Origin of the sequence: Pseudoroseomonas sp. WGS1072, from assembly GCF_049340465.1 — a bacterium.
Taxonomy (GTDB): Bacteria; Pseudomonadota; Alphaproteobacteria; order Acetobacterales; family Acetobacteraceae; genus Pseudoroseomonas.
The window spans coordinates 3,437,347-3,492,440 of the sequence record NZ_JBMPSU010000001.1 but is presented as its reverse complement, the minus strand read 5'-3'; the positions used below and the strand labels follow the sequence as shown (position 1 = coordinate 3,492,440).

Below are 55,094 nucleotides of genomic sequence, written 5' to 3'. Positions count from 1 at the left end.
CGCCGGTCAGTCTCTCCGATATCGCCCAGGCGCAGCAACTTTCCGTTGCATATCTGGAACAGCTCTTCGCCCGGATGCGGCGCGCCGGTCTGGTGGCCTCGGCGCGGGGGGCCGGCGGAGGCTATCGCCTGTCCCGCCCGGCGGCGCGGATTTCCATCGGCGCCATCATCGCCGCCGTCGAGGAGCCCATCAGCGCCACCCGGTGTGAAGTGGGTGGAACGGGCTGCGTCGCCGGCCGGAAGTGCCTGACGCATGACCTCTGGCACGAGCTGGGCGAGCAGATCCGCCTCTTCCTGACCGAGACCAGCCTCGCCGATGTCATCGAGGGCCGCGTCCGCGGCCGCGCCGCGCCGCCCCTGGCGTTGTAGCCCGCCATGCCGGTCTATCTCGATGCGAATGCGACGGAGCCGCTGCGCCCACAGGCGCGCGATGCCATGATCGCCGCCCTGGAGCTTCCCGGAAACCCGTCCTCCATCCATGCCGACGGCCGTGCCGCCCGGCGCCTGCTGGAGGAGGGGCGGCGCCGCGTGGCCGAGCGGCTCGACGCGCGGCCACAGGACCTTGTCTTCACCTCCGGCGCGACCGAGGCCAATGCCCTGGCCATCCTGGGTCTGGGCCGGGGGCGTCGCATTCTCGCAGGCGGCACGGAGCATCCCTCCGTGCTGCGGGCCGCGCCCGGCATCGGGATCCTGCCCGTGCAGGGAGATGGCCGCATCGCCCTCGATGCTCTCGAGCGCGCCTTGCGGGAGGGCGGGGCCGCCCTGGTCTGCCTGATGGCCGCGAACAACGAGACGGGCGTGCTGCACCCGATCGACGCCGCGCTGCGGCTCTGCCGCCAGCATGGCGCGCTGCTGCATGTCGATGCGGTCCAGGCCGTCGGGCGGATCGCGCTGACCATGGCAGAGATGGGCGCCGATTCCCTGGCGATCTCCGCCCACAAGCTGGGCGGTCCCAAGGGCGCCGGGGCACTCCTGCTGCGGCCTGGCCTCGACCTCGCCGCCATGCTGCCCGGAGGGGGGCAGGAGCGGGGGCGCCGTGGTGGTACCGAGGCGGTTCCGGCCATCGCCGGCTTCGCCGCCGCCATGGCGGCCTACGACCTTTCCGCCGCCGCCCGACTGCGGGCGTTGCGGGACCGGATCGAGCAGGAATGCGGGACCGATGTCATCGGTGCCGATGCGCCACGCCTGCCGAACACCACCTGCCTCCTGCTGCGCGGCGTGCCCGCCGAGACCCAGGTGATCGCGCTCGACCTCGCCGGCTTCCGGGTCTCGGCCGGCTCCGCCTGCTCCTCCGGCAAGGTGGGGCCCAGCCCGGCGCTGCTGGCCATGGGACTGGGCGCCGACGCCGCCTGCGCCATCCGGGTCTCCCTGCCCTGGAATGCCAGTGACGAGGATGTGGACCGCTTCATCCCCGCCTACCGCGCGATGCGCGACCGGCTGCGGGCCTCCCGCTCCGCCTGAGGTTCCGGTATCCGGCAGTATCGCGATGCGCGCAGGCCGCGTGGTTCACCCGCCCCGGCCGCCGGGCGAACGGCTTGCGGTGCAGGCGCTTCCGCCTCCGGCATGGTGGCCATCGCCGGCGGCACTAGCCTGCACTTCGGAAACCGCCGCATCCTCGCCATCCGCGATCGGAGAACCCTTCATGACCAGCGCCACCCTGCTCGACCGCCTGAGAAAGGCCGTGGACGACCGTTTCGAGGAGGAGGTCGGCTTCCTGTCCGATCTCGTCCGCTTCCCCAGCCTGCGCGGGCGCGAGGCGCCGCTGCAGGACTGGATGGCGCGCCAGATGGCGGCGCGGGGCTATGCGGTGGACCGCTTCACCATCGCGGAGACGCCCCTGGCGAGCCATGAGAAGGCGAGCCCGATGATCGAGGTGGATCCGGCGGGTTCGGTGCAGGTGGTCGCCGCCTGCCGGGCGGAGAATCCCACCGGCCGCAGCCTGATCCTGCAGGGTCATATCGATGTCGTGCCCGAGGGCCCGCTCGAGATGTGGACGCATCCTCCCTATGCCGGTGTGGTGCAGGATGGCTGGCTCTACGGGCGCGGCGCCAATGACATGAAGGCCGGCGTGGCGGCGATGATCTTCGCCATGGACGCCCTGCGCGCAGCGGGCCTGAAGCCGGCGGCCGATGTCTACCTGCAGACGGTCACCGAGGAGGAAAGCACCGGCAACGGCGCCCTGGCGACACTGGCGCGCGGCTATCGCGCCGATGCCGTGCTGATTCCCGAGCCGACCGGACACAGCATCACGCGCGCCCATACCGGCACGCTGTGGTTCCGCCTCCGGGTGCGCGGCGTGCCGGTGCATGTCGCGGTGGCGCAGGATGGCAGCAACGCCATCCTCTCCGCCATGAAGCTGATCCAGGCGCTGCAGGAACACACCAGGCTGCAGAACGTGGCGGCGCGGGAGGACCGCTGGTACGCCGGCACGCCCGATCCGATCAAGTTCAACCCCGGCATCATCCGCGGCGGCGACTGGGCCAGCTCGACGCCCTCCTGGTGCGAGGTGGACTGCCGCATCGGCCTGCTGCCCGGCACGGACGTGAAGCAGGCCATGGCGGCGGTGGAGCGCTGCGTCAGCGAGGCGCGGGCGGGCGACAACTTCCTGGCCAACAATCCGCCCGAGGTCATCTGGCACGGCTTCCAGGCGGACGGCTTCGTGCTGGAGCCCGGTTCGGAGGCCGAGAAGGTCCTGGCGGAGGCGCACCGCCAGGTGCATGGCGAGGAGATGCCGGCGCGCATCACCACCGCCGTCAACGACACCCGGTTCTACGGCCTCTACTACGACATTCCGGCGCTCTGCTACGGCCCCTCGGGCGAGGGCAACCACGGCTTCGACGAGCGCACCAACCTGGAGAGCCTGCGCCAGACCACGCTCTCCATCGCCACCTTCATCGCCAGCTGGTGCGGCGTTCGCGAGGCGGACTGACCGGTCCCGCGGCCATGGCCCGACCTGGGCTCATGGCCGCCATTCCCGGGGCAGCGAAAGCTTCCGATCCGGCGGGGTCGGCCCCATACTTTTGGCCATGCTGGCCGAGACCCCGCCGATCTATCTCGACAATCACGCGACGACGCCCGTGGACCCGCGGGTGCTCGCCGCCATGCGCCCCTGGTGGGAGGAGAACTTCGCCAATCCCGCCAGCGTCGAACACGCCCTGGGGCGGGCCGCCGAGGCGGCGGTCGAGGCAGCGCGGACCGAGGTCGCGGCGCTGATCGGTGCCGAGGCCCGCGAGATCGTCTTCACCTCCGGCGCGACCGAGGCGAACAACCTGGCCATCAAGGGCGCGGCCCGCTTCGCCCGGCGGCAGGGGAGCGGGCGGCGCCGGGTGATCACCCTGGCGACCGAGCACAAATGCGTCCTGGAAAGCGTGCGCGACCTGGCGGAGGAGGGCTTCGAGCCGGTGATCCTGCCGGTCGGCCACGACGGCCTGCTGGACCCGGCGCTGCTGGTCGAGGCGCTGCGCGTGCCGACGCTCCTGGTCTCCGTCATGGCGGTGAACAACGAGATCGGCGTCATCCAGGACCTCGCCGCCCTGGCGGCGCCGGTCAAGGCCGCCGGCGCGCTGCTGCACAGCGACGCGGCCCAGGCCGCGGGCCGCGTTCCCCTCGACCTCGGTGCCCTGCCGGTCGATCTGCTGTCCCTCTCGGGACACAAGATCTATGGCCCCAAGGGGGTGGGCGCCCTCTATGTCCGCCGCCGTCCCCGTGTCCGGCTGGAGCCGCTCTTCTCCGGCGGCGGGCAGGAGCGCGGGCTGCGCTCGGGAACCCTGCCGGCGCCCTTGCTGGTCGGCCTTGGCGAGGCGGCGCGGCTGGCGGGGGCCGATCGGGAGGCGGATGCGGAGAGGATCCGGACATGCCGCGACCGTCTGCTGGCCGCGCTCCGCGCCACGATCCCCGGGTTGCGGCTGAATGGTGACGCGGCGCGTCGCGTTCCCGGCAACCTCAGCCTGACCTTTCCCGGCGGCGCCTCCGCCCAGGCCATGCTGGCACGGCTTCAGGGGCTCTGCGTCTCCACCGGCTCCGCCTGCTCCTCGGCCGAGGTCGAGCCGTCCTATGTCCTGCGTGCCCTCGGACTGCCGGAGGCGGAAGCGCGCGCGACCTTGCGGATCGGCATTGGCCGCTTTACTTCGCCTGCCGATATGGACCGCGCGGCCGCCCTGCTGGCCGAGGCCTGGCGCGAAGCCCTTTCCGAAACACGAGACGCGGCGGAGTAGACAGACGGCGATGCCGAAAATGACCTTCATCGAGCGCGACGGGACGCGCCGCGAAGTCGAGGCCCCGCTCGGCCTGTCCGTCCTCGAGATCGCGCACCGGAACGACATCGACATCGAGGGCGCCTGCGAGGGCAGCCTGGCCTGTTCCACCTGCCATGTCATCGTCGATGCCGGCTGGTTCGAGAAGCTGGAGTCCCCCTCCGAGGACGAGGAGGACATGCTGGACCTCGCCTTCGACCTGCAGGAGACCTCCCGCCTGGGCTGCCAGCTGATCATGAGCGATGAGCTGGACGGGCTCGTGGTCAAGCTTCCGGCCGGCACGCGAAACGCCGGTTGAGTTCCGCCATGAAACCCAGTCTCGGACAGCCCGGCGGTCTCTATCGGCGCCTGCGCGGCGCTGCGGAGGCGCAGTGGAGCGCCTATTGCTGGCATCCCTTCGTGCAGGGGCTGGCCGAGGGCACGCTGCCGAAGGCCGCCTTCCAGCGCTATCTGGTGCAGGACTGGCTGTTCCTGGTGCAGTTCGCGCGCGCCAAGGCGCTGGCGGCCTTCAAGGCGGAGAACCTCGACGCGCTGCGCAGCAAGGCCTCCGCCCTCAACGCCCTGCTCTCCGAGATGCAGATGCATTTCGCCTATTGCAGCGAATGGGGCCTGTCGGAGGCCGATGTGCTGGCCACGCCGGAGGCGGCCGAGACCGTCGCCTACACGCGCTGGGTGCTCGACCGCGGCATGGCGGGTGACATCCTCGACCTGGAGGTCGCGCTGGCACCCTGCACCATCGGCTATGGCGAGATCGCTCAGCGCATCCGGGCGCATCCCGGCCGGCTGCGCCAGGGCAATCCCTACGAAAGCTGGATCGAGACCTATTCCTCGCCGGGCTATCAGGCGCTGGCCAGCGACGCCGCCCTGCGCCTGGACAGGCTGGGCGTGAGCCATGGCGGCGAGGTCCGCTTCGCGACCCTCTCGGCCACCTTCACCGAGGCGGCGCGGCTGGAGGCGGCCTTCTGGCAGATGGGGCTGAACGCCGCGGCATGAGGATTCTCGTCGCCATGTCGGGGGGTGTGGATTCCTCCGTGGTCGCCGGCCTCCTGAAGGAACAGGGCCATGAGGTGATCGGCGCCACGCTGCAGCTTTACGACCATGGCGCCGCCGTCCAGAAGAAGGGCGCCTGTTGCGCCGGCCAGGACATCCACGACGCGCGCGACGTGGCGGACCGCCTCGGCATTCCGCATTATGTGCTGGACCGGGAGCAGCGCTTCAGGGACGCGGTGATCGAGGATTTCGCGGCCTCCTATGCCCGCGGCGAAACCCCCATCCCCTGCGTGCGCTGCAACCAGACGGTGAAGTTCCAGGACCTGCTCGTCCTGGCCCGTGACCTGGGCGCGGAGGCCCTGGCGACCGGCCATTACGTCCGCAGGGTGGAGGGGCCGGACGGCCCCGAGCTGCGCCGCGCCGCCGACGCCGCCCGCGACCAGTCCTACTTCCTCTTCGCCACGACACCGGAACAGCTGGCCTTCAGCCGCTTCCCGCTCGGCGACTATGCCTCCAAGGCGGAGGTCCGGGCCGAGGCTCAGCGGCTCGGACTCGCGGTGGCGGAGAAGCCGGACAGCCAGGACATCTGCTTCGTGCCGCAGGGCCGTTACCATGAGCTGGTCGGCCGCCTGCGGCCGGAGGCCGGCGAGGGCGGGCGCATCGAGCACATCGATGGCCGCGTGCTGGGCAGCCACCAGGGCATCGGGCGCTATACCGTCGGGCAGGGGCGGGGGCTGGGCCAGGCCTCGCGGGATGGCGAGGAGCCGCTCTATGTCGCCGCCCTGGACGCGCCGCGCCGCCGGATCGTCGTCGCGCCGCGAGGCGAGCTGAGCACGCATGAGGTGACGCTCGGGCAGGTGAACTGGCTGATTCCGCCACCCGAGGCGCCGCTCGCCTGCCAGGTCAAGCTGCGCGCCCGCGAGATGCCGCAGCCGGCGGTGGCGAGCTGGGACGCGCGGGCCGGGTGCCTTCGCCTGCGGCTGGAGCAGCCGGCCATCGCCGCGCCGGGCCAGGGTGGCGTGCTCTATGCGGGGGAGCGGGTGCTCGGCGGCGGCTTCATCCTGCCCCGTCCCGAGGCGGTTGACAGCGCCGGCCGGGCCGCTTAAACGGCGCCTCCCAGACGGTGTGGCGGTGTAGCTCAGCTGGTTAGAGCACGGCACTCATAATGCCGGGGTCGGCGGTTCAAGTCCGCCCGCCGCTACCATCATCCCCGCCGGCATCCCCGCCGGTCAATCCCTTCCTCATCGCGCCATAGCGCAGGATGCTGGCTCCGGCGGCATAATGCGGCAAGGGTCGGCCATGCCGCGCCCGGTAGGCGGCATCGAAGGCCGCGCCTTCCAGGGTCTCGCAGTGATCCAGATGGCGCAGCAGCACGCGTTCGGCCCGCCGGGACGAGGCATGCCGGCGGCGCAGATAGCGCCAGAGCAGCAGCGCGTTCACGCTCCAGGCATCATAGGCATGCTCGCGCAGGCGCTGGCGTATGGCGGGCGGCAGGGCGTCGAAGGCCTCCCAGTCCGGGCCGGGATGGCGGAACCACATCTGGTCCCGCAGCGTGCGGTCATTGCTCATTCTGCTACGATATAACATAGCACAATGATGGCCAATAAAGACGGGAGGGCCCGCGCCCTCCCGCCTGCTTCAGAGCGCGCGGTTGGCGCGGGCCACCACGGCCTCGAACAGCACCTGGCAGCCGGCCGCGGCCTCTTCCGGCAGGATGCTTTCCGCCTCGTTGTGCGAAAGCCCGTCCTTGCAGGGCGTGAAGATCATCGCCGTCGGCACGCTGCGGGCGACATAGACCGCGTCATGCCCCGCACCGGAGACGATCTCCCGCGTCGAATAGCCGAGCTTGGCCGCGCCCTGGCGCACCAGATCGACGCAGGACGGATCGAAGGGCTGGGCGGGGATGCGGAACAGCTCCGTCAGCTCCAGGGCGCAGCCATTCTCCTCCACCAGCCTGCGTGCCTCGGCGGGGAAGCTCTCCGCCAGGCCGTCGATCTCCGCGTCCACGGGGTGGCGGAACTCGACCGAGAAGCGCACTTCGCCGGGGACCACGTTGCGGCTGTTCGGCGACACTTGGAGGAAGCCCACCGTGCCACGGCCGTCCTCGCCGCGCGCGCGCATCAGCGCGTCGACCTTCTCGATGACGCGCGCCGCGGCGACCAGCGCGTCGCGCCGGGCGGAGGGGGGCGTGGTGCCGGCATGGGAATCCTGGCCGGTGATCGTGGCGTCGTACCAGACCTGCGCCTGGGCGCCGGTGACGACGCCGATCTGCCGGCCCTCCTTCTCCAGGATCGGGCCCTGCTCGATATGCAGCTCGAAATAGGCATCGGCGGGGAAGGGGCGGGCGGGATGCTCGCCCTTGTAGCCGATGGCCTCCAGCGCCTCGCCGACCTTGACGCCTTCCACATCCTCCAGCGCATAGACCTTGTCGAGCGTATAGATGCCGGCCCAGACGCCGCTGCCCATCAGCGAATGGCCGAACCGGCTGCCCTCCTCGTCGGTCCAGTTGACCAGCTCGATCGGTGCCTCGGTGACGATGTTGAGGTCCTTCAGGCTGCGCATCACCTCCAGCCCGGCGATGACGCCGAGCGCGCCGTCGAACTTGCCGCCCGAGGGCTGGCTGTCGAGATGGCTGCCCATGAGCACGGGCAGGCGGCTGCTGTCGCGCCCCTCGCGCCGGGCGAACATGTTGCCGATCGCGTCCACCCGGACCGTCAGGCCCAGCGCCTCGCACCATTCGGTGAAGCGCTGCCGGCCGGCCTTGTCCACCTCCGTCAGCGTCAGGCGCCGGACGCCGCCCTTCGCCGTGGCGCCGATGGTCGCCATGTCCATGAGGGTGTCCCAGAGACGCTTGGCGTCGATCCGCTGATTGGTGCCTGGCATCGTGACCTCTCGCTGGTGCAGGGGGCTCATCTTGCCGGCTCGGCACACCTCTGCAAGCCTGCCCGGGCCAATGGTCCGGAGTCGCCGCCCGGAGACACCGCGCCGGGAGGACGGTCAGGGAGTTTCCGACATCTCCAGCCTCGCCGCAGCGCCATCCTCCGATCGGCGGACGGGCTTCGCCCTCCTCCTGGTCACCGCGACAGGCTGGGGCTTCACCTGGCCGGTCCTGAAGACGGTGCTGCAGGACCTTCCGCCGCTGGCCGCACGCGGCAGTGCCGCGCTCCTGGCGGCGGCCGGCCTCGCCATCGCCGCGATGCTGATGCGCCTGCCGCTGCGGGTGCCGCGCGGCGAATGGTCCAGCCTGGCCCTGGCCGCCCTGCTCAACTTCAGCGCCTGGATGGGCCTCTCCACCCTCGGCCTGACCTGGCTCTCCTCGGGAGAGGGCGCCATCGTCTCGGCCACGCTGCCGGTCTGGACGACGCTCCTGGCCTGGCTGATGCTGGGGGAGAAGCCCGGCGCCGCGCAGACCCTGGCGCTGCCGCTCGGCCTGCTGGGAGTCGTGGTGCTGGTCGGCGGCCAGCCGCTGGGCCTGGGGCTCGGCAAGCTGCCCGGCGTGGCGCTGATCCTGGCCGCGGCGCTCTGCTTCGGGACCGGCGCCGTGATGAGCAAGCGCCGGCCGCTGCGGCTGCCGCCGCTGACCCAGGTCGTCTGGCAGGTCGGGCTGGGCTGCCTGCCGATCCTCGGCGCATCCTGGCTGGTGGAGAGGCCGGAATGGGGCCAGGTGTCCATCCTGGGCTGGGCCGGCGTGATCTACATGGCCGTGCTGCCGCTTTCCGTCTGCTACATCACCTGGTTCGCCGCGCTGCGGCGCCTGCCGGCCGGCATCGCCGCCATGGGCACGCTGCTGGTGCCGGTGCTGGCGGTGCTGGCCGGGGTGCTGCTGCTCGGCGAGCCGCTCGGCTGGCAGCATGCCGTGGCGCTGGCGCTGATCCTGACCAGCATCCTGCTGGCCTCCCGCCGCTGAGTGGCGGCCCCGGCGCCGCCGGGCTATGAGCCGCGGCATGGATCTCCCCCAGGCCGCCCCCCTCGACCGCCCACAGGACCGCCCGGTGTTGCGGCTGCTTCCCGGACGCGACCGGCGTGTCAGGGCCGGCCACCCCTGGGCCTTCTCCAACGAGATCGCCATGGGGCCGGCGGCGCGCGGCCTGGCGCCCGGCCTGCCGGTGCGGCTGGTGGGCGATGACGGGCGGCCCTACGGCACATGGCTGTTCAATCCCCACAGCCTGATAGCCGCCCGCTTCCTCTCGGAGGACCCAGGGGTCGAACTGGACCTCGACTTCTTCACCGCACGCCTGGCGGAGTGCCTCGCGCTCCGGAACGCCCTCTACCCGGACCCCTACTATCGCCTCGTGCATGCCGAGGCCGATGGCCTCCCCGGCCTGGTCATCGACCGCTATGGCGACGTCCTGGCGATACAGGCCAATACGGCGGGCATGGACCGGGCCTTGCCGCTGCTGGTGGAGGCTCTGTCCCGACTGATCGCCCCGCGCGCCATCGTGGCCCGCAACGACGCGCCGGCCCGCAAGCTGGAGGGCCTGCCGGACAGCAGCGGCCTGCTGCTGGGCGAGGAGGCCACGGCGCACGTCCGCGAGGGGCGGCTGGATTTCTCCATCGACCTGCTGTCCGGTCAGAAGACCGGCTGGTTCTTCGACCAGCGCGACAACCGGGCCCGTGTTGCCTCCCTGGCCCGGGATCGCAGCGTGCTGGATGCCTTCTGCCATACCGGAGGATTCGGGCTGGCGGCGGCGGCGCAGGGCGCGCGGAGCATCGAGTTGCTCGACCGCAGCGAACCCGCCCTGGCCCTGGCGATGGACACGGCGGCCCGCCACGGCTTCGGCGAGATCGTCTCGGCCCGGCGCGGGGACGCGATGGTGGTGCTGGAGGAGATGCTGGGCGCGGGCCGGCGCTATGGCCTGGTGGTGGCCGACCCGCCGGCCTTCGCCAAGCTGCGCAAGGATCACGCCGTGGCGCTGCGGGGCTATGCGCGCCTGGCCAGGCTGGCGGCGGGGCTTGTCGAGCCCGGAGGCTTTCTCTTCATCGCCTCCTGCTCGCACCACGTCTCGACCGGCGAATTCACCGACGCCATCGCCTATGGTCTCGGCCGTGCCCGCCGGCCGGCGCGGCTGCTGGCCACCACGGGCGCGGGGCTGGACCATCCGGTGCATCCGATGCTGCCTGAAAGCGCCTATCTCAAAGGTTTATTGCTGCATCTTCCCGCATGATATCAGAACGACTGGTGCGCAGTTTCCACCAGACGCGCTACGAGGCCGGCGGCGCGACCGCGCGGATCGGCCGACGCAGCCCCTCGATGCGGGCCCTTCTCCAAGCGCAAGGCCAGCGTCAGGGCGCTATCATAACGGCCTGGAATCCGCTGGCCCGCCGCCATCCCGAGGGTTGGAACCGCCGTGCTCAGATGCGCCTGGAGGCCCTTGCACGGCGTGTTCCGCTGATCAGAGGCGCGGGATACGGGCAGGGATGGCGCGAGGAGCATTGCCTCATCGGATGCAGTACGCGCAAAGCCCTTAAACTGGCGCGGCGATTTCGCCAACTGGCCATTGTAGTGATCCGTCGGGATGGCCTGGCCCAGCTGAAGTGGCTACGGCACTGAATATAGAATATTGTTTATATTCAGGTACTTAAAAGGCTTTTGTTCAATCCTTGTGTGAAATTCAGGCTTTGGCACTGTCCTGGAGGGCTCGGGAGGGCTGAAGCCCATCCCGAATCTCGATAGAGTTCTTTAATGCCTTGATTTTGAAGTATTATGCGGCCGACCATCCGCCGTCGATGGACAGTGCGGCGCCATTGATGCTGCTGCTTTCCGGACCGCAGAGGAACAGCGCCATCCGCGCCACCTCCTCCACCTCGACCCAGCGCTTGCTCGGCTGCTTGACGAGGAGGAAATCCTTCAGCGCCGCCTCGGGCGTGATGCCGTGCTTCTCGGCGAGCGCCGTCACCTGCTTCTCCGCCAGGGGCGTGCGGACGAAGCCCGGGCAGACGGCGTTGCAGGTCACGCCACTTTCCGCGATCTCCAGCGCCACGGTCCGTGTCAGGCCGACAACGCCGTGCTTGGCGGCGACATAGGCGACCTTCTCCGGCGAAGCGACCAGGCCATGGATCGAGGCCACGTTGACAATGCGGCCCCAGCCCCGCGCCTTCATGCCGGACAGCAACGCCTTGATCGCGTGGAAGTTCGAGGAGAGGTTCAGGGCGAGAATGGCGTCCCACTTCTCGTCCGGGAAATCCTCGACCGGGCTGGTGAACTGGATGCCCGCATTGTTGACCAGGATATCGACCTGGCCGAGGACCGCCTCGGCCTCCTGGCACAGGGCGCGAATCTCCCCGGCTTTCGAGAGATCGGCCGCGGAATGGGCGGGCTCCGCGCTGTTGCCGGCCTTGGCCACCTCCCGCCGCGCCTCGGCGATCTGCTCCGGCGAGCCGAAGCCGTTCAGCATCACCTTGGCGCCCGCCCTGGCGAGTGCCTTGGCGATGCCGAGGCCGATCCCGCTCGTGGAGCCGGTGATCAGGGCGCCACGGCCCTCGAGGGTCTTTTCCATGCGATTCTCCTTATTGTATCGCGGGCGATGGTCAGGGGAGCCGGCCCAGCCAGGAGGCGAGTCGCCGCAGAATGGGCGAAAACCGCTGGCCGGCGTAGGGTTTATCGGCCGCCAGCCGGGCCGCTTCCGCGAGGCTCGGCCAGGGCAGATCGAGCGTGGCCAGTTCATGGAGCCGCACGCCGCGCTCGAGCGCCAGGGTGAAGAGGGCGCCGAGTTCGCCCACGCCATCCCCCACGGCGGCGGCGCCCAGAAGCGTCCTGCCCGGGCCGAGCACCAGTTGAACCTCGCCTGTCACCGTCCCCCCGGCCAGCGTCGCATCAAGGCCGGAGAAGTCCTGCCGCAGGACCTCGACCTCCCGGTGGCGCTCGCGGGCCTGTTGCGCCGTCAGCCCGACACGGACCAGTTGCGGCGTGGTGTCCAGCCGCAAGGGCAGGCGGGCATAGTCCAGCACGGCCCGCCGCCGGAACAGCATGGAGCGGGCGATGACCTCGGCATGGCGTGCCGCCAATCGTGTGAAGCGGCGCGGCCCGAGCCCCTCGGGATCGGCGACATTGCCCGCTGCCCAGACCCGGCGGTTGCTGCGGCTCCGCAGGTCCCGCCCGGTGGCGATGCCGCGCTCGCTGGCGGCGATGCCGCCGGCCGCCAGGTCGAGGGGCGCCAGCCGTGGCGTCTCGCCCAGCGCGATCAGCAGGTGGCTGCCCTCGATCCGCGCCCCCTCCGCGGTGAGCAGCGCGATGCCGGCTCCGGTCCGTTCCGCGGCCAGGACGCGCGTGTTCTCATGCAGCCCCACGCCATCCCGCCGCAGCGCCTCCCGCAGCGGCAGCCGCAGCTCCGCATCCTCCTGCGCCAGGAGGTTGGGCGACGCCTCGATCAGGCTGACGCGGCTGCCAAGCCGCGCGAAGGCCTGCGCCGCCTCCAGCCCCATGGGCGTGCCGCCAAGAACCAGCAGGTGCATGGGGAGGGCGGGCAGCTCCGCCAGCCCGTCCGGCGTGCACCAGGGCGCGTTCACCAGGCCGGGCAGATCCGGAAGAAGGGGCTCGCAGCCCGCCGCGATCACGGCACGGCGAAAGCGGTAGCTCCTGTCGCCCGCCTGGATGCGATCCGGTCCCGTGAAGAAGGCGCGCGCGCCGATCACCTCGATCCCGTGGCCCGCCTCCTGGCCCTCCCCATGGCCCTCCCCATGGCCCTCCCCGTGGCCCGCCAGCTCCTGCAGCGCCGAGCGGCCGGCCGAGCCCGCCGCCGTGGCCGCGAGGTGGTGGCGGAGCCGGGGCCAGTCCACCGTCACGCCCTCGGCCACGATGCCGAGGTCGCGGCCCTGGCGGAGGCCCTGCATCCGATGCGCGGCGGCGAGCAGGGCCTTGACCATGATGGCGGCATCGGCCGGGCGGTGGTGGTCGGCCGGGGCGCGCTCGAACACCGTGACCTTGCGGCCGAGCCCGGCGGCCATGGCGGCAACGGAGAGTCCGGCGGCACCGGCACCGATGATCGCCACGTCCAGGTCACGCATCTTCGCTCGTCTCCTCCCCCAACCTCGCGGCGGATGGCCGCCGCCGAGTCCCATGCGGCGCGGCAGGATGCCGGCCGGGCGCGCCGGCACAAGTGGCGGCGGCGAAAGGGGTTGCGCAAGGGGGGAGGGTGGCGTGCCGGAGCCTCACCGGCCGCCGCCGGGGCCTCCATGGTTGACGGCGCGTGATGCGCCTCACTATACGTCCCCACCTTCGCCGGCTGCCCTCGCGGGATGGCCGGCCTGTGCCGTGACATAACCGGGCGTTCCGGGTAGGGCGGCCCGGTTGGACCTTATTTCGGAGTAGCGCGTCGTGAAGCGTACCTATCAGCCCTCCAAGCTCGTCCGGAAGCGCCGGCACGGTTTCCGCTCGCGGATGGCGACCGTCGGTGGCCGCAATGTTCTGGCCAACCGCCGCGCCAAGGGCCGCAAGAAGCTCTCGGCCTGAGCCTTCGGGCCTGCATCGCGGAGGCGCTCATGGCGGCCTCGCCGCCCCGGCTCAAACGGCGGCGCGAATTCCTTCGCGTCGCCGGCAAGGGCGGCCGCGCCGCGCGGCCGACCCTGTTGCTGCAGGCCCTGCCCGGCACCGGTGCCCCGCTGCGCGTCGGCTTCACAGCCACGAAGAAGCTGGGCAATGCCGTGGTCCGCAACAGGACCAAGCGTCGCCTGCGTGAGGCGGCGCGCCTGACTCTCGGTGCCGGGGCGCCGGCCGGCTGGGACCTGGTCCTGGTAGGGCGCGAGGGAACCCGGAAGCGACGCTTCGATCAGCTGCTGGCGGATCTGCGCGGAGCCTTGCGTCAGGCCGGCGTCCTGCAGCCATGAACCGCCTGCGGCCGGGAGGACCCGGCCCGGCGGCCACGGTCCTGAAGGGCGCGGTCCGTGCCTATCAGCTGACCCTGCGGGGCGTGATCGGCAGTCATTGCCGCTTCCATCCGCATTGCAGCGCCTATGCGATCGAGGCCCTGGATCGGCACGGCGCGCTCCGGGGCAGCTGGCTGACCGCCCGGCGCATCCTGCGTTGCCATCCGTGGCATCCGGGTGGATATGACCCCGTGCCGGCGGTGACGGAGCCGGAGACGACATCCGCGGCGCCCGCTGAGGCGCCTTCCTCCCCTTCGCCGCCCTCGGTGGCGCACAAGAAGGCCTGACGGCACGGATCCGATGGACCAGAAGCGACTCTTCGCCGCGATCGCGATTTCGATCGGCATTCTCCTGGCTTTCGACCTCTGGAAGCGGGAGACCACGCCGGCGCCCGAAACCTCGCCCGCGGCCATCAGCCAGCAGGCCCCGGCTTCCGGCTCCGCCCCCGCCTCGGGAACGCCCCAGGCCGTCGCACCGGCCAATCCGGGCTCGGCGGACGCCACGGCCGCGGCCGCGGCCAATCTGCCGCCGCCCGAACGGCTCAAGATCGACAGTCCGCGCCTGGCCGGCAGCGTGCTGCTGCGCGGCGCCAAGCTGGATGACCTGGTGCTCCGCGACTATCGCGAGACCACGGCGCCGAACTCCCCGCTGGTCCGGCTCTTCGCGCCGCGCGAGGAGGTCCAGCCCTACTTCGCGCAGTGGGGCTGGTCGGCGGCGGATGGCCGTACCCGCGTTCCCGGCAATGACACGGACTGGACGGCGAGCGGTGGTCCGCTCGGCCCGGACAGCCCGGTGACGCTGAGCTGGGACAATGGCCAGGGCCAGGTCTTCCGCATCGTCCTGAGCCTCGACCGCAACTTCATGTTCCGCGCCGAGCAGAGCGTCGTGAACAACGCCGCCGAGCCGGTCTCCGTGCTGCCCTGGCAGCGGATCCGGCGCGAGTCCACGCCGCATGTCGCCGGCTACTATATCCTGCATGAAGGCTTCGTGGGCGTGCTGGGCGGCCGGCTGAACGAGCAGACCTTTAAGACCGCCCGCAGCGACGCGACCAATGGCATCGCGCTCCAGCAGGACACCCAGGGCGGCTGGGCCGGCTTCACGGACAAGTACTGGCTCTCCGCCATCGCGCCGGTCGACACGGCTGCGACGCTGCGGGCCAGCTGGCGCCACCTGACCGAGAACGGCCAGGATCGCTGGCAGGTCGATTTCGCGGCACCGGGGGCCCAGACCGTGGCGGCCGGGGCGACGGCGACGATGGACACCCGCCTGTTCGCCGGCGCCAAGGAAGTGCACCTCCTGGACATGTATGCCCGGGAACTCGGCATCACCGACTTCGACAAGGCCATCGACTTCGGCTGGTTCTACTTCCTGACCAAGCCCTTCTTCTACGCGCTCGACTGGCTGTACAAGCTGTTCGGCAACTTCGGCGTGGCCATCCTGGTCTTCACGGTGGCGTTGAAGCTCGCCTTCTTCCCGCTCGCCAACAAGGCCTACAAGTCTATGGCGCGCATGAAGGACATGGCGCCGAAAATGACGGAGATCCGCGAGCGCTATAAGGACGATCCGGCCAAGGCCCAGGCCGAGATGATGGCGCTCTACCGCACGGAGAAGATCAATCCGGCGTCCGGCTGTCTGCCGATCCTGATCCAGATCCCGGTCTTCTTCGCGCTCTACAAGGTGCTCTTCGTCACCATCGAGATGCGCCACGCGCCCTTCTTCGGCTGGATCCACGATCTCTCGGCGCCGGACCCGACCAACCTGTTCAACCTCTTCGGGCTGATCCCGTGGGATCCGCCGGCGATGCTGCATATGCCGGTCTGGGCGATCATCATGGGTATCACGATGTTCGTGCAGCAAAAGCTGAACCCGACGCCGCCGGACCCCATCCAGGCCAAGATCTTCACCTGGATGCCGGTGATCTTCACCTTCATGCTGGCCAGCTTCCCGGCCGGCCTGGTGATCTACTGGTCGTGGAACAACCTGCTCTCCGTGGGCCAGCAGTACTACATCATGCGGCATGAGCGGGCGGCCCGGCGGCAGCAGAAGGCCCTGGGCAAGACCGCGAAGGCCAAGGGGTGAGCGCCGGCGGGCTGCTGGAGGCGCGCGACGACGAGGCGCGCGCCGCCCTGATCGAACAGGGGCGGCTGCTGTTCTGCCGCCCCTGCGACTTCTTCTTCGCGGCGCAGCGGCTGGACCAGCTCCCCGAGGTCTCGCTGCCCGAGGTGGCCTTCTGCGGCCGCTCCAATGTCGGCAAGTCCTCCCTGGTCAACGCGCTCACCGGCCAGAACAGCCTGGCGCGGGTCTCGAACACGCCGGGGCGCACCAAGCAGCTGAACTTCTTCGACCTGGGCGGCCGCCTCGTGCTGGTGGACATGCCGGGCTACGGCTACGCCCAGGCCTCCCGCAGCGTGAAGGAGGACTGGCAGGGCCTGATGTTCGACTACCTGCGCGGACGTCCCAATCTGCGCCGCGTGGTGCTGTTGCTGGATGCGCGCATCGAGACCAAGGCCTCCGACCGCGCCGCCATGAAGCTTCTCTCCGAGGCGGCGGTGACCTTCCAGATCGTGCTGACCAAGGCGGACGACGCCAAGCCCTTCTGGCTGAAGCAGCGCCAGGAGGAGGCGGCCGCCCTTGTCAAGCAGCACACGGCCGCCCACCCGCTGGTGATCACCACCAGCAGCGAGAAGGGCACCGGCATCGACCTGCTGCGCGCCGAACTCTCCTCCCTGGCCGAGCCGGAGTAGCCGGGCCGCCCCGGTCCCGCGCGGCGGCAGGCCCTTGACCCTGCGGCGCCTGCCGTCTTAGAGGCGCCTGTCTGCAGCTTGGCGGAAGGAACGCCCATGACTGAGAATGCGCGCGACCAGATGGAGATTCTCGCCCGGGCGCTTCCGTTCCTGAAGCGATATGACGATCAGATCGTCGTCGTGAAGTATGGCGGCCATGCCATGGGCGAGGAGGAGAGCGCGCTGCGTTTCGGCCGCGACATCGCGGTCCTGGAACAGATGGGCGTCAATCCGGTCGTGGTGCATGGCGGCGGCCCGCAGATCAATTCCATGCTGAAGCGGCTGAACGTGCAGTCGACCTTCGTGCAGGGCCTGCGCGTCACGGATGCGCAGATGGTGGATGTGGTGGAGATGGTCCTCTCCGGCACGGTGAACAAGCAGGTCGCGGGATGCATCACTCGCGCCGGCGCCATCGCCGTGGGCATCTCCGGCAAGGATGGCGGGCTGATCCGGGCGCGCAAGCTGCAGCGGACCTACCGGGACCCTGACAGCCAGATCGAGAAGGTTCTCGATCTGGGCTTCGTCGGCGAGCCGGAGCATGTCGATCCGCATGTGCTGGAGCTGCTGATCGCCGCCGATATCGTGCCGGTGATCGCGCCCGTGGGCGTCGGCGCGGACGGGCAGACCTACAACATCAATGCCGACACCGCGGCCGGCGCCATCGCCGGGGCGTTGAACGCCTCGCGCCTGCTCATGCTGACCGATGTCGCCGGGGTGCTGGATGCCGAGAAACGCCTGATCCCCGAGATGACGGTGGCCGAGGTCCGGGCGGGCATCGAGGCCGGCTGGATTTCCGGCGGGATGATCCCCAAGGTCGAGACCTGCATCTACGCCATCGAGCGCGGCGTGAAGGGCGCGGTGATCGTCGACGGGCGCGTACCGCATGCCGTGCTGATCGAGCTGTTCACCAATGGCGGTGCGGGGACGCTGATCCGTCCCTGAGGCGTGGCGGCCGGCGTTGACACCGCTCGCCACGCCTCCGATACCGGCGGCAGAGATTTTCCGAGCAGGATAGCCGCCATGTCGCTTGCCGCCACCATCGAAGCCCTCTGGGAACGTCGCGCCGATCTCTCGCCCGCCACGAAGGGGGCGGACCGGGAGGCGGTGGAGGCGGCGCTGGAGCTTCTGGACAGCGGCAAGGCACGCGTGGCGGAGCCGGACGGGGCGGGCGGCTGGAGGGTCAACCAGTGGCTGAAGCAGGCGGTGCTGCTGTCCTTCCGGCTGGAGGAGTCCGCCGTCATCCCGACCGGCTTCGGCGCCTATGACAAGGTGCCGCTGAAGTTCGCCGGCTGGGGAGAGAACCGCTTCCGCGAGGCCGGCTTCCGCGCCGTGCCGGGCGCGGTGGTGCGGCGCTCGGCCTATATCGCGCCCGGCGTGGTGCTGATGCCTTCCTTCGTCAATCTCGGTGCCCATGTCGGCGCCAACACCATGGTCGACACCTGGGCGACGATCGGCTCCTGCGCCCAGATCGGTGCGAACTGCCACATCTCCGGCGGCGCCGGGATCGGTGGCGTGCTGGAGCCCCTGCAGGCCAACCCGGTGGTGATCGGCGACAACTGCTTCGTCGGCGCGCGCTCCGAGGTGGCGGAGGGCGTGATCGTCGGGGAGGGGAGCGTGCTGGCGATGGGCGTCTTCCTGGGCGCCTCCACGAAGATCATCGACCGCGGCACGGGCGAGGTCTTCATCGGCAAGGTTCCGCCCTATGCCGTGGTGGTGCCGGGAAGTCTGCCCGGCCGCCCGCTGCCGGATGGCACTCCGGGGCCGAGCCTCTATTGCGCGGTCATCGTCAAGCGCGTGGATGCGCGCACGCGGGAGAAAACCTCGATCAACGAGCTGCTGCGCGACTGAGTCGGCCCCGGCCGTGAACCACGAGGGGATACGGGAAGGGGACATGGTCCTTCCCCGCATCGTGGCATGTCCCGCCTGTCTTCATGAGATGAGCGGCATGGATTGCCTCACAGGTTCTGCTGTCCGGCGGCCGATAGCGATCTCGTGCTTCCATATTGAAAGTGCTTTACTTCTGCCCTGATCGGAATTCATAACGGCTCTGTTGAATGCGGAGGCAGCAAGTGCAGGCTGATGGATTGCCGGATAGCGTAAACTATTGTCGGCAAAACCCACCATTTCCGTCTCGGGCACGACATGATACTTTACCTGGCCATGTCGTCCTGGCCCGTGGGGAGGCTTAGCACTCGAGATGACCGCCCGGGTTCTGGTTGTGGATGACATCGCTGCCAACTTGCGGCTTCTCGAGGCCCGGTTGAACGCGGAGTATTATGAGGTCGCGCTGGCCTCCTCGGGCCCGGAAGCCCTGGTCAGGGCGCTCGACTGGCTGCCGGACGTCATCCTGCTCGATGTCATGATGCCGGGGATGGACGGCTACGAGGTCTGCCGCAAGCTGAAGTCCAATCCGGCAACGGCCCATATCCCCGTCGTCATGGTCACGGCGCTCGTCGACCTGGCCGAGCGGGTGCGGGGGCTGGAGGCCGGAGCGGACGACTTCCTGTCCAAGCCCGTGGACCACACCACGCTCTTCGCGCGCCTGCGCGCCCTGCTGCGCATGAAGCAGGTTCTGGACGCCTTCAGGGTCCGCGTGGAGGCGGCCCATGATCTGGGCTTCGAGCCACAGTCGCGCCCTTCCGAAGACATCACCGGCGCCTCGATCCTGCTGGCGACGGAGGACGTGAACGAGGCCGAGCTGATCGGCGGTGTCATGCGGGAGGATGGGGTTTCCCTGGCTGTCGCCCGGGACGGCGCGGAGACCTGGGCTCTGCTGAACCATGGCAGCTTCGATCTGGTCCTGCTCAGCCTTTCACTGGATGAGGGGCAGGGACTGCGCCTGGCATCCCGCCTGCGGGCGCAGGCGGGGATGCGCGATCTGCCGATCCTGCTGATCGGCGACTCTGACCAGCGGGCGCAGGTGTTGCGTGGCTTCGACCTCGGGGCGAACGACCACGTCCTGCGACCGGTGGATGCGAACGAGCTGCGGGCCAGGGCTCGCAATCAGGTGCGCCGCAAGCGGTACCAGGAGCAGCTGCGCTCCGATCTGGACCGGTCGCTGGAGATGGCGGTGACGGACAGCCTCACCGGCCTGCGCAACCGGCGCTATGTGACGCGGCATCTGGAAGGCCTGCTGCGCAACGGGGATACCGCCCTGCTGCTCATCGATGTCGACCGGTTCAAGTCGGTCAATGACACCTATGGACATGCGGCGGGAGACGAGGTCCTGCGGGCCGTGGCAGCGCGAATGAAGGAGCATATCCGGGCCATCGACGTGGTGGCGCGCTTCGGCGGTGAGGAGTTCGTCATCGCCATGGCGGGCGCGACGGAAGCCGAGGCCATGCAGGTCGCCGAACGTCTGCGGGGGGCGATTTCCGATGAGCCGGTGATGACCGCCCAGGCCCTGCCGCTGCCCATCACCGCCAGCATTGGCGTGGCCCTGGCGGTGCAGGGCGAGGGGCTGTCGCGGCTGGTCAGCGCCGCCGATGCCGCTCTCTACCGGGCCAAGGCCCTGGGCCGCAACCGCGTGCAGCTGGCCACGGCCGACGACTGGAGCAGATAGCCTGGCTGACGCCGGGCAGCCAGGCGCCACATGCCGAAAAGGCCGCACCCTCCTCGGACGCGGCCTTCCCGGCGGTTGCCGCCCGGCTGGGCTGCTTACTTGATCTTGGATTCGCGGAAGGCGACGTGCTTGCGCACGACCGGATCATACTTCCGCATCTCCATCTTCCCGGTGGTGTTGCGGGTGTTCTTCTTGGTCACGTAGAAGTACCCGGTGTCAGCCGTGCTGACGAGCTTGATCAGAATGGTGTTCGACTTGGCCATAACGTTCTTCCGTGGGCGCCTTGAAGCACCTCAAGCCGGGGGCACAAAGCCGCGCACCCGGGTGCGACGCGAGAGGCCGCAACCTAGCCATCCTGTGCAGCCAGTCAAGCCGATTCAGGGGCCGGCCGCCGCCTGATAGGCCGCGGGATGATCGATCAGGTAGCGCGCGGCCTCCTGATCCCACGGGCGGCCCTCGGCCGGGGGACATTGCGCCCGGAGGGCGGCAACCTCGCTGGCCGGAACCGGGGCCCGGGCCTGGCGAAGGCGTTGCAGGACGGGCGCCATGGGAGAGGTGCCCTGCGACAGGGCCTGCAACGCGCCTCGCAGCGAGTCCGCTCCCAGGCTGGTGCAGACGGCCGGGATGATCCCCAGCCCCTGCACCGGCCAGCCCAGGGGGGCGAGGACGCGAGACCAGGAGACCAGCACCTCCGCGCCATTGGCCAGCGGATAGACGATCTGGATCAACCCCTTGCCTAGCGTCGCGCTGCCCACGACGACGGCCCGGGCCCGATCCGAAAGGGCGGCGGCGACGATCTCGGCGGAGGAGGCGGTCCGCCCGTCCACCAGCACCACCACGGGCCGGCCCCGCGCCAGGTCGTGGCCGCCGGCTTCCCAGACCCGGCGTGCCTCGGGGTGGCGGCCGGCCGACTGGGCGATGACGCCCTGGGTCAGGAAGGCATCCGAAACGGTCATGGCCTGCCCGAGCAGGCCACCCCGGTTGCCCCGCAGATCCAGCACGACGCCGCGTGGGGGCGTCGGGCCCGAAAAGGCCGAATTGAGCGCCTCGATGATCCACTCGGTGGTCATGGTGGAGAAGGCGCGCAGATGGAGCCAGAGGATTCCCTCCGACCATTCGGCCCGCAGAGCCTGGCCACCCTGGCTGTCCCGCTGCAGCACCAGCGTGAGCTGCTGCCGCCCCCGGCGCAGCGTCAGCTCGACCGAGCTGCCGGAGGGCCCCTCCAGCAGCTCGGCGGCCTGGCTGATGCGGCGGCTGGAGACGGGCACGCCGTCGATGGCCAGGAGAACATCACCCTCCCGCACGCCCCCTTGCGCAGCGATGCTACCAGGGTTCAGGACGGCGATGACGAGGGCGCCGCGCTGCCCCGCCGCCAGGCGGAAGCCCAGGCCCGACTGCCCGACCCGGCGCTGGCGTGCCGCCTCGGCCTCCTCCGCGTCGATGTAGCGGCTGTAGGGATCGAGGTGGTTGAAGATCTCGTCGAAGCCGGCCTGCAGCATGCGGTTCGCGCCGGCACGCTGCAGGGTGGCCGAGGCGTTCCAGGCCTCGATATAGAAGCGGAGCAGCATCTCCGCCGCCCGCGACGCCTGCTCATCCGCCAACGCCTGCGCCGCAGCGGCGGGGAGCAGGCCGGAGAGCGGCCGCTCGCCAAGCAGCCGTCCCTGCAGGGAGAGCGCCAGGGTGCCGCCCTGGACCTGGACAGCCAGCCCGGGATCGACGGCCGAGAGGCCGCGGAGCGACCAGAGCACCAGGTCCGACGGCGCGGCGGATTCGAGGTGGCGCTCGAGGATCGCGGAGAGGCCCTCGCGCAGGATGATCTGGACCTGCTGGCGCTGGAAGCCCTGCCCCTGCTGGGCCGATGCCCCGGAGGGCAGGCCGAGGCCGGCGAGAAGCATGGCGAGGAGCAGGCAGGCCCGGACTGAGCGCCAGGTCACGGTCAGGCCGGCCGGGCGCCACGTTGCTTGCCGGTACCGCCGCTGCGCAGGCGGCTTCGGCGGGCGCCGGGCGAAGGAAGCGGGGCCTGCGCCAGATGGAAGACCAGACCGCCGGTCAGCGGCATGGCCTCGGCGAGCCGCAGCGACACGGGCTGCCCCAGGGCAAAGGAGAGCCGCGTGAAGCGTCCGGAAAGCCGATGCGCGGCTTCCGTATGAGTCCATTGATCGTCCGGCAGGGATGACAGGGGCACGAGTCCGCTCGCGCCATTCCCCTTTACCGTGACGAAGAGGCCGAAGCGTGTCACCCCCGAAATCCACGCCTCGAACATGTCCCCAACGCGGGACGCCATGTGGCTGGCGAGGTATCGCTCCACCGCCTCACGCTCGGCGGCCGCGGCGCGGCGCTCCGCGGCGGTGATGCGCTCCGCCGTGTCCTGGAGCGCCCCAGCCTCCGCCTCGCGCAGCCCGTCGGGCCCGAGCCGCAGCCCGCGGATCAGCGCCCGGTGCACCAGCAGGTCGGCATAGCGCCGGATGGGGCTGGTGAAATGCGCGTACCGGCCGAGGGAGAGGCCGAAATGCCCGATATTCGTCGTGTCATAGGCCGCCTGGGACTGGCTGCGCAGCACGGCCTGGTGCACCAGCGATTCCGTGGCGTCCCCCTTGGCCGCCTCCAGGAGAGCGGCGAAATCCCGCGCGCGCAGCCCCGGCGTGGCGGGCAGGTCCAGCGCGAGCGCGGCGAGGAGCTGCCGCAGGCCTTCGAGCCTGGAATCCGACGGCCGGTCATGCACCCGGTAGAGGCCTGACTGGCCGAGCCGCTCCAGTTCCTCGGCGGCGCAGACATTGGCGGCGATCATGACATCCTCGATCAGCCGGTGCGCCTCCAGCCGGGGACGCGGCGAGACATCCAGCACCTGCCCATCCTCGCTCAGGCGGACGCGGTGCTCCGGAAGATCCAGGTCCAGGGTGCCGCGTCGCTCGCGGGCGAGCCGGAGCGCGGCATGGGCACCCCGCAACGCGTCGATGCGCGGTCGGAGGCGGCCGATGGCCTCCCCCTCCAGCGCCTCCACCTCATCGTAAGTCAGCCGCGCCGCTGAGCGCATCAGCCCGCGGCCGAAGCGGTGCGCCCGCTTCGCGCCCTCGCCGTTGAAGTGCATCTCCACGAAGAGGCAGCCGCGATCCTCGCCCGGGCGCAGGCTGCACCAGCCGTTGGACAGTGCCTCGGGCAGCATCGGCACGACGCGGTCGGGGAAGTAGACACTGTTGCCGCGCAGCCGTGCCGCCTCGTCGAGGGTGCTGTCCGGCCGCACGTAATGCGCCACATCGGCGATGGCGACGACGACGCGCCAGCCATCCGGCTCCGCCTCGGCCCAGACGGCGTCGTCGAAGTCCCGGGCATCCGCGCCGTCGATGGTGACCAGCTCCAGCCCGCGCAAATCCTCGCGGCCGGTCAGGCCCACCGGCCCGGCCGCCGCCGCCTCGGCCAGGGCAACCTCGGGAAATTCGCAGGGCAGGCTGTGGCGATGGATGCACAGCAGGGAGATGGCGCCCGGGGCCTGCAGCGGGCCCAGCCGCTCGACCACCCGGGCCGGCCGCAGCCCGGCGCGCCCCGCCGGCAGGGGTTCGGCCAGCACCAGCTCGTCCTCGGCCGCGCCGGCCGCGTCCTCCGGAGCGATGGTCCAGCCGGCCTTCTGGCGCCGGTCCGTGGGCAGGAGCTGCCCCTCGCGGTACAGGCCAAGGATCCGGCGGGCGGTGGCGAAGCCGAGGCGGCGGAAGGTCCGGCCCTCATAGCGCCCGCCGCCGATCGGGCGCAGCCGCGCCACCACCCTCTCGCCGGGCATCAGCGCCGGCTGGCCGCGCCGCTCCGGGCGCATGACGATGAGGGGCGGCCGGCCCGCCTCCGGCTCCCAGTCGAGAGGCCGGGCCAGCGGCTCGCCATCGGGGTCGATTCCGCTCACCTCGACGGCGAGCATCTCCGGCAGGCCGTCATGGCCCGCCCGCTGGACCGTCGCGCGGTCCAGCGCGCCTTCCCGTTCGAGCTCGCGCAGCAACGCGCGCAGGGCCGGACGCTGCTCCGTGCCCAGGCCGAAATGCCGCGAGATCTCGGTCTTGCCCACCCGTCCGGGCGCGCTCCGCAGATAGCGGCGGAGGGCGTCCAGGCTGGGCAGGGCCGGCGCCGGGCCCCGCCTGTCCCTCGGGCCGCCCTCCACGCCTCAGGCCTTGACCTTGGGCGCCGCCCGCTTGGCGCCGGCCTTGGCGGCGCGGGGTTTCGCGGTGGTCGTGGCCTTCGCGCTCGTGGCCTTTGCACCCGTAGCCTTCCGGGTCGTCGCGGGCTTCGCGGCGGCCTTCCTGGGGCCTTCCGCCTCGACCGAGGCGGCGGCCTTACGCACCGGCGTCTTCCGCGCGGTCTTGCGGGCGCCGGGGGCGGGCAGCTTCTTCCCCTTCTCCGCCAGCAGCGCCACGGCCTGATCGAGGGTGACATCCTCCATCTGCGTGCCGCGCGGCAGACTGGCCACCATGCCGGCATGCTGGGCGTAGGGGCCGAAGCGGCCGCGCTTGATCTCCACCGGCGTGCCATCCTTCGGATGCGGCCCGAGAGCGCGCACCTTGGCCTTGGCATCGGCCAGCAGGGCGACCGCGCGGTTGACGCCGATGGTCAGCACGTCGTCGTCACGGTCCAGGGACTTGTAGATGCTGCCCATCTTCACGTAGGGCCCGAAGCGGCCGATGGCGGCGCTCATCTCCTCGCCGGTCTCGGGATGCAGCCCGATGAGGCGGGGCAGGGCCAGCAGCGCCAGGGCCCGTTCCAGGGTCACCCCTTCGGGATCCATGCCGCGCGGCAGGCTGGCGCGCTTGGGCTTGATCGCCTTGCCCTTGGCATCCGTCTCGCCCTCGCCAAGCTGGGCGTAGACGCCATAGGGACCCCGGCGCAGCGTGACCGGCGCGCCGGTCACGGGATCCGAGCCCAGCTCCTTGATGCCGCCCGCCAGCGCGCCTTCGGCCTCGCCCTCCGCATTGGGCACGGCCAGCGGCCTGGTGTAGCGGCATTCGGGATAGTTGGAGCAGCCGATGAAGGCGCCGTTCCGCCCGAGGCGCAGGCCGAGCCGGCCGCCGCTGCAGGACGGACAGGCGCGGGGATCGCCGCCCTCGGCGGGCTGCGGAAAGAAGTGCGGACCCAACTCCTCGTCCAGCGCATCGATCACGGCACTGATGGTCAGGTCCTTGGTGGCGCTGACCGCGGCGTTGAACTCCTCCCAGAAGGCGCGCATCACCGCGCGCCACTCGGCCCTTCCGCCGGAGATGTCGTCCAGCTGCTCCTCGAGGCTGGCGGTGAAGCCGGTATCGACATAGCGCTCGAAGAAATTCACCAGGAAGGCGGTGACGAGCCGGCCCCGGTCCTCGGGGATGAAACGGCGCTTGTCCAGCCGCACATACTTGCGGTCCTGCAGGGTCTGCAGGATGGAGGCATAGGTGGAGGGCCGGCCGATGCCAAGCTCCTCCATCTTCTTGACCAGGGAGGCCTCGGAATAGCGAGGCGGCGGCTGGGTGAAGTGCTGGTCGGCCTGGGCGGCGGTGAGCTTCGCCGGGTCCTGCTCGCGCATCGGCGGCAGGATGCGGCTGTCCTCATCCTCGGCGCCGGCGGCATCGTCGACATCCTCGCGGTAGAGCTTGAGGAAGCCGTCGAAGGCCACCACGCTGCCGGTGGCGCGCAGCCTGGCGCGGCCGGCCGCGTCGGCCAGGTCGATGGCGGTCTGGTCCAGCTCGGCCGATTGCATCTGGCTGGCCACCGCCCGCTTCCAGACCAGCTCGTAGAGCCGACGCTGCTCGGGCGTCAGGTGGCGGGCGACGCTTTCCGGCGTGCGGGAGACATCCGTCGGGCGGATGGCCTCGTGCGCCTCCTGGGCGTTCTTGGCCTTGGAGGCATATTCGCGCGGCGCGGCGGGGATGTAGTCCGGGCCGAACTGCGTCTTCACGTGGTCGCGGATGGCGCCGATCGCCTCACGGGCCATCTGCACGCCATCCGTCCGCATGTAGGTGATGAGGCCGACCGTCTCGCCCTGGATGTCCACCCCTTCATAGAGCTGCTGCGCCAGCCGCATGGTCTGCTGGGCGCCGAAGCTGAGCTTGCGTGAGCTCTCCTGCTGCAGGGTCGAGGTGGTGAAGGGAGCGGGCGGATTGCGGCGGACCCGCTTCTTCTCGATGCTGGCGACGCTGAAGCGGCCGGCCTCGACGGCGGCCTTGGCCCGCATGGCGGAGGCCTCGTCCGGCAGGTCGAACTGCTCCAGCCGCTTGCCGTCGAGCTGGGTCAGCCGCGCCGTGAAGGGGGCGCCGGCGGCGGTCAGGAAACGGCCCTCGACGGTCCAGTACTCGCGGGCGCGGAAGGCCTCGATCTCGGCCTCGCGCTCGCAGATCAGGCGCAGCGCGACGGACTGGACGCGCCCGGCCGAGCGGCTGCCGGGCAGCTTGCGCCAGAGCACGGGAGAGAGGGTGAAGCCCACCAGATAGTCCAGCGCCCGCCGGGCCAGATAGGCCTCGATCAGCGGGGTGTCGAGATCCCGCGGATGCGCCAGCGCGTGCTGCACGGCGCGCTTGGTGATCTCGTTGAAGGTGATGCGGTGAACCTGGACGCCCTTCAGGGCGCCCTTCTGGCGCAGCATCTCCTGCACGTGCCAGGAGATGGCCTCGCCCTCGCGGTCGGGGTCGGTGGCGAGATAGAGGTTGCGCGCGCCCTTCACCGCCCTGGCGATGGCGGCGACCTGCTTCTCCCCCCGGTCCTCCGCCGTCCAGTCCATGGCGAAGTCGTCCTCCGGGCGGACGCTGCCATCCTTCGCCGGCAGGTCCCGGACATGACCGAAGCTGGCGAGGACGGTGAAGTCCTGGCCCAGGTACTTATTGATGGTCTTCGCCTTGGCCGGCGATTCGACGACGACGACGTCGGTCATGGCGGGTGCTGTATGCTCTCTGATGGCGACAGGCAGTTTTATTCTGCGAGCGTGGTCTCTACCCTGGTCCGCTGCGCATCACACGGTTGCCCGGCAATGCTTCGATGCGCCCCTCCAGCTCCAGGTCGAGCAGCAGAGACTGCAGCGCAGCGGGAGAGAGGTGGCAGCGCCGGATGATCTCGTCAACCACAACGGAAGAAGTCCCCAGAAGCTCAAGGACTTGTTCGGCATCGCCGAGGGCGCCGCCGGGAGCGGGGGCCGGGGATGCCGTCGGCCGCGGGGCCGGATTGGGCGAACGGCGTGGCCGCGCCGTGGCCGGCCCCTCCGGCAGGTGCTCCAGCACATCGGCCGCCCGTTCCGTCAGGTGCGCGCCTTGCCGCAACAGGTCGTTCGATCCGGCCGCGCGGGGATCGTACGGGTTGCCGGGCACGGCGAAGACCTCGCGCCCCGCCTCCAGGGCGAGCCGGGCGGTCATCTGCGTGCCGGAGCGCAATCCGCATTCCACCACCACGATGCCGAGCGACAGGCCGGCGATGATCCGGTTGCGGCGGGGAAAGTGCCGGGCGATGGGCGCCGTGCCGAGCGGCGCCTCGGCAACCACCGCGCCGCGCTCGGCGATGGCCGATTGCAGCTCGGCGTGGTCGGGCGGATAGGCGCGGTCGAGCCCGCCGGGAATGACGGCGATGGTGGGGCCGCGGCGCAGCGCTCCTTCATGCGCGGCGCCGTCGATGCCCCGCGCGAGGCCCGAGGTGACGACCAGCCCGGCCTCCGTCAGATCCGCGGCCAGCTCCGCCGCGAGGCGCCGGCCGGGCAGCGAGGCATTGCGCGCCCCGACGATGGCGACCTGCCGGGCCCGCAGCAGGGCCGCATCGCCGATCACGGCGATGGCGGGCGGCGCGTCCTCCAGCAGAGCCAGGAGCGGGGGGTATTCCGGATCGTCCAGGAACAGGAACCGGCCCCCCATGCCGGACACCTCCTCGATCTCCCGCGCGATGGCGCCCGGCTCGGGCGGCAGGAAGGGGCGGGCACGCCGGGCCGAATAGGCGGGCAAGGCCCGCAGCGCCGAGTCGGCCGTGCCATGGCGTTGCATCAGGCGCCGGTAGGTCATCGGCCCGATGCCCTCCGTCCGCACCAGGCGCAGCCGGGCGGCCGTCTCGCTCACCGCCGCTCGCCGATCCGCGGCTCGGTGCCGGCGAGCAGGCGGCGGATATTGTCCTGGTGCCGCCAGAGGATCAGCGCCGCGACGACCAGGAGGGCGAGAGCGAGGCGGTGGTCGCCCGACAGCAGCGCGATCAACGGCGCCGCGCAGCAGGCGGCGAGGGCGGAGGCCGAGGAGAGCCGGGTGAGCTTCGCCATCGCCAGCCAGAGCAGGGCGCAGAGCAGGCCGATCCACCAATTGGCCGCCAGCAGCACCCCGGCGCCGGTGGCGACGCCCTTTCCGCCCCGGAAGCCGAGCCAGATGGGGAAGAGGTGCCCGACCAGCGCCGCCAGCCCGGCGGCGAGGCCGGCATCGCGCCCCCAGAGCCCGCCGAGCAGGAGGACAGGCAGCGCCCCCTTCAGCGCGTCCAGCAGCAGGGTCGCGGCGGCCACCTTCCGGTTGCCGGTGCGCAGCACATTGGTGGCGCCGATATTGCCGCTGCCGATCTGCCGGATATCCCCCAGGCCCGCCGCGCGGGTCAGCAGCAGCCCGTAGGGCACCGAGCCGGAGAGGTAGCCGATGGCGACAGCCAGCCAGAGGCTCATCCGAAGACCCGCTTGCCGGCCTTCCAGGTTCCCAGCACCCGGCCTTCCAGGGCGCGGCCGTCGAAGGGCGAATTCTGCGCCTTGCCCGGCAGCCGGCCGGCCTCGACCTTCCAGGCCCGCTCCGGGTCGAACAGCACCAGGTCGGCCGGGGCGCCGGGAGCGAGGCGGCCGGCGGCGAGGCCCAGCAGCGCCGCCGGGCGGCTGGTGAGCAGGGCGAGGGCGGCGGGCAGCGTCAGATCGCCGGCATGGACGCGGGCGAGGGTGATGCCGAGCAGCGTCGCCAGCCCGGACCCGCCGGCCGAGGCCTGGGCGAAGGGGAGGCGCTTGTCGTCGGCATCGGCCGGCTGGTGGTCCGAGGCGATGGCGTCGATCGTCCCGTCCGCCAGGGCGGCGACGACGGCCCGCCGGTCCTCCTCGCGCCGCAACGGCGGGGAGAGCTTGGCATAGGTGCGGAAGTCGCCGATCGCCGTCTCGTTGAGGTCGAAGTAAGGCGGCGCGGTGTCGCAGGTGACGGCCAGCCCCTCGGCCCTGGCGGCGCGGATGAGGTCGAGCGTGGCGGCCGTGGAGACATGGGCGAAGTGGACATGGCCGCGGGTGATGCGGGCCAAGGCGATGTCACGCGCCACCAGGATGCTCTCGGCGGCCGGAGGGATGCCGGGCAGGCCGAGGCGCGTCGCCAGCTCGCCCTCCGTTGCCGCGCCGCCCCGCGCCAGGGAGGGCTCCTCCGGGTGCTGCACCACGAAGCTGCCGAAGGCGCGGGCATAGGAGAGCGCCAGGCGCATGGTGCGGGCATCGGCAATGGCGCGGGTGCCATCGGTGAAGGCCACGGCGCCCGCCTCGCGCAGCAGGCCGTATTCCGAGACATCCTTGCCGGCGCAGCTCCGTGTGGCGGCGCCGTAGGGCAGGATGCTCAGGCTGCCGGTGGCCTCCCCCCGCCGCACCATGAACTGCAGCAGCGCCGGATCGTCGAGGGCGGGCTCGGTGTTGGGCAGGGCGCAGAGGGTCGTGATGCCACCCGCCGCCGCGGCTTCGGCCGCGCTCTCGATCGTCTCGCGGTACTCGGCGCCCGGCTCGCCCAGCGCCGCGCGCAGGTCGATCAGGCCGGGGGCCAGGATGGCGCCGCCGCAATCGACGACCTCGGCGCCCTCGGGCATGCCCAGCGTCCCGCCATGGTCGGCGATGACGCCGCGGCTGACCAGCAGGCTGCCCCGCGCGTCCAGCCCGGAGGCGGGATCGATCAGGCGGGCGTTGATGAAGATGGTGTCGGGCATGGTGATCACAGCCGGGCGTTCCGCCGCATGTTGCGCGAGAGGATGTCCAGCACCGCCATGCGGACCGCGACACCCATCTCGACCTGCTCGCCGATGACGCTGCGGGCCGGGTCGTCGGCCACCGCGCTGTCGATCTCGACGCCCCGGTTCATCGGGCCCGGATGCATGACGATGGCATCCGGCCGGGCCAGCGCGAGCTTGGCGGCATCGAGCCCGTAGAAGCGGAAGAACTCGCGCGCCGAGGGCACCAGCCCGCCGGCCATGCGCTCCTTCTGCAGGCGCAGCATCATGACCACATCGGCGTCCCGCAGGCCGGCCTTCATGTCGTGGAACACCTCCACGCCCAGCCGCTCGGCCTCGGCGGGGATCAGGGTGGGCGGGCCGACCACCCGGACCCGGCAGTTCATGGCGCTGAGCAGGTGGATGTTGCTGCGGGCCACGCGGCTGTGCAGCACGTCGCCGCAGATGGCGACGGTGAGGTTCTCCAGCCGGCCCTTGCGGCGGCGGATCGTCAGCGCGTCCAGCAGCGCCTGGGTCGGGTGCTCATGCGTCCCGTCGCCGGCATTGATCACCGCCGCGTCCACCTTCTGGCTCAGCAGCGCCGGGGCGCCGGACTGGGCGTGGCGGACCACCAGCAGGTCGCAATGCATGGCGTTCAGGGTGGAGGCGGTGTCGAGCAGCGTCTCGCCCTTGTTCACGCTGCTCTGGCTGACCGACATGTTGATGACGTCGGCGCCGAGCCGCTTGCCGGCCAGCTCGAAGCTGGTCCGGGTGCGGGTGCTGTCCTCGAAGAAGAGGTTGATCAGCGTGCGGCCCTTCAGCAGGTCCCGCTGGGTCTTACCGCTGCGGTTCAGCAGGGCGTAGGATTCGGCCAGATCCAGCAGATCGGCGATATAGGGCGGCTCCAACCCCTGAAGGGCAAGGAGGTGCCGGTGAGGGAAGGGCAGCATCGAGGACCAGTCCGGCTAGAGGCGGGCGACCATACTGGTCCGGGCGCCGCGCCGAAAGGGGGGGTCAGGCCCGGCTGGCGTCCAGCGCGGCCTGCAGCATGTAGGCGGCCGCCAGGGCATCGACCACCTTGGCGCGCTTGCCGCGCGTCAGGTCGGCCTCGTCGATCAGCATCCGGTTGACCGCCGAGGAGGAAAGCCGCTCGTCCCAGAGCGCGGCCGGCAGGCCGGTGGCTTCCGAGACGGCCATGGCCCAGTCCTTGGCCGCCTGCGCCGCCGGGCCGAAGCTGCCGTCCATCCCCAGCGGCAGGCCGACCACCAGCCCGCCGGCCCCCTCCTGCCGGGCGATCCCGGCGATCGCCGCCGCATTGGCGGCCAGCTTGCCGCGCGGCAGGGCCTGATAGGGGCTCGCCAGCATCAGCGAGACGTCGGAGAGCGCCACGCCGATGGTCCGCCGTCCGGGGTCGAGGCCGATGAGTCTCTGACCCGGGGAAAGGCCGCCGCGAAGGTCGGTCAGGTTGCTGAGGGGCATGGCGGTGTTTATGGTCCGCCGCCATTGCCGCGCAATCAGACCTGCAACCATCCGGAAGAAAAACTATGTCGCTCGACACCGCCACTGTCCGGCGCGTCGCGTCCCTGGCCCGCATCAGGGTCGAGGACGGCGACCTGCCGCGCCTTGAAGCCGAACTGAACGGGATCCTGGGCTGGATCGAGCAGCTGCGTGCCGTGGATACCCAGGGCATTGAGCCCATGGCGGGCGGCGGCGCGCAGGCGCTGCGCATGCGGCGGGACGAGGTGACGGATGGCGGCATCCAGGGGGAGATCCTGGCCAATGCCCCCGACCGTGCCGGCGCCTTCTTCGCGGTGCCCAAGGTGGTGGAGTGAGCGGCATGACCTCTGCCACGGATCTGACCCTGGCCGGCGCGCGCGGCGCGCTGGCACGGCGCGAGATCAGCGCCGTCGAGCTGACCCAGGCCTTCATCGGCGCGGTCGAGGCGCTCAATCCGCGTCTCAACGCCTACATCACCGTGACCCCGGATCTGGCGCTGCGCCAGGCCGAGGCGGCGGATGCCGCGCTCGGCCGTGGCGAGGGCCGGGCGCTGACCGGCATCCCGCTCGCCATCAAGGATCTGTTCTGCACCGCCGGCACGCGGACGACGGCCGCCAGCCGGATCCTGGGCAACTTCGTCCCGCCCTATGAGAGCACCGTCAGCGGCAATCTGCTGCGGGATGGCGCTGTCTTCCTGGGCAAGGCCAATCTGGACGAGTTCGCCATGGGCTCGTCCAATGCCACCTCGGCCTTCGGCGGGGTCGAGAACCCCTGGAAGCGGCGGGACGCGCCGGAGGCCGTGCTGGTTCCTGGCGGCTCCTCCGGCGGCTCGGCCGCGGCGGTGGCGGCGCGTCTGGCGCTGGGCGCCACGGCGACGGACACCGGCGGTTCGATCCGCCAGCCGGCGGCCTTTTGCGGCATTGCCGGCATCAAGCCGACCTATGGCCGCTGCTCGCGCTTCGGCGTCGTGGCCTTCGCCTCCTCGCTCGACCAGGCGGGGCCGGTGGCGCGCACGGTCGAGGACTGTGCCATCCTGCTGGGCTCCATGGCGGGCTTCGATCCGAAGGATTCCACCAGCGCCGACATGCCGGTGCCGGACTTCGCCGCCGCCTGCGCGCGGGGCGTGAAGGGCCTTCGCATCGGCATTCCGCGCGAGTACCGCCTGGACGGCATGCCGGCCGAGATCGAGGCGCTGTGGCGGCAGGGCATGGATTGGCTGAAGGCCGAGGGGGCGGAGCTGGTGGACATCAGCCTGCCGCACACGCGCTATGCCCTGCCGACCTATTACATCGTGGCGCCGGCCGAGGCCTCCTCGAATCTCGCCCGCTATGACGGGGTGCGTTTCGGCCTGCGGGAGGATGGCGAGGATCTCAGGGATCTCTACGAGCGCACCCGCGCCGCCGGCTTCGGCGACGAGGTGAAGCGCCGCATCCTGATCGGAACCTATGTGCTGAGCGCCGGCTATTACGACGCCTATTACGTCAAGGCGCAGCAGGTCCGCACCTTGATCAAGCGCGATTTCGACCAGGCCTGGGAGCGGGTGGACGCCATCCTGACCCCCGCCACCCCCTCCGCCGCCTTCGGGCGGGACGACAAGCAGGACGATCCTGTGGCGATGTATCTGAATGACGTCTTCACCGTGACGGCGAATCTCGCCGGCATTCCGGGCCTCTCCGTCCCGGCGGGGCTGGATGCGAAGGGCCTGCCGCTGGGGCTGCAGGTGCTGGGCAGGCCCTTCGATGAGGAGACTGTCTTCGCCGTCGGCGCCGCGCTGGAGCGTGCCGCCGGCTTCGATGCGGTCCCGGCGGTGAGGGCTGGCGCATGAGCTACACGCTGGAGGGCGCGAGCGGCGCCTGGGAGGTCGTCATCGGGCTGGAGGTGCATGCCCAGGTGACCTCGCAGGCCAAGCTGTTCAGCGGCGCGGCCACGGAGTTCGGTGCCGAGCCGAACAGTCAGGTGAGCTTCATCGATGCCGGCTTCCCGGGCATGCTGCCGGTGATCAACCGCGAGTGCGTCGCCCAGGCGGTGCGCACCGGCCTCGGGCTGAACGCGCAGATCAACCTCTGGTCCCGCTTCGACCGGAAGAACTACTTCTATGCCGATCTGCCGCAGGGCTATCAGATCAGCCAGTACCAGTATCCGGTGGTGGGGCAGGGCGTCATCGAGATCCAGCTCGGGGATGGCAGCACCAAGCAGATCGGCATCACGCGCCTGCATCTGGAGCAGGATGCCGGCAAGTCCCTGCATGACCAGCATCCGAGCAAGAGCTTCATCGACCTCAACCGCTCCGGCGTGGCGCTGATGGAGATCGTCTCGGAGCCCGACATGCGCTCCCCGGAAGAGGCGGGCGCCTATCTGACGAAGCTGCGGCAGATCCTGCGCTACCTCGGCACCTGCGACGGCAATATGGAGCAGGGCTCGCTGCGCGCCGATGTCAATGTCTCGGTCCGCCGGCCGGGCGAGGGGTTCCGCACCCGCTGCGAGGTGAAGAACGTCAACTCCATCCGCTTCGTCATGCAGGCGGTGGAAGCCGAGGCGCGGCGCCAGATCGAGGTCTGGGAGGATGGCGGCGAGGTGGTGCAGGAGACGCGCCTCTTCGACACGCAGCGCGGCGTGACGCGATCGATGCGCTCCAAGGAGGACGCGCATGACTACCGCTACTTCCCCGACCCCGACCTGCCGCCGCTGGTTCTGGAGCAGGCCTGGGTGGACAGGCTGAAGGCCGCCCTGCCGGAGCTGCCGGACGCCCGGCGCGCCCGCTATGTCGGCGACTTCGGCCTGACGCCCTATGACGCCCATGTCCTGACGCTGGAGAAGGAAACGGCGGCCTTCTACGAAGCCGTGGCGAAGGGCCGTGATCCGAAGATGGCGGCCAACTGGATCACCGGCGATTTCTTCGCCGGGCTGAACCGCACCGGCTACGGTATCGGCGATTCGCCCGTCAGCGCCGAGAATCTCGGCGGCCTGCTCGACCTGATCAAGGACGGCACCTTGTCCGGCAAGCTGGCCAAGGAGGTGCTGGAGGCGATGTTCGAAACCGGCAAGCCGCCGGCCGTCCTGGTCGAGGAGCGGGGCCTGAAGCAGGTGACCGATACCGGGGCCATCGAGGCGGTGATCGAGCAGGTCATGGCGGCCAACGCCGGAAAGGTCGAGGAATACCGCTCCGGCAAGGACAAGCTCTTCGGATTCTTCGTCGGTCAGACCATGAAGGCCATGCAGGGCAAGGGAAACCCGGCGCTGGTCAACGAGCTGCTGAAGAAGAAGCTGGGTTGAGGCGCGCCCGGCCCGGCCGCCATCACGGCGGCCGGGCCATGGGGCGAGCGGGACCGTGCGGCCTTCGACAGACCAGGCAGCGGGGATGAAGTGCGGGGAGAGAAGTGGCGGAGGGGATGGGATTCGAACCCACGAGACGGGTTATCCCCGTCTAACGGTTTAGCAAACCGCCGCCTTCGGCCACTCGGCCACCCCTCCGCAGGGGCTTTCGCTACACGGCGTATGCGAGGCCGCTTCTAGCGGTTCGGCGAGGGGCCGTCAAATCACCGTGGTGGCCCGGATCCTGTGACCTGAACGCGGTTTGCACGCGGGCGGGTGTCGCTTGGCGGGGAGCAACCAGACGGGGGCTGTGCCGTTGACGACAGACAGCATCAGAGGGCCAGCATGGACCAGTTCGGCCCATCCGCCGACTTGCTCACCTGTGCCGCGGAAGCGGCGCAGAGCGCCAGGGGGCTGGGAGAAGCTTTGGATCATCCCGGGGCCGATCCGCGACCCCTCATCGACATCCTGCAGCGGAACGGCCTTCTGGTCGCGGCGCTGCCTGCCCTGGAGGGCGGGCTCGACCTTGGCCTGGTGCCGCAGAGGAACAGCCTGCTGGCCGAGGTCCTGATGACGATCGGGCGCGGAAGCCTGCCGATGGGAAGGCTTTTCGAAGGCCACGTCAACGCCCTGGATCTGATCCATCGTTTTGGTGACGGGGAGCAGATGCGGCGGGCGGCGGCCGATGTGCGCGAGGGATGCCTCTTCGGTGTCTGGGCGACCGATGATCCCTCCCGGCCCTTGCGCATGACGGCGGAAGGGCGCCTGGAGGGGCGCAAAATCCTGGCCTCCGGCGCCGGGCGGCTCCTGCGTCCGCTGGTCACCGCGACGACGGAGGAGGGGGTCCGGCTGATCGCGCCCCGTCTGCGGCCGGGAGAGCGGAGCGAGGTCCGCAGCTGGACAGCGTCGGGGATGCAGGTCTCCGCCACGGGCTCGGTGGACTTCACCGGCATGATGACGCGGGAGGCCGACCGGATCGGCCCACCCGGCTGCTATCAGAAGGAGCCCTACTTCACCGGCGGAGCGTGGCGCTTCCTGGCGGTCCAGTGCGGCGGCGTGGAGGAACTGGTGCAGCTGATGCGGCACCATCTCCGCCGTCTGGATCGCGACGGCGACCCGCACCAGCGCCGCCGCCTGGGAGAATGCATGGTGGCTGCGGAGACGGCGCGGCTATGGGTGAGGAAGGCCGCGCTGGTCTATGGCTCGGCCGAGGAGGAGACGGTGCTGGCCTATGTGCAGCTGTCGCGCCACGCGGTGGAACGAGCGGCGCTGGATGTGCTCGAACGCGTTCAGCGGTCCATCGGCCTGCAGGCCTTCCTGCGCCCGAGCCCGGTGGAACGGGTGGCGCGCGATCTCGCCACCTATCTCCGGCAGCCCGGTCCGGACCGGGCCCTCGACAACGCCGCCGCCCTGGCCTTCGCTGCGGAGCAGGCCGGATGGCCGTGAAGCTCACCGCCACGGCCTTTCTCGAGCAGGCCGACGCCGCGCCGTTCGCAGGTCTTCCGGACATCGTCGGGGAGGGCGGGGTGGTCGTCCTGGCCCCGCATCCGGATGACGAGAGCCTCGGATGCGGCGGTCTCCTGGCCGAAGCCGCAGCCGCCGGTCGCGGTCTGCGGGTGATCTTCATCAGTGACGGGGGCGCCTCCCATCCCACGGAGGGGGCGGAGGATCGGGCGGCGCTGTCCCGGATCCGCCAGGCCGAAGCCCTCGAGGCGCTGGCCTGCCTCGGCGTACCGGCGTCGGATGCGGTGTTCCTCGGCCTCCCCGACGCCGCCGTGCCGGAGGCCGGCGCGGCGTTCGACGTCGCGGTCGGTGCCGTCCGCGATGCGCTCCGATCCACCTCTGCCGGCGCCCTGTTGACCACCTGGGAGCATGATCCGCATTGCGATCACCACGCGGCCTGGGCCATGGCCCGGGCGGCCCTGACGGCAAGGCCGCCGGGAGCGCCGCCCTGCCGCCTCGTGCAGTACTCCGTCTGGGGTCATACCCTGCCGCCGGATCACGCCCTGCCGGGCCCGGCGCCGCAGGCCCGACGCCTGGATGTCCGGCGCCACCTTGCGGCCAAGGCGCGCGCGCTGGCCTGTCACCGTTCGCAGTTCGGGCAGGTCGCTTCGCTCGCAGCGGGCGGATTCCAGGTGGATGCCGCGCTTCTGGATCGCTGCATGCGGGATTTCGAGCTGTTTCTCCTCCAGGAAGGGGACCTGACGTGACCGGACGCCCGATGACCTCCCTCTCCGCCGCGTACTTCGAGGCGCTCTACGCCGCCGACCCCGATCCGTGGAAGTTCCTCACCAGCGACTATGAGGCCGCGAAATACGCCACGACTCTCGAGGCCCTGCGCGAGGAGCCTTATGAGCACGGGCTCGAGGTCGGCTGCTCGATCGGCGTACTGACCGGGATGCTGGTGCCGCATTGCCGCAGGCTGACCGCCGTGGACAGTTCGGCGCGGGCGGTGGCGGCGGCGCGACGGCATTGCGGTCTGGTGCCCAGCCTGTCGATCCAGCGGCGCGAGGTGCCAGGGCAATGGCCGAACGGCCGCTACGACCTGATCCTGCTCTCCGAGGTGGTGTACTACTGGGATGAGCGCGACCTCGCCCAGGTGGCGTCGCTGGTCCGGCGGGATCTGATGCCGGGGGGCGATGTCCTCCTGGTCCACTGGATCGGCAACACCGATTATCCGCTCTCCGGCGACGCGGCGGTGGAAGCCTTCATCCAGCATGCCGCCGGCGTGCTCCAGCCGGTGCGGCAGGACCGGTATCCGGAGTACCGGCTCGATCTGTTGCGGCGTGAGGCCTGAGCGGACCGCCCGTCAATCCTGCCAACGGAGCGGCTGGGGGTAGCGGGCGAAGAGGAAGGTCAGCCCCTCGGCGGGGGCATTCTGCCCGGCCTTGCGGCGGTCGCGCCCATCGAGCAGTTCGCGGGGCCAGGAGAGGGGGCGGCGACCCAGCCCGACCTGGGCCAGCGTGCCGACCATGTTGCGCACCTGATGATGCAGGAAGCTGCGGGCCTCGGTCAGGACATGGATCTCCTCGCCCTGCTGCCGCACCTCCAGCCGGTCCAGCGTGCGCATAGCATCCTTCGCCTGGCAGGCGGCGGCGCGGAAGGCCGAGAAATCATGCCGCCCGAGCAACCCCTGCGCCGCCGCGTGCATGGCTTCGGCATCGAGCGGTGCCTGAACGTGCCAGACGCGCCCGGCCATGAGCGCCGGCCGGGCGCGGCGGTTGAGGATGCGGTAGCGGTAGCCCCGTCCGATGCAGGAGAACCGCGCCGACCAGTCCGGCGGCGCCAGGGCGGCGGCCAGGACGGAGACCGGATGCGGGCGGCTGTGGAAGTTCAGCGCGTCCCGGAGCCGGTCGGGGTGCAGCTCCAGGGCGACGTCGATCTGCACCACCTGCCCCTCGGCATGGACGCCCGCATCGGTCCGCCCCGAGGCCATGGTGGCGGCGGGCCGGCCAGCATTGAGCGGGGCGGCGGCCTCCTCCAGCACCTGCTGCACCGAGAGGCCACTGGCCTGCCGCTGCCAGCCCACGAAGGGCGTGCCGTCATACTCGACCAGCAAGGCATAGCGCGGCATGGGCTCAGTCCAGCACGGTTCCGCGCGGGAGGGGATAACCGCGCAGGAACGGCTCCGCGTCGAGAGCGCCACGGCCCGGCCGCTGCAGGCGGAGCAGGCGGAGCGCACCCTCGCCGCAGGCGATGCGCGGCGCCTCGTCAAGCACAGTGCCCGGGGGGGGCGCGCTTCCCAGAGGTTCGGCTCTGGCTTCCAGCACCCGGATCGGCTGGCCCTCATGCTGGAAGAAGGTGCCGGGCCAGGGATTGAGGGCGCGGACGCGGCGTTCCAAGGCGGTCGCCTCGCCTTCCCAGGACAGGCGGCCATCCTGCTTGCCGAGCTTGGGCGCGTAGGTGACGCCTTCCTCGGGCTGCGGACGGGGAGGGGGATTCTCGGCAAGGGCCTGCAGGATGAGGCGGGCGCCCATCTCCGCCAGGGCGTCGTGCAGGGCGGGCGTGGTGATGTCCGGACCGAGGGGAAGCCGACCCTCGAGAAGCATCGGCCCCGTGTCGAGGCCCTCCTCCATGCGCATGATGGTCACGCCGCTCTCGGCGTCGCCGGCCAGGATGGCGGACTGGATGGGGCTCGCGCCACGCCAGCGCGGCAGCAGCGAGGCATGGATGTTGAGGCAGCCGCGCGCCGGCGCATCCAGCATGGGTTTCGGCAGGATCAGCCCATAGGCGGCGACGACCGCGGCATCCAGCGCCAGGGCGGCGAAGGCCTCGTGCTCCTCCGTGGCGTGCCGCAGCCGGGAGGGGTGCCGCACGGAAAGGCCAAGCCGCAGGGCCTCCCGATGGACCGGGCAGGGCAGCTCGCGCTGGCCGCGCCCGGCCGGCCGGGGCGGCTGGGTATAGACGGCGAGGATCTCATGGCCCGCGGCATGCAGGGCGCGCAGGGCCGGCACCGCGAAGTCCGGGCTGCCCATGAAGGCCAGGCGGAGCGGCCTCATGCGTCGCGCGCCCTGGCCTTCAGCTCCTTCGCCAGCTTGCGCAGCATCATGTTGCGCTTCAGCGCCGAGAGGTGATCGACGAAGAGGACGCCATCGAGATGGTCCAGCTCATGCTGGATGCAGGTGGCGAGCAGCCCGTCCGCGGTGATCTCCCGCTTGCCGCCCTCCAGATCCAGCCAGCGCAGCTTGACCTTGGCGGGCCGGGTGACGTCGGCATACTGGCCCGGGAGCGAGAGGCAGCCCTCCTCCCGCGTCGCCAGTTCCTCACTGGCGGCGACGATCTCCGGATTGACCAGCACCATCGGGTCCGGTTTCTCATCCGGTTGAAGGTCAATGACGACGAGGCGCAGGAGATCTCCGACCTGCGGCGCGGCGAGGCCGATGCCGGGGGCCTTGTACATCGTCGCCAGCATGCGGGGCGCCAGGGCGCGCACGGCATCGGCATCCTGGGGGCCGACGGCGCGGCACTTGGTCCTCAGCCTGGTGTCGGGAACCAGCAGGATCGGCAGGAGATCGGTTTCGGGCATGGGGAGGCTGCTGTAGCGGGGGCCGGTCCGGTGTTCAACCATTGCCCCTTGCATATGGCCCCGCTTTGCCCAAATTATCGGCAGAAGCCGGGATGCTTCGGGTTCCGGCGAATGCTCGCTCAGCTTGAGGGGTTTTCCGCCATGTCTCGCTCGTCGTTGTTCGGCTCGCCACTGTTTCTGGGCTTCGATCATCTGGAACAGATGCTCGATCGCGTGGCGAAGAACGCCGATGGCTATCCGCCCTATAATATCGAGCAGACCGGCGACAACCGCCTGCGGATCTCCCTGGCCGTCGCCGGCTTCAGCATGGACGACCTGCACATCACGCAGGAGGACAACCAGCTGGTGGTCCGAGGCAAGCAGCGCGACGAGGCGGAAGGCCGTGTCTTCCTGCATCGTGGCATTGCCGCCCGGCAGTTCCAGCGGGCCTTCGTCCTGGCCGAGGGCATCGAGGTGGAAGGTGCGTGGCTGGACAATGGCCTGTTGCACATCGACCTCCAGAGGCCGCAGCCCGAGGTCCGCGTGAAGTCGATCCATATCGGCACGCGCGGCGCGCAGGGGGGAAGGGCGGTGGTGAACGGGGCGATCGATAAAAGCGCCGATACCGCTGGTTGAGGTTTAACGGCGGCGCGATCGCTCCGGTATTGTGAAGAGCCGGGACGAATAGGGTCGCTTCCCTTGCCCCGCCGGCGCGTTGTTCCCGCAGACTGACATGATACGCAATCCGCGTCCGGTTCGAACCGGACGCAGGCCGGGCCCCTTCAGGGACGGCGAAAGGAGATTCCTGCCATGAATAAGGAAGGACACATTCGGCCCTATGCCGCGGCGGACGTGCTCCGGCATCTTGCCCCCGCGGAATGGGCGCGCTTCGGCGCGGAGGATATCGCCTATATCCGTCCCATCCTGCTGAACGGCACCCCGGCCGTCGCCATCCATGCCGCGGACGGCACGCAGATCGGCGCGGCCCCGGATACCAGCCTCGCCACGGCGGCGATCCTTCAGCATGAGATGTTGCCGGTCCTGGTGCACTGATCCGTGCCTGTGAGAGCTGCACCCTCGCCAGGCTCGCCAGGCTCGCCAGGGTCTGGCGGTCCGGCCGGGCAAAAAGCGTGTCAGGACGCCGGGATGGAGTTGCCCTGGGTGGCGGCAGAGGCTAGATAGCCGCCGCGGCCGACGTAGCTCAGCGGTAGAGCAACTGATTCGTAATCAGTAGGTCCCCGGTTCAATCCCGGGCGTCGGCACCAGACGCCTCCAGCCCTCCAACGATGCCTATGCATTCCAGGCTGCCTTCTCCTCATGGGAGAGGCGGCCTTTTGTTGTGTGCTGCGCGGGGCGGAGCGTGGCCGACATGTTGCAATAGGATGGGTGACGCCTGCTAAAGTGAGAGTCGTTCGCATTGCAAGCGCCTCTCAATGTCGGCATAAGCCATCGCAACTGCGAAGGGGTCATCATCCGCATGTCGCTGCGCCGGATCGCGTCCGCTCTCCTCCTGACACTCGGTGTCATGATGCCGCTGACCTTGAGCGCCCAGGAGACGGCACCGGCGAAGGCGTCGCCCATCGGGCTCGAGCTCAACAGGCTTGAGGCGCGGTCCGAGGGATGCCGGGTCTGGCTGGTGCTGCGCAACAGCGCGCCGGAGGCCATCGACCCCCTGCGGCTGGACCTGCTGGTCTTCGGCAAGGATGGCGTGATCGCCCGGCGCCTGGCGCTGGATGTCGGTCCGCTGCCGGCCGAGAAGACCATGGCCCGCATCTTCGACCTTTCCGGCCAGGCCTGTGACAGCGTCGGCTCCCTGCTGCTGAACGACCTGATGGCTTGTGGCCCCACCACCGAGACCCGCGCCGCCTGCCTGCCGCGACTGTCTCTCGCCTCGCGCGTCGATGGCGTTACCTTCGAGAAGTGAGTAGGCCGCAATGAACCCGACCGATCCCTCCGCCGCTGCCGCCCCCTTGCCCGAGGCCCTCCCGGCGCTTCACGTCCCGGACATGTCCCTGCTGGGGCTGTTCCTGCAGGCCGATTGGGTCGTCAAGGCGGTCATGATCGGCTTGGCCCTGGCTTCGGTGGTCTGCTGGGCGATCATCGTGGAGAAGTCCCTGGTGATGCGGCGGCTGCGCGGCGAGATCCGGCGGCTGGCCGAGATGGCGGCGCCGCAGGCTCCGGTGCCGGCCGTGCAGGGCGAAGGCCTGGCCGCCTCCGTCATCCGGGCGGGGACGCGCGAGTGGCGCGATGGCCGGGAGCAGGGCGAGAGCCGCTTCGAGTACCGCCATCGCATGGAGCATGCCATGCGCCACGCCCTCGGCGGCGCCCTGCGGAATGCCGAGCCCGGCCTGCCCTTCCTGGCCACGACAGGTGCCGTGGCGCCCTTCATCGGCCTGTTCGGCACGGTCTGGGGCATCATGAACAGCTTCGCCGGCATTGCGCAGAGCAATGACACCAGCCTCGCCGTCGTCGCACCGGGCATCGCCGAGGCGCTTTTCGCGACCGCGATCGGCCTGGTCGCGGCGATCCCGGCGGTCATGGCCTACAACCGCCTGCTGGTGCGCCTGAACCGCCTGCGTCATGAGGGGCAGTCCGCGATCGCGGATTTCGCCGCCAACCTGTCCCGCCGGCCGGCGACGACGGGCGGCTCGGTCCGCGCGCACGCGGCCGCGGAGTAAGCCGCATGGCCTTCGCCGGACCCAGCCAGAGCTCCGAGGACGGGGACAGCCTGCCCATGGCGGACATGAACGTGACGCCGCTTGTCGATGTCATGCTCGTGCTGCTCATCGTCTTCATGGTCGCGGCCCCGATGATGGTCGTCGGCGTCCCTGTGGAGCTGCCGAAGACCGCCGCGCCCCGCGCCGCGGCGCAGCGGCCGCCGGTGGTGCTGACGGTGGCGGCCGATGGCAAGACCTTCATCCGCCAGGAGGAGGTGCCGCTGGCGGAGCTGGTCACGCGGCTGCGCGGCTTGCATGAGGAGGATCCGGAGGCGCCCGTCTATGTCCGGGGGGATCGTTCCGTGCCCTATGGCGAGGTCCTCCATGTGATGGGCCGCATCACCCAGTCGGGCATCACCCGCGTCTCGCTGATCGCCGAGGCGGAGGCCGGGGCCGGCGTCGTCCAGGCGCGCTGACGGAAGAGTGCCATGACGACGATGACGTTGAGCGGGCCCCGGGCGCTGGGTTGGGGCGCCTCGGCCCTTCTGCACGGCGGCGCCGTGGCCTTCCTGATGTTCGGCCTGCCGAAGCATGAACCGCCTCCGGCGGTCGTGCCGCTGGAGATGATCGCGGCCCCGGCCATACCGGAAAGTGCCACGGACACGCCGGCCGAGGTCACGGAGCCGACCGAGATGGTGGCCGCCGAGGCCACGGCCCAGGCGGTCGAACCGCCCCCGGTCGAGAGCGTGGTCGCGCCCGAGATGGCGGTGGCCGAGCCGCCGCCGCCGGAACCGGTGGCGGAGCCGGAGGTGGTGGAGGCCACGCCGCCGGACATCGTGCAGCCGCCGGAGCCGGAGACCGCGCCGATCCTGGAGACCGAGGTCCCACCGCCGCCACCCCCGCAACCCCCGCCGCCGCCCCAGCCCGCACCGCCGCCGCGGCCGGTCCCCCGGCCAACTCCGCCGCGCGAGAGGCCGGTCGCGCCGCAGCCGACGGCACCGCAGCGCACCGAGGCCCCGCCGGCGCCGGTGACGGCCGCCCCGCAATCGGGTGGCGCGCCGGCCAGCACGGCGCGCCGGGCCGCCGGACCGCCGGCGAGCTATACGGACAGGATCGTCGGCGCCCTCAACCGCGCCAAGCGCTATCCGAACCGGGCGCGCCTGCGGCGGATCGAGGGGCGGGTGATGTTGACCTTCACCATGGCGCCGGATGGCAGCGTGATCGCTTGGCGCATCACCGGCAGCAGCGGCGACGCGGATCTGGACCAGGAGGTCGCCGAGCTGATCCAGCGGGTGCGGCTGCCGCCCTTCCCGCCGGAGATGGGCACGGCGCCGCAGCCGATGACGGTGCCGATCGTCTTCAGCCTGCGCTGATCGGTAAAGGGCGGTTCGGTGGGACCGCCCTTTACCGTCAGGCCCGCTTGCGCCGCCTGGAGGGCCGCGCTGGCAACAGCGGCGCGAGGAAGCGGCCGGTATGGCTGGCGGCAATGGCCGCCACCTCCTCCGGCGTGCCCTCGGCAACGATCTGGCCGCCGCCATCGCCGCCTTCCGGACCCAGGTCGAGAATCCAGTCCGCGGTCTTGATGACCTCCAGATTGTGTTCGATCACCACCACCGTGTTGCCCTGGTCCACCAACTGGTGGAGCACCTCCAGCAGCTTGCGGACATCCTCGAAATGGAGGCCCGTGGTGGGCTCGTCGAGGATGTAGAGGGTGCGGCCGGTGGCGCGGCGGGAGAGTTCCTTGGACAGCTTGATGCGCTGCGCCTCGCCGCCGGAGAGGGTCGTCGCCTGCTGGCCGAGATGGATATAGCCCAGGCCGACCTCGCGCAGCACGCGCAGCTTCTCGCGGATGGCGGGGACGGCCGAGAAGAACTCCAGCGCCTCGTCCACCGTCATCTCCAGCACGTCCGCGATGGACTTGCCGCGGAACTTCACCTCCAGCGTCTCGCGGTTGTAGCGCTTGCCTTTGCAGGTGTCGCAGGTGACGTAGACATCCGGAAGGAAGTGCATCTCGATCTTCAGCACGCCATCGCCCTGGCAGGCCTCGCAGCGGCCGCCCTTGACGTTGAAGCTGAAGCGGCCCGGCTTGTAGCCGCGCGCCCGGCTGTCGGGCAGTTCCGCGAACCAGTCGCGGATCGGCGCGAAGAGGCCCGTATAGGTGGCCGGGTTGGAGCGCGGGGTGCGGCCGATCGGCGACTGGTCGATGTCGATGATCTTGTCGAGATGCTCCAGCCCCTCGATCCGCTCGTGCGGCGCCGGTACGGTGCCCGCGCCCATCAGCCGGCGGGCGACCGCCTTGTAGAGCGTCTCGATGACGAAGGTGGACTTGCCGCCGCCGGAGACACCCGTCACGCAGGTGAAGGTGCCGAGCGGCAGGCCGGCGGTCAGGCCGCGCAGGTTGTTGCCGGTGGCGCCGACGACACGAAGCATCCGCTTCTCGTCCGGCGCGCGGCGCTTCTCCGGCACGGCAATGGTGCGGCGGCCCGAGAGGTAGTCGCCGGTGATGCTGTCGCGGTTGGCGGCCACCTCCTCCGGCGTGCCCTGGGCGATGACGCGGCCGCCGCCGGCGCCGGCGGCGGGGCCGATGTCGATGAGGTGGTCGGCGGTGCGGATGGCATCCTCGTCATGCTCGACCACGAGCACGGTGTTGCCGAGGTCGCGCAGCCGGCGAAGCGTGCCGAGCAGCCGCTCGTTGTCGCGCTGGTGCAGGCCGATGGAAGGCTCGTCCAGCACATAGAGCACGCCGGTCAGGCCCGAGCCGATCTGGCTGGCGAGGCGGATGCGCTGGCTCTCGCCGCCGGAGAGGGTGGCGGAGGCGCGGGCGAGGGAGAGGTAGTCCAGCCCGACATCCAGCAGGAAGCGCAAGCGCTCGATGATCTCCTTGAGAATGCGGCGGGCGATCTCGGCCCGCTGCGGTGTCAGCGTCGCCTCCACCCCCTCGAACCAGGGCAGGGCCTTGCGGATCGACAACTCGCTGGCCTGGGCGATATGCAGCCCGGCCACCTTGACCGACAGCGCCTCGGGCTTCAGCCGGGCACCCTGGCAGGCATGGCAGGGCTGCTCGGCCTGATAGCGGGACAGATCCTCCCGGACCCAGGGATTGTCCGTCTCGCGCAGGCGGCGGGCGAGATTGGGCAGGACGCCCTCGAAGGGCTTCTTCACCTCGTAGGCGCGCAGCCCGTCCTTGTAGCGCAGCGTCACCGCCTCGTTGCCGGTGCCCTGCAGGATGGCGTTCCGCGCCTGCTCCGGAAGCTCCCCCCAGGGAACCGACATCCTGACCTTCAGGTGCCGCGCCAGGCTGTCCAGGGTCTGGTCGTAGTAGGGCGCGCTGTTGCCGGCCCAGGCGGCCACCGCGCCATCGGCCAGGCTGCGCGTGTCATCGGGCACGACGAGGGCGGGGTCGAAGAAGCTCTCGGTGCCGAGGCCGTCACAGACCGGGCAGGCGCCCTGCGGCGAGTTGAAGGAGAAGAGGCGCGGCTCGATCTCCTCCAGGGTGAAGCCGGAGACGGGGCAGGCGTAGCGGCTGCTGAACACCGTGCGCTCGCCGCCATCGGCATTCTCCGCATAGGCGACGCCATCGGCCAGGCCCAGTGCCGTCTCGAAGGAATCCGCCAGACGCTGCGCCAGGCCGTCATTGCCGACGACCACGCGGTCCACCACGACCTCGATGTCATGCTTCCGGCGCTTGTCGAGCGAGGGCGCGTCCTCGATCCGCATCAGGGTGCCGTTGATCTTCACCCGCTCGAAACCGCGCCGCTGATACTCGGCCAGCTCCTTCCGGAACTCTCCCTTCTTGCCGCGCACCACGGGAGCCAGCAGCAGGAGGCGGGTTCCCTCCGGCATGGCGAGGACGCGGTCCACCATCTGGCTGACCGTCTGTGCCTCGATGGGCAGGCCGGTGGCCGGGGAGTAGGGAATGCCCGCCCTGGCCCAGAGCAGGCGCATGTAGTCATGGATCTCGGTGACCGTGCCGACGGTCGAGCGCGGATTGTGGCTGGTGGTCTTCTGCTCGATCGAGATGGCGGGGGAGAGGCCCTCGATCGAATCCACGTCGGGCTTCTGCATCAGTTGCAGGAACTGGCGGGCATAGGCCGAGAGGCTCTCGACATAGCGCCTCTGCCCCTCCGCGTAGATGGTATCGAAGGCGAGGGAGGATTTGCCGGAGCCGGAGAGGCCGGTGATGACCGTCAGCGTGTGCTTGGGGATATCAAGATCGACATCCTTCAGATTGTGCTGGCGTGCGCCCCGGATCCGGATCTCGTCGTGCTGCCCGGCGGCCTGGGCGGGGTTCCGCCGGGCGGCGGGCAGGTTCGACAGCTTTTTCAACTCAGGCTCCTGCGCACAAGCGTTCGCATTGTGTTCACGTTCGGGTTGTGCCAGCATCACGGTGCGGCGGAAAGAGGCATTCCGTCACCGCAGACAAGTGTGATGCGGCGGGTGGCGGCGGACAGGCTCGCCCGTTAGGTTGCCCCGGGGTGGGTTGCCCTGGGGCGCGCCCCAGGGCGGCGCGCAGAGTCGTGAAACCGGGCTTCCGGGCCATGGCCTGGCCTCCAGGATGGAGGTCCGGCCGGCCGGCGGGGCCGCAGCGTATGAAGGACCGGGCAGCATGGCCGGCAGCGTCAACAAGGTGATCCTGATCGGCAATCTCGGTAGGGACCCGGAGGTGCGGAACTTCCAGAACGGCGGGCGCGTGGTGAATCTGCGCCTCGCCACCACGGACACATATAAGGACCGCGAGGGGAACCGCCAGGAGCGCACCGAATGGCACTCGGTGGCGATCTTCAACGAGCGCATCGGCGAGGTCGCCGAGAAGTATCTGCGCAAAGGCAGCAAGGTCTATATCGAGGGCAAGCTCGAAACCCGGAAGTGGCAGGACCAGGGCGGCCAGGACCGCTATTCGACCGAGGTCGTGCTGCGCAACTTCGGCGGTGAGCTGACCCTGCTGGACGGTCGCGGTGGCGGCGAGGGCGGTGCCCCGTCCGAGGGCGGGGAGCGGTCGGGCGGCTTCGGCGGCCGGTCGGGCGGCGAGCGTTCCGGCGGTGCGGCGTCGCCCCGCCCGCAGCGGGGCGGGTGGGACACGCCCAAGGGCGGCGGCAGCGATCTGGACGACGATATTCCGTTCTGAGCACACGCAGAATTCGGCTCGGGGGCGCTTGGCAGCCCCGCCGGGTCGGCATGATATGTCCTGCTCTCGGCATGGGACGGCTCGCTTCGGCGGGCCGTCGCTTTGTGTCCCGCTGAAGGACAGGAACGCAGGCTCGTGATACTCTCCGCCGACCGCATTCGACTGGCAGCCCATCCTTCCGGCAAGGAGGACGCCATCCGACAGGCCGCGCAACTTCTGGTCGAGACGGGTTCCATAAAACCCGCCTATTCAGACAGCATGATGCGGCGCGAGGAGGAAGCGGACACCTTCCTCGGCAATGGTATCGCCATTCCCCATGGGCAGCGGGCCGATCGCGGCCTGATCTCCAGCACGGGCATCGCGGTGCTTCAGGTTCCCGGCGGCGTGCGCTGGAACGGCGAGGATGTGGCGCGCCTCGTCGTCGCCATCGCGGCGCAGGGCGATGAGCATATCGCGGTGCTGCGCCGGTTGACGGACGTCCTGGGCGAGCCGGAACTAGCCTCCCGCCTGGCGCTGACCACGGATCCGGCGGAGATCCTGGCCGCCCTCGACCCCGAGGCGCCGCTGCCGGCGGTGGCCGCCGCGTCGGAGGGCGACGGACAGGGCCTGACGGCCGCCGTCCAGGCGCCCGCCGCGGCCGGCATGCATGCGCGCCCCGCCAAGGTCCTGGCGCAGCTTGCCAAGGGATTCCGCTCGGACATCCGGCTGCGGCACGGCGAGCGCAGCGCCGACGCGAAGAGCATGATCGCGATCCTGCAGCTGGGCGCCGGTCCCGGCGCGGCCCTGACGCTTTCGGTGGCGGGGCCGGATGCGGAGGAGGCACTGAAGGCGCTGACGCGGGGCTTCGCCGATCAGCTGGGGGATGCCGAGACCACCGCGCCCGCGCCGCCGGATATCGACAGGGCGCCTCAGGTATCCGCGGAGCCCCTGGAGGCAGGCGCGATCGCCGGCCTGCCCGCCAGCCCTGGCATCGCCATCGGCGTGCTGTACCGCTTCCGCTCGGAATCGGCGGGCTTCGCCACGACGGCCAGCGATGCCGTGGCCGAGGAGGCGGCGCTGGAGGCGGCGCTGGAAGCCTCCCGTGCCGAGCTGAAGTCGATGGCGACCGAGATGAGCAGCCGGATCGGCGACAAGCACGCGGCCATCTTCGCCGCGCATGAGGAGTTCCTCGAGGATCCGGAGATCCTGGCCGAGGCGCGGGCCGCCATCGGCAAGGGCGCCTCGGCCCCCGCCGCCTGGCAGGGCGCGACGGAGGCGCGGGCCACGGCGCTGGCCGGCCTCGGGGATGAGCTTCTCGCCGCGCGCGCGGTCGACCTGAAGGATGTCTCGCGCCGCGTGCTGCGCCATCTGGTGGGCGGACAGGAGGTGGTGGCGACCCTGCCTGAGAAGGCCGTGGTGGTGGCCGAGGACCTGACGCCGTCCGAGACCGCCAATCTGGACCCCGCCCGTGTGGTCGGGCTGGTGACGGCGGCGGGAGGGCCCACGGCGCACACCGCCATCCTGGCGCGGGCGCTGGGCATTCCGGCGGTCGTCGCCGCGGGGGCCGGCGTGCTGGATCTCGCCGATGGGACGCCGGTGGTGCTGGATGGCGACCGCGGCCGGCTGCACCCCGATCCCGACGCGGCGGCGCTGGCCCGGGCCGAGGCCGCCATGGCGCGCGGCCGCGACCGGGCCGCCGCTGCCCGGCAGGCGGCCTTCCGCCCCGCGGTGACGCGGGATGGCCGCCGGATCGAGGTGGCAGCCAATGTGCGGCGCCCTGAGGAGGCGGCCGAGGCCGTCGCGGCCGGCGCCGAGGGCAGCGGCCTGGTCCGCAGCGAGTTCCTCTTCGACGACCGGTCGGAGCCGCCGGGCGAGGAGGAGCAGTTCGATATCTACCGCCGGCTGGCGGAGGGCTTCGGCGGCCTGCCGGTCGTGCTTCGGACCCTGGATGCCGGCGGCGACAAGCCGCTGCGCTTCGTGCACCACCCGGCCGAGGCCAATCCCTTCCTGGGCCTGCGCGGCCTGCGGCTGTCACTGGCCGAGCCAGACCTGTTCCGCAGCCAGATCCGCGCGGCGCTGCGAGCGGCGCAATATGGCGATCTGCGCATCATGCTGCCCATGGTCGATGGGCTCGAGGATCTGCGCGCCGCGCGCCGCGCCATCGAGGCGGAGCGTGCCGGGCTTGGCGCTCCCCCGGTCGAGATCGGCATCATGGTCGAGGTGCCTTCGGCCGCGGTGATGGCCGACCAGCTGGCGCGCGAGGCGGATTTCTTCTCCATCGGTACCAATGACCTGACGCAGTACACCCTGGCGGTCGACCGTCTGCACCCCACCCTCGGCAAGCGTTCCGACGCGCTGGACCCGGCCGTGCTGCGGCTGATCGACATGACGGTCCGGGCGGCGCACGCCCGTGGCCGCTGGGTCGGGGTCTGCGGCAACATGGCGGCGGACCCGATGGCGGCACCCATCCTGCTCGGCCTCGGCGTCGACGAACTGTCGGTCTCGATCCCCAATGTCGCCGCCCTGAAGGCGCAGATCCGCGCCCTGACCATGGATCAGGCCGAGGCGGTGGCGCGCGCCGCGCTGGCCTGCGGCAGCGCCGCCGAGGTGCGGGCCCTGCCGGGCCTGCAGGAGCTGGGTCATGCCGGCTGACATCGCCACCATCACTCTCAATCCGGCGCTGGATCTCACCATACCGCTGCCGCGCCTGGAGGTGGGCACCGTCAACAGGGCTGGCGCCGCCGAGCTGCGGCCGGCGGGGAAGGGGGTCAATGTCTCCGTCATGCTGGCGCTGCTGGGCGAGGCCTCCCTCGCCACGGGGCTGCTGGGGGAGGCGGACAGCCCTGCCTTCGAGGCCTTCCTGTCGCCACGGGGCGTCACGCCCGCCTTCCAGCCGGTGGCGGGCCGCTGCCGGATCAACGTGAAGGTGGTGGAGACGGAACGGGGGGAAGTGACGGACATCAACCCGCCCGGTCCCCGGGTCTCGGAACGGGACCTGGACGCCCTGCTGACCCGCCTGTCGCCGCCTCCCTCCCTGGCCGTGCTGTCGGGCAGCCTGCCGCCCGGCCTCTCCGCGGAGGCGCTGGCGCGGGTGACGCGCCATCTGGTCGCCGGCGGTGCCCGGGTGGTGCTGGACAGCAGCGGGCCGGCCTTCGAGGCGGCCCTGCCGGAGCGGCCCTGTCTGGTCAAGCCCAACCGGGACGAGTTGTCGGCGCTCCTGGGGCGTCCCCTGCCGGACCGGGACGCGCTGCTCACCGGCGCGCTTGAACTGCAGGCGAGAGGTGTGAGCCATGTCGTCGTCTCGGCCGGGGGCGAGGGCGCGCTCTTCGTGCTGCCCAATCTCCGCCTCTGGGCCCGGCCGCCCAAGGTGACGCTGACCACCACGGTGGGGGCCGGCGACGCCATGGTCGCCGGCCTGACGGCGGGCCTGCGGCGCGGGCTGGACGCCGAGGCGCTGGCCCGGCTGGCGACCGGATGTGCCGCCGCCGCCGTCTCCCGCCCCCCGGACGCCTCCGCCGATCCGGCGGAGATCGAGCGGCTCGCCAGGGCCACGCAGGTGGAGGTGCTCTGACCGTGTCGCGATCCTCCGTTGCCTCCTTCTTTCCGGACAGCACGCATGCCTCATGATTCCGTCCAGGCCACACCCCTGCGGCTGCTGGCCGTCCTTCGTCATTCCGCCAGTGCGCCCCACCTCGCCATGGCCGCCGAGGCGCTGCGCGAGGCGGCGGAGCGGGCCGGCCTGCTGCTGACCCTCGATCTGCCGGACGCACCGGCGCGCGACGCCGAGGCGGCCGCCGTGCTGCTGGTCGGCGATGCCACGGCGGATGCGGCCCGGCATGCCGGCCGGCCGCTGATCGCCACCACCATCGTCGAGGCGATCCGACATCCGGAGGCCTCCCTCCGCTCCGCTGCGGCGCTGGCGCGCCTGCCCCGCCCCGCGGTGCCAGCCCCGGCGGAAGCGACGCCGGCGGTGCCCGCCGCGGCCGCCGCCGGCCCGGTGGGGTCCCGCCGCCTTGTTGGCATCACGGCCTGCCCGACCGGCATCGCCCATACCTTCATGGCCGCCGCCGCGCTCGAGAAGGCGGCCAAGGCCCTGGGCTACGAGATGCGGGTGGAGACGCAGGGCTCGGTCGGCGCGAAGAACACCCTGACGGACAGCGAGATCGCCGAGGCCGATGCGGTGGTCATCGCGGCCGATACGGGCGTGGACACGGCGCGCTTCGCGGGCAAGCGCATCGTCATCGCGGGGACGGGCGACGCGCTGAAGGACGGGCAGGGGCTGATCAACCGCGCCCTGGCGGCGGAACCGATGGGCGGTGCCGCGCGGGGCGAGGCGGCGCCGACGCCGCGCAAGGCCCAGGCCCCCGGCGTCTACAAGCACCTGATGACCGGCGTATCCTACATGATCCCGCTGGTCACGGCGGGCGGTCTCTGCATCGCCCTGTCCTTCGCCTTCGGCATCGAGGCCTTCAAGGAGCCGGGCAGCCTGCCGGCGGCGCTGTTCCAGATCGGCGCGCAATCGGCCCTGGCGCTGATGGTGCCGGTGCTGGCGGCCTTCATCGCCTTCTCCATCGCGGACCGGCCGGGCCTGGCGCCGGGCTTCGTCGGCGGCGCGCTGGCCAATGCGGTGGGCGCGGGCTTCCTGGGTGGCATCGTCGCGGGCTTCCTGGCCGGCTATATCGCCCGCTTCCTGCGGGACAGGCTGCCCTTCCCGGAGAGCCTCGAAGGCCTGAAGCCGGTCCTGGTCATCCCGCTGCTGGCCTCGCTGGCGACCGGCCTGCTGATGATCTACGTGCTCGGCACGCCGATCGCCGCCGCCCTGGCCTGGCTCACGCAGTTCCTCCAGGGGATGGGGACCTCCAACGCCGTCCTGCTGGGCCTGCTGCTGGGCGCGATGATGGCCGTCGACATGGGCGGGCCGGTCAACAAGGCCGCCTATGCCTTCGGTGTCGGCCTGCTCGGCGCCGAGACCTTCGCGCCCATGGCCGCGATCATGGCCGCCGGGATGACGCCGCCGCTCGGCATCGCGGTGGCGACCCTCATCGCCCGCGGGCGCTTCAGCCAGGAGGAGCGGGATGCCGGCAAGGCCTCGGCCGTGCTGGGGCTGGCCTTCATCACCGAGGGCGCCATCCCCTTCGCGGCCAAGGACCCCGTGCGGGTCATCCCGGCGCTGGTGGCCGGCTCGGCGGTCGCCGGCGGGCTCTCCATGCTCTTCGGCTGCACCCTGCGGGCACCGCATGGCGGCATCTTCGTGGTCGGGATTCCGGGGGCGGTCGGCAATCCGCTGGGCTACCTGATCGCGATCCTCGCCGGGACCGCCGTCACCGCCCTGGCCGTGGCGGTGCTGAAGCGCCATTCTCCGGTCGCGGCCGCCGCCTGAGATCGTGAGCGGCGGTTTGGCGGAAGCCGGCGAAGCGGCTATAAAGACGCTGATTTTCGTGGGGCGGGGCGGCGGGGTGATCCTGCCCGACCCCGGCTCCCGGCGGCGCGTCCGCCCGGGAGGCCAGACCCCGGCTGCTACATAGGAAAACGGCGTGAGCGACAGCGATAACGGCACCGGGCCGTCCGGCCATATTCCGCCCGAGGGCACGATGCCGGTGACGCTCGAGGAGGAGATGCGCCGCTCCTACCTCGACTATGCGATGAGCGTGATCGTGTCCCGCGCCCTGCCGGATGTGCGGGACGGGCTGAAGCCGGTGCACCGCCGGATCCTGTTCTCGATGAACGAGAACGGCTTCACAGCCGACAAGCCCTACAAGAAGTCCGCGCGCGTCGTGGGCGACGTGATGGGCAAATATCACCCTCACGGCGACAGCGCGATCTATGACGCCATGGTCCGCATGGCGCAGACCTTTTCGCTGCGCGTGCCGCTGATCGACGGGCAGGGCAATTTCGGCAGCATGGACGGCGACCCGCCGGCGGCCATGCGCTACACCGAGGCGCGGCTCGCGCGGTCGGCCACGGCGCTCCTGGAAGGCATCGACGAGGACACCGTCGATTTCGGGCCCAACTACGACGAAAGCGCCGAGGAGCCGAAGGTCCTCCCCGCCGCCTTTCCGAACCTGCTGGTGAACGGCGCCAATGGCATCGCCGTGGGCATGGCGACGAACATCCCGCCGCACAACCCCACCGAGGTGATCGATGCCACGCTGGCACTGATCGCCGACCCGGAGACCTCGCTGGAGGATCTGATGAAGATCATCCCGGGGCCCGACTTTCCGACCGGGGCCCTGATCCTCGGCCGCGCCGGCATCCGCTCGGCCTTCGAGACGGGGCGCGGCAGCATCGTCCTGCGCGCCCGCGCCGAGATCGAGGAGATGCGCGGCGGGCGCAGCGCCATCGCCATCTCCGAGATCCCCTACCAGGTGAACAAGGCGGCGCTGATCGAGCGGATCGCCGAGCTGGTGCGCAGCCGCCAGCTCGAGGGCATCAGCGACCTGCGTGACGAGAGCGACCGCTCGGGCCTGCGCATCGTCGTGGAGCTGAAGAAGGACGCGACCCCGGAGGTGGTGCTGAACCATCTCTATCGCTACACCAATCTGCAGACCTCCTTCGCGGTCAACATGCTGGCGCTGCATGAGGGAAGGCCGCAGCAGATGGGCCTTCGCCAGGCCCTGCTGGCGTTCATCGGCTTCCGTGAGGATGTCATCCTGCGCCGGTCGCGCTACCGCCTCGGCAAGGCGCGCGACCGGGGCCATCAGCTGGTCGGCCTCGCCATCGCCGTGGCGAACATCGACGAGGTCATCCGGCTGATCCGCAACAGCCCGGATGCCACCACGGCCCGCGCCGCGCTGATGGACCGGGACTGGCCGGTCGCGGATGTGGGGCCCCTGCTGGCCCTGGTCGATGATTCCGGCAATGTCGTCGTCAATGACACGGTTCGTCTGACCGAGGCGCAGGCGCGCGGCATTCTGGAGCTGCGCCTGCAACGGCTGACCGGGCTCGAGCGCGACAAGATCAATGCCGAGCTGGACGAGGTAGCCGGCCGCATCCGCGAGCTGCTGGAGATCCTGTCCTCCCGCCCACGGCGTCTGGAGCTGATGGCCGAGGAACTGGCCGCGGTTCGCGCGCAGATCGCCTCCTCGCGCCTGTCCGAGATCGTCGACGGCATCGCTGACCAGGATGACGAGAGCCTGGTGGAGCCGGGCCTCATGGTCGTCACCCTGACGCGGGACGGCTATG

52 protein-coding genes and 3 tRNA genes (2 of these 55 only partly in view) are annotated in these 55,094 nt (G+C 70.8%); 37 read left to right on the top strand and 18 right to left on the bottom strand.

Translation table 11 applies throughout. From position 1 onward, the window contains the following. From ACF3NH_RS16405 to ACF3NH_RS16370, 8 genes are all read left to right on the top strand, one after another. On the top strand, nt 1–368 hold the 3' portion of the coding sequence (locus ACF3NH_RS16405) for an Rrf2 family transcriptional regulator (RefSeq protein WP_198364862.1). It extends 133 nt beyond the left edge of the window; the window shows 368 of its 501 coding nt (coding positions 134–501); its start codon lies beyond the left edge, outside the window; the stop codon is at nt 366–368. Between the two features lie 6 nt (nt 369–374). Continuing rightward, on the top strand, nt 375–1,460 hold the full coding sequence (locus tag ACF3NH_RS16400; protein ID WP_422924212.1) for a cysteine desulfurase family protein: 1,086 nt from the start codon (nt 375–377) through the stop codon (nt 1,458–1,460). 181 nt (nt 1,461–1,641) lie between these two features. Continuing rightward, nucleotides 1,642–2,928 carry an ArgE/DapE family deacylase gene (locus ACF3NH_RS16395; protein WP_198364864.1) on the top strand — a complete coding sequence of 429 codons (1,287 nt, stop codon included), beginning with the start codon at nt 1,642–1,644 and terminating at the stop codon, nt 2,926–2,928. Nucleotides 2,929–3,025: 97 nt separating this feature from the next. Beyond that, the gene (locus ACF3NH_RS16390; RefSeq protein ID WP_422924210.1) at nt 3,026–4,213 is read left to right on the top strand and encodes a cysteine desulfurase family protein; all 1,188 of its coding nucleotides are present in this window, start codon (nt 3,026–3,028) and stop codon (nt 4,211–4,213) included. A gap of 10 nt (nt 4,214–4,223) precedes the next feature. Then, nucleotides 4,224–4,550, top strand: a complete 327-nt coding sequence (locus tag ACF3NH_RS16385) for a ferredoxin family 2Fe-2S iron-sulfur cluster binding protein (RefSeq protein ID WP_198364866.1) — start codon at nt 4,224–4,226, stop codon at nt 4,548–4,550. Nucleotides 4,551–4,558: 8 nt separating this feature from the next. Further along, complete coding sequence (locus ACF3NH_RS16380) at nt 4,559–5,245, top strand: TenA family protein (protein ID WP_422924208.1); 687 nt, start codon at nt 4,559–4,561, stop codon at nt 5,243–5,245. After that, nucleotides 5,242–6,348: a tRNA 2-thiouridine(34) synthase MnmA gene (gene mnmA, locus ACF3NH_RS16375; protein ID WP_422924206.1), complete on the top strand. Its 1,107-nt coding sequence runs from the start codon at nt 5,242–5,244 to the stop codon at nt 6,346–6,348. Before ACF3NH_RS16380 ends, mnmA begins: the two co-directional genes overlap by 4 nt. A gap of 21 nt (nt 6,349–6,369) precedes the next feature. Beyond that, nucleotides 6,370–6,446: transfer RNA gene (locus ACF3NH_RS16370), tRNA-Met, on the top strand. Here the strand turns inward: ACF3NH_RS16370 and ACF3NH_RS16365 are convergent. Both ACF3NH_RS16365 and ACF3NH_RS16360 read right to left on the bottom strand, forming a co-directional pair. Further along, complete coding sequence (locus tag ACF3NH_RS16365) at nt 6,425–6,811, bottom strand: DUF6525 family protein (RefSeq protein WP_422924204.1); 387 nt, start codon at nt 6,809–6,811, stop codon at nt 6,425–6,427. The genes ACF3NH_RS16370 and ACF3NH_RS16365 overlap by 22 nt on opposite strands. 69 nt (nt 6,812–6,880) lie before the next feature. Continuing rightward, complete coding sequence (locus tag ACF3NH_RS16360) at nt 6,881–8,125, bottom strand: Zn-dependent hydrolase (protein ID WP_422924202.1); 1,245 nt, start codon at nt 8,123–8,125, stop codon at nt 6,881–6,883. Between the two features lie 70 nt (nt 8,126–8,195). Between ACF3NH_RS16360 and ACF3NH_RS16355 the strand changes: the two genes are divergently transcribed. Genes ACF3NH_RS16355 through ACF3NH_RS16345 form a run of 3 tightly spaced genes read left to right on the top strand, consistent with a single transcriptional unit; the run spans nt 8,196 to nt 10,793 of the window. Next, on the top strand, nt 8,196–9,149 hold the full coding sequence (locus ACF3NH_RS16355; RefSeq protein ID WP_422924200.1) for a DMT family transporter: 954 nt from the start codon (nt 8,196–8,198) through the stop codon (nt 9,147–9,149). Between the two features lie 37 nt (nt 9,150–9,186). Beyond that, complete coding sequence (locus ACF3NH_RS16350; protein ID WP_422924198.1) at nt 9,187–10,407, top strand: class I SAM-dependent rRNA methyltransferase; 1,221 nt, start codon at nt 9,187–9,189, stop codon at nt 10,405–10,407. Between the two features lie 14 nt (nt 10,408–10,421). Continuing rightward, nucleotides 10,422–10,793 carry a DUF3293 domain-containing protein gene (locus tag ACF3NH_RS16345; RefSeq protein WP_422924196.1) on the top strand — a complete coding sequence of 124 codons (372 nt, stop codon included), beginning with the start codon at nt 10,422–10,424 and terminating at the stop codon, nt 10,791–10,793. A 151-nt stretch (nt 10,794–10,944) separates the two neighbouring features. Here ACF3NH_RS16345 and ACF3NH_RS16340 read toward each other — a convergent pair whose 3' ends face one another. After that, entirely contained in the window at nt 10,945–11,739 is a 795-nt protein-coding gene (locus tag ACF3NH_RS16340; protein ID WP_422924194.1) for a 3-hydroxybutyrate dehydrogenase, read from the bottom strand. Nucleotides 11,740–11,770: 31 nt separating this feature from the next. After that, nucleotides 11,771–13,246 (bottom strand): dihydrolipoyl dehydrogenase family protein, encoded by a 1,476-nt coding sequence (locus tag ACF3NH_RS16335; protein WP_422924192.1) that lies wholly within the window; start codon nt 13,244–13,246, stop codon nt 11,771–11,773. Between the two features lie 310 nt (nt 13,247–13,556). Here ACF3NH_RS16335 and rpmH point away from each other — a divergent pair, with 310 nt between their 5' ends. The 8 genes from rpmH to ACF3NH_RS16295 all read left to right on the top strand — a co-directional run bounded on the left by rpmH (nt 13,557) and on the right by ACF3NH_RS16295 (nt 20,449). After that, nucleotides 13,557–13,691 carry a 50S ribosomal protein L34 gene (gene rpmH, locus ACF3NH_RS16330; RefSeq protein WP_198364875.1) on the top strand — a complete coding sequence of 45 codons (135 nt, stop codon included), beginning with the start codon at nt 13,557–13,559 and terminating at the stop codon, nt 13,689–13,691. A gap of 29 nt (nt 13,692–13,720) precedes the next feature. Beyond that, nucleotides 13,721–14,065, top strand: a complete 345-nt coding sequence (gene rnpA / locus ACF3NH_RS16325; RefSeq protein ID WP_422924190.1) for a ribonuclease P protein component — start codon at nt 13,721–13,723, stop codon at nt 14,063–14,065. Further along, nucleotides 14,062–14,391 (top strand): membrane protein insertion efficiency factor YidD, encoded by a 330-nt coding sequence (gene yidD / locus ACF3NH_RS16320; RefSeq protein ID WP_198364877.1) that lies wholly within the window; start codon nt 14,062–14,064, stop codon nt 14,389–14,391. The genes rnpA and yidD overlap by 4 nt, the downstream gene beginning before the upstream one ends. A 13-nt stretch (nt 14,392–14,404) precedes the next feature. Beyond that, nucleotides 14,405–16,183, top strand: a complete 1,779-nt coding sequence (gene yidC, locus ACF3NH_RS16315; protein ID WP_422924187.1) for a membrane protein insertase YidC — start codon at nt 14,405–14,407, stop codon at nt 16,181–16,183. Next, a complete protein-coding gene (yihA, locus tag ACF3NH_RS16310; RefSeq protein ID WP_422924185.1) occupies nt 16,180–16,848 on the top strand; it encodes a ribosome biogenesis GTP-binding protein YihA/YsxC in 669 nt (222 codons plus the stop codon). The genes yidC and yihA overlap by 4 nt, the downstream gene beginning before the upstream one ends. Before the next feature lie 96 nt (nt 16,849–16,944). Continuing rightward, nucleotides 16,945–17,829 carry an acetylglutamate kinase gene (argB, locus tag ACF3NH_RS16305; RefSeq protein ID WP_422924183.1) on the top strand — a complete coding sequence of 295 codons (885 nt, stop codon included), beginning with the start codon at nt 16,945–16,947 and terminating at the stop codon, nt 17,827–17,829. Nucleotides 17,830–17,907: 78 nt separating this feature from the next. Continuing rightward, nucleotides 17,908–18,735 (top strand): 2,3,4,5-tetrahydropyridine-2,6-dicarboxylate N-succinyltransferase, encoded by an 828-nt coding sequence (gene dapD, locus ACF3NH_RS16300; protein WP_422924181.1) that lies wholly within the window; start codon nt 17,908–17,910, stop codon nt 18,733–18,735. A gap of 349 nt (nt 18,736–19,084) precedes the next feature. Beyond that, complete coding sequence (locus ACF3NH_RS16295; protein ID WP_198364881.1) at nt 19,085–20,449, top strand: PleD family two-component system response regulator; 1,365 nt, start codon at nt 19,085–19,087, stop codon at nt 20,447–20,449. 95 nt (nt 20,450–20,544) lie between these two features. On the opposite strand, the gene rpmG is transcribed toward ACF3NH_RS16295, so the two are convergent. The 9 genes from rpmG to ruvX all read right to left on the bottom strand — a co-directional run bounded on the left by rpmG (nt 20,545) and on the right by ruvX (nt 31,816). Then, nucleotides 20,545–20,712, bottom strand: coding sequence for a 50S ribosomal protein L33 (gene rpmG / locus ACF3NH_RS16290; protein ID WP_198364882.1), 168 nt, complete (start codon nt 20,710–20,712; stop codon nt 20,545–20,547). Nucleotides 20,713–20,826: 114 nt separating this feature from the next. Beyond that, a complete protein-coding gene (locus tag ACF3NH_RS16285; RefSeq protein ID WP_422924178.1) occupies nt 20,827–22,383 on the bottom strand; it encodes a S41 family peptidase in 1,557 nt (518 codons plus the stop codon). A gap of 2 nt (nt 22,384–22,385) precedes the next feature. Next, nucleotides 22,386–24,590: a ribonuclease R family protein gene (locus ACF3NH_RS16280; RefSeq protein ID WP_422924176.1), complete on the bottom strand. Its 2,205-nt coding sequence runs from the start codon at nt 24,588–24,590 to the stop codon at nt 22,386–22,388. 3 nt (nt 24,591–24,593) lie between these two features. Then, nucleotides 24,594–27,323, bottom strand: coding sequence for a type I DNA topoisomerase (topA, locus tag ACF3NH_RS16275; RefSeq protein WP_422924174.1), 2,730 nt, complete (start codon nt 27,321–27,323; stop codon nt 24,594–24,596). Nucleotides 27,324–27,381: 58 nt separating this feature from the next. Next, nucleotides 27,382–28,485, bottom strand: coding sequence for a DNA-processing protein DprA (dprA, locus tag ACF3NH_RS16270; RefSeq protein WP_422924172.1), 1,104 nt, complete (start codon nt 28,483–28,485; stop codon nt 27,382–27,384). Beyond that, on the bottom strand, nt 28,482–29,066 hold the full coding sequence (gene plsY, locus ACF3NH_RS16265; protein ID WP_198364886.1) for a glycerol-3-phosphate 1-O-acyltransferase PlsY: 585 nt from the start codon (nt 29,064–29,066) through the stop codon (nt 28,482–28,484). Before plsY ends, dprA begins: the two co-directional genes overlap by 4 nt. Continuing rightward, nucleotides 29,063–30,337, bottom strand: coding sequence for a dihydroorotase (locus ACF3NH_RS16260; protein WP_422924170.1), 1,275 nt, complete (start codon nt 30,335–30,337; stop codon nt 29,063–29,065). Before ACF3NH_RS16260 ends, plsY begins: the two co-directional genes overlap by 4 nt. 5 nt (nt 30,338–30,342) lie before the next feature. Beyond that, nucleotides 30,343–31,287: an aspartate carbamoyltransferase catalytic subunit gene (locus ACF3NH_RS16255; protein WP_198364888.1), complete on the bottom strand. Its 945-nt coding sequence runs from the start codon at nt 31,285–31,287 to the stop codon at nt 30,343–30,345. Nucleotides 31,288–31,351: 64 nt separating this feature from the next. Beyond that, nucleotides 31,352–31,816: a Holliday junction resolvase RuvX gene (ruvX, locus tag ACF3NH_RS16250; RefSeq protein WP_422924167.1), complete on the bottom strand. Its 465-nt coding sequence runs from the start codon at nt 31,814–31,816 to the stop codon at nt 31,352–31,354. A 65-nt stretch (nt 31,817–31,881) separates the two neighbouring features. Between ruvX and gatC the strand changes: the two genes are divergently transcribed. Genes gatC through gatB form a run of 3 tightly spaced genes read left to right on the top strand, consistent with a single transcriptional unit; the run spans nt 31,882 to nt 35,107 of the window. Then, nucleotides 31,882–32,169 carry an Asp-tRNA(Asn)/Glu-tRNA(Gln) amidotransferase subunit GatC gene (gene gatC / locus ACF3NH_RS16245; RefSeq protein WP_198364890.1) on the top strand — a complete coding sequence of 96 codons (288 nt, stop codon included), beginning with the start codon at nt 31,882–31,884 and terminating at the stop codon, nt 32,167–32,169. Nucleotides 32,170–32,174: 5 nt separating this feature from the next. Then, nucleotides 32,175–33,659 (top strand): Asp-tRNA(Asn)/Glu-tRNA(Gln) amidotransferase subunit GatA, encoded by a 1,485-nt coding sequence (gene gatA / locus ACF3NH_RS16240; protein ID WP_422924165.1) that lies wholly within the window; start codon nt 32,175–32,177, stop codon nt 33,657–33,659. Next, entirely contained in the window at nt 33,656–35,107 is a 1,452-nt protein-coding gene (gene gatB, locus ACF3NH_RS16235) for an Asp-tRNA(Asn)/Glu-tRNA(Gln) amidotransferase subunit GatB (RefSeq protein ID WP_422924163.1), read from the top strand. Before gatA ends, gatB begins: the two co-directional genes overlap by 4 nt. 105 nt (nt 35,108–35,212) lie before the next feature. Here gatB and ACF3NH_RS16230 read toward each other — a convergent pair. Then, a tRNA-Ser gene (locus ACF3NH_RS16230) sits at nt 35,213–35,305 on the bottom strand. A 267-nt stretch (nt 35,306–35,572) separates the two neighbouring features. Here ACF3NH_RS16230 and ACF3NH_RS16225 point away from each other — a divergent pair. The 3 genes from ACF3NH_RS16225 to ACF3NH_RS16215 are packed head-to-tail and all read left to right on the top strand — an operon-like array spanning nt 35,573 to nt 37,943. After that, nucleotides 35,573–36,592, top strand: a complete 1,020-nt coding sequence (locus ACF3NH_RS16225) for an acyl-CoA dehydrogenase family protein (RefSeq protein ID WP_422924161.1) — start codon at nt 35,573–35,575, stop codon at nt 36,590–36,592. Then, nucleotides 36,583–37,356, top strand: a complete 774-nt coding sequence (locus ACF3NH_RS16220) for a PIG-L deacetylase family protein (RefSeq protein WP_422924159.1) — start codon at nt 36,583–36,585, stop codon at nt 37,354–37,356. The genes ACF3NH_RS16225 and ACF3NH_RS16220 overlap by 10 nt, the downstream gene beginning before the upstream one ends. Continuing rightward, nucleotides 37,353–37,943, top strand: a complete 591-nt coding sequence (locus ACF3NH_RS16215; protein ID WP_370591920.1) for an SAM-dependent methyltransferase — start codon at nt 37,353–37,355, stop codon at nt 37,941–37,943. Before ACF3NH_RS16220 ends, ACF3NH_RS16215 begins: the two co-directional genes overlap by 4 nt. Nucleotides 37,944–37,955: 12 nt before the next feature. Here the strand turns inward: ACF3NH_RS16215 and truA are convergent, their stop codons facing one another. From truA to def, 3 genes are read right to left on the bottom strand one after another with little or no spacing between them, the layout of a single operon-like run. Continuing rightward, nucleotides 37,956–38,720 carry a tRNA pseudouridine(38-40) synthase TruA gene (gene truA / locus ACF3NH_RS16210; protein WP_422924156.1) on the bottom strand — a complete coding sequence of 255 codons (765 nt, stop codon included), beginning with the start codon at nt 38,718–38,720 and terminating at the stop codon, nt 37,956–37,958. Nucleotides 38,721–38,724: 4 nt separating this feature from the next. Beyond that, nucleotides 38,725–39,645, bottom strand: a complete 921-nt coding sequence (fmt, locus tag ACF3NH_RS16205; RefSeq protein ID WP_422924154.1) for a methionyl-tRNA formyltransferase — start codon at nt 39,643–39,645, stop codon at nt 38,725–38,727. After that, a complete protein-coding gene (gene def / locus ACF3NH_RS16200) occupies nt 39,642–40,172 on the bottom strand; it encodes a peptide deformylase (protein ID WP_422924152.1) in 531 nt (176 codons plus the stop codon). Before def ends, fmt begins: the two co-directional genes overlap by 4 nt. Nucleotides 40,173–40,313: 141 nt before the next feature. Between def and ACF3NH_RS16195 the strand changes: the two genes are divergently transcribed. From ACF3NH_RS16195 to ACF3NH_RS16165, 7 genes are all read left to right on the top strand, one after another. Next, a complete protein-coding gene (locus tag ACF3NH_RS16195; protein WP_198365019.1) occupies nt 40,314–40,787 on the top strand; it encodes an Hsp20 family protein in 474 nt (157 codons plus the stop codon). Between the two features lie 174 nt (nt 40,788–40,961). Then, the gene (locus ACF3NH_RS16190; RefSeq protein ID WP_198364898.1) at nt 40,962–41,204 is read left to right on the top strand and encodes a DUF1150 family protein; all 243 of its coding nucleotides are present in this window, start codon (nt 40,962–40,964) and stop codon (nt 41,202–41,204) included. 137 nt (nt 41,205–41,341) lie between these two features. After that, nucleotides 41,342–41,416 (top strand) — tRNA-Thr (locus ACF3NH_RS16185). Nucleotides 41,417–41,628: 212 nt separating this feature from the next. After that, nucleotides 41,629–42,075, top strand: a complete 447-nt coding sequence (locus tag ACF3NH_RS16180; RefSeq protein ID WP_422924150.1) for a Tat pathway signal protein — start codon at nt 41,629–41,631, stop codon at nt 42,073–42,075. Between the two features lie 10 nt (nt 42,076–42,085). Further along, nucleotides 42,086–42,829, top strand: coding sequence for a MotA/TolQ/ExbB proton channel family protein (locus ACF3NH_RS16175; RefSeq protein ID WP_422924148.1), 744 nt, complete (start codon nt 42,086–42,088; stop codon nt 42,827–42,829). A 5-nt stretch (nt 42,830–42,834) separates the two neighbouring features. Continuing rightward, nucleotides 42,835–43,284, top strand: a complete 450-nt coding sequence (locus ACF3NH_RS16170) for an ExbD/TolR family protein (RefSeq protein WP_198364914.1) — start codon at nt 42,835–42,837, stop codon at nt 43,282–43,284. A 12-nt stretch (nt 43,285–43,296) separates the two neighbouring features. Beyond that, nucleotides 43,297–44,181 (top strand): energy transducer TonB, encoded by an 885-nt coding sequence (locus ACF3NH_RS16165; protein ID WP_422924146.1) that lies wholly within the window; start codon nt 43,297–43,299, stop codon nt 44,179–44,181. Between the two features lie 37 nt (nt 44,182–44,218). Here ACF3NH_RS16165 and uvrA read toward each other — a convergent pair whose 3' ends face one another. Beyond that, nucleotides 44,219–47,134: an excinuclease ABC subunit UvrA gene (gene uvrA, locus ACF3NH_RS16160; RefSeq protein WP_422924144.1), complete on the bottom strand. Its 2,916-nt coding sequence runs from the start codon at nt 47,132–47,134 to the stop codon at nt 44,219–44,221. A gap of 280 nt (nt 47,135–47,414) precedes the next feature. Here uvrA and ssb point away from each other — a divergent pair, with 280 nt between their 5' ends. The 5 genes from ssb to gyrA form a co-directional block, all read left to right on the top strand. Next, nucleotides 47,415–47,933 (top strand): single-stranded DNA-binding protein, encoded by a 519-nt coding sequence (gene ssb / locus ACF3NH_RS16155; protein ID WP_198364916.1) that lies wholly within the window; start codon nt 47,415–47,417, stop codon nt 47,931–47,933. A 135-nt stretch (nt 47,934–48,068) separates the two neighbouring features. Then, nucleotides 48,069–50,564, top strand: coding sequence for a phosphoenolpyruvate--protein phosphotransferase (ptsP, locus tag ACF3NH_RS16150; protein WP_422924142.1), 2,496 nt, complete (start codon nt 48,069–48,071; stop codon nt 50,562–50,564). Beyond that, complete coding sequence (gene pfkB / locus ACF3NH_RS16145; RefSeq protein WP_422924140.1) at nt 50,554–51,483, top strand: 1-phosphofructokinase; 930 nt, start codon at nt 50,554–50,556, stop codon at nt 51,481–51,483. The genes ptsP and pfkB overlap by 11 nt, the downstream gene beginning before the upstream one ends. 45 nt (nt 51,484–51,528) lie before the next feature. Further along, the gene (locus tag ACF3NH_RS16140; RefSeq protein ID WP_422924138.1) at nt 51,529–53,292 is read left to right on the top strand and encodes a fructose-specific PTS transporter subunit EIIC; all 1,764 of its coding nucleotides are present in this window, start codon (nt 51,529–51,531) and stop codon (nt 53,290–53,292) included. Between the two features lie 211 nt (nt 53,293–53,503). Continuing rightward, nucleotides 53,504–55,094, top strand: the 5' portion of a protein-coding gene (gene gyrA, locus ACF3NH_RS16135) for a DNA gyrase subunit A (RefSeq protein ID WP_422924825.1). It continues 1,154 nt past the right edge of the window; 1,591 of the gene's 2,745 nt are visible here — the first part of the coding sequence; it begins with the start codon at nt 53,504–53,506; its stop codon lies beyond the right edge, outside the window.

Coding starts and splice junctions, on each gene's coding strand:
- ACF3NH_RS16400 (WP_422924212.1), top strand. CDS start 375: ATGCCGGTCTATCTCGATGCGAATGCGACGGAGCCGCTGCGCCCACAG.
- ACF3NH_RS16395 (WP_198364864.1), top strand. CDS start 1,642: ATGACCAGCGCCACCCTGCTCGACCGCCTGAGAAAGGCCGTGGACGAC.
- ACF3NH_RS16390 (WP_422924210.1), top strand. CDS start 3,026: ATGCTGGCCGAGACCCCGCCGATCTATCTCGACAATCACGCGACGACG.
- ACF3NH_RS16385 (WP_198364866.1), top strand. CDS start 4,224: ATGCCGAAAATGACCTTCATCGAGCGCGACGGGACGCGCCGCGAAGTC.
- ACF3NH_RS16380 (WP_422924208.1), top strand. CDS start 4,559: ATGAAACCCAGTCTCGGACAGCCCGGCGGTCTCTATCGGCGCCTGCGC.
- mnmA (WP_422924206.1), top strand. CDS start 5,242: ATGAGGATTCTCGTCGCCATGTCGGGGGGTGTGGATTCCTCCGTGGTC.
- ACF3NH_RS16365 (WP_422924204.1), bottom strand. CDS start 6,811: ATGAGCAATGACCGCACGCTGCGGGACCAGATGTGGTTCCGCCATCCC.
- ACF3NH_RS16360 (WP_422924202.1), bottom strand. CDS start 8,125: ATGCCAGGCACCAATCAGCGGATCGACGCCAAGCGTCTCTGGGACACC.
- ACF3NH_RS16355 (WP_422924200.1), top strand. CDS start 8,196: ATGGTCCGGAGTCGCCGCCCGGAGACACCGCGCCGGGAGGACGGTCAG.
- ACF3NH_RS16350 (WP_422924198.1), top strand. CDS start 9,187: ATGGATCTCCCCCAGGCCGCCCCCCTCGACCGCCCACAGGACCGCCCG.
- ACF3NH_RS16340 (WP_422924194.1), bottom strand. CDS start 11,739: ATGGAAAAGACCCTCGAGGGCCGTGGCGCCCTGATCACCGGCTCCACG.
- ACF3NH_RS16335 (WP_422924192.1), bottom strand. CDS start 13,246: ATGCGTGACCTGGACGTGGCGATCATCGGTGCCGGTGCCGCCGGACTC.
- rnpA (WP_422924190.1), top strand. CDS start 13,721: ATGGCGGCCTCGCCGCCCCGGCTCAAACGGCGGCGCGAATTCCTTCGC.
- yidD (WP_198364877.1), top strand. CDS start 14,062: ATGAACCGCCTGCGGCCGGGAGGACCCGGCCCGGCGGCCACGGTCCTG.
- yidC (WP_422924187.1), top strand. CDS start 14,405: ATGGACCAGAAGCGACTCTTCGCCGCGATCGCGATTTCGATCGGCATT.
- argB (WP_422924183.1), top strand. CDS start 16,945: ATGACTGAGAATGCGCGCGACCAGATGGAGATTCTCGCCCGGGCGCTT.
- dapD (WP_422924181.1), top strand. CDS start 17,908: ATGTCGCTTGCCGCCACCATCGAAGCCCTCTGGGAACGTCGCGCCGAT.
- ACF3NH_RS16295 (WP_198364881.1), top strand. CDS start 19,085: ATGACCGCCCGGGTTCTGGTTGTGGATGACATCGCTGCCAACTTGCGG.
- rpmG (WP_198364882.1), bottom strand. CDS start 20,712: ATGGCCAAGTCGAACACCATTCTGATCAAGCTCGTCAGCACGGCTGAC.
- topA (WP_422924174.1), bottom strand. CDS start 27,323: ATGACCGACGTCGTCGTCGTCGAATCGCCGGCCAAGGCGAAGACCATC.
- plsY (WP_198364886.1), bottom strand. CDS start 29,066: ATGAGCCTCTGGCTGGCTGTCGCCATCGGCTACCTCTCCGGCTCGGTG.
- ACF3NH_RS16260 (WP_422924170.1), bottom strand. CDS start 30,337: ATGCCCGACACCATCTTCATCAACGCCCGCCTGATCGATCCCGCCTCC.
- ACF3NH_RS16255 (WP_198364888.1), bottom strand. CDS start 31,287: ATGCTGCCCTTCCCTCACCGGCACCTCCTTGCCCTTCAGGGGTTGGAG.
- ruvX (WP_422924167.1), bottom strand. CDS start 31,816: ATGCCCCTCAGCAACCTGACCGACCTTCGCGGCGGCCTTTCCCCGGGT.
- gatC (WP_198364890.1), top strand. CDS start 31,882: ATGTCGCTCGACACCGCCACTGTCCGGCGCGTCGCGTCCCTGGCCCGC.
- gatA (WP_422924165.1), top strand. CDS start 32,175: ATGACCTCTGCCACGGATCTGACCCTGGCCGGCGCGCGCGGCGCGCTG.
- gatB (WP_422924163.1), top strand. CDS start 33,656: ATGAGCTACACGCTGGAGGGCGCGAGCGGCGCCTGGGAGGTCGTCATC.
- ACF3NH_RS16220 (WP_422924159.1), top strand. CDS start 36,583: ATGGCCGTGAAGCTCACCGCCACGGCCTTTCTCGAGCAGGCCGACGCC.
- truA (WP_422924156.1), bottom strand. CDS start 38,720: ATGCCGCGCTATGCCTTGCTGGTCGAGTATGACGGCACGCCCTTCGTG.
- fmt (WP_422924154.1), bottom strand. CDS start 39,645: ATGAGGCCGCTCCGCCTGGCCTTCATGGGCAGCCCGGACTTCGCGGTG.
- def (WP_422924152.1), bottom strand. CDS start 40,172: ATGCCCGAAACCGATCTCCTGCCGATCCTGCTGGTTCCCGACACCAGG.
- ACF3NH_RS16195 (WP_198365019.1), top strand. CDS start 40,314: ATGTCTCGCTCGTCGTTGTTCGGCTCGCCACTGTTTCTGGGCTTCGAT.
- ACF3NH_RS16190 (WP_198364898.1), top strand. CDS start 40,962: ATGAATAAGGAAGGACACATTCGGCCCTATGCCGCGGCGGACGTGCTC.
- ACF3NH_RS16180 (WP_422924150.1), top strand. CDS start 41,629: ATGTCGCTGCGCCGGATCGCGTCCGCTCTCCTCCTGACACTCGGTGTC.
- ACF3NH_RS16175 (WP_422924148.1), top strand. CDS start 42,086: ATGAACCCGACCGATCCCTCCGCCGCTGCCGCCCCCTTGCCCGAGGCC.
- ACF3NH_RS16170 (WP_198364914.1), top strand. CDS start 42,835: ATGGCCTTCGCCGGACCCAGCCAGAGCTCCGAGGACGGGGACAGCCTG.
- ACF3NH_RS16165 (WP_422924146.1), top strand. CDS start 43,297: ATGACGACGATGACGTTGAGCGGGCCCCGGGCGCTGGGTTGGGGCGCC.
- ssb (WP_198364916.1), top strand. CDS start 47,415: ATGGCCGGCAGCGTCAACAAGGTGATCCTGATCGGCAATCTCGGTAGG.
- pfkB (WP_422924140.1), top strand. CDS start 50,554: ATGCCGGCTGACATCGCCACCATCACTCTCAATCCGGCGCTGGATCTC.
- ACF3NH_RS16140 (WP_422924138.1), top strand. CDS start 51,529: ATGCCTCATGATTCCGTCCAGGCCACACCCCTGCGGCTGCTGGCCGTC.